Below are 56,029 nucleotides of genomic sequence, written 5' to 3'. Positions count from 1 at the left end.
AACCTTTGCCGAGCCCGAGATGGAGGACGTGGCCGACGCCGCCTGTCCCACCTGCCAGTGCACGCGCCTGAACCCGGTGGCGCGCGCCGTGCGGTTCGCCGGCACGCCGATCACCGAGGTGGCGCGCCTGTCGGTGGCCGAAGTGCGGCAGTGGATCGCCGGGCTGCAGCTGTCGGGCCGTGAGGCGGAGATTGCGCGCGACCTGATCCCCGAGATCCAGAGCCGGCTGGAATTCCTGGAGGAAGTCGGGCTGTCCTACCTCACGCTGGACCGCGGCGCGCCCACGCTCAGCGGCGGCGAGGCGCAGCGCATCCGCCTGGCGGCGCAGCTGGGCAGCAACCTGCAGGGCGTGTGCTATGTGCTGGACGAGCCGACCATCGGCCTGCACGCGCGCGACAACCAGATCCTGCTGAATGCCCTGCACAAGCTCGGCGACAAGGGCAACACCCTGGTGGTGGTGGAGCACGACGAGGACACCATCCGCCGCGCCGACCACATCATCGACATCGGCCCCAGCGCGGGCAAGCGCGGCGGGCGCCTGGTGGCCCAGGGCACGGTGGCCGACGTGCAGGCGGCTGCGGACTCGCAGACCGGCCGCTACCTGCTGCACGCCATGCGCCACCCGCTGCAGGCGCGTCGTCCGGTAGATGCTATTGAAAAAGTAGCTGATAGCGCCCATCCGGCGGGCGCTGGAGGCCAAAACGATGCGGAACCCCTGCGCTGGCTCACCGTGCACGGCGCGCACCTTCACAACCTGCAGCAGGTCACTGCACGCGTGCCGCTGCAGCGGCTGGTGGCCGTCACGGGCGTGAGCGGTTCGGGCAAGTCCACGCTGGCGCGCGACGTGCTGCTGGCCAACGTGGCGGCCTGGGTGGGCCAGCGCGCCACCAAGGCCGGGCGCGATGCCATGGATGCGGGCAAGGCGCCGCCGCTGGCCGGCTGCACCGGCCTGTCGGGCTTCGAGACCATCGACCGCGTGCTGGAGGTGGACCAGACGCCCATCGGCAAGACGCCGCGCAGCTGCCCCGCCACCTACATCGGCTTTTGGGACACCATCCGCAAGCTGTTCGCCGAGACCCTGGAGGCCAAGGCGCGCGGCTATGCGCCCGGGCGCTTCAGCTTCAACACCGGCGAGGGGCGCTGCCCGGCCTGCGAAGGGCAGGGCGTGCGCACCATCGAGATGAGCTTCCTGCCCGATGTGAAGGTGCCCTGCGAGGTCTGCCACGGCGCGCGCTTCAACCCCGAGACGCTGGCCGTCACCTGGCGCGGCAAAAGCATCGGCGACGTGCTGCAGATGGAAGTGGACGAGGCCGTGGAGTTCTTCGCCAGCATGCCCGGCATAGCCCACCCACTGCAGCTCTTGAAGGACGTGGGCCTGGGCTACCTCACGCTGGGCCAGCCCAGCCCCACGCTCAGCGGCGGCGAGGCACAGCGCATCAAGCTGGTGACCGAGCTCACCAAGGTGCGCGACGACGTAGGCCGACGCGGGCAGAAAAGCCCGCACACGCTCTACGTGCTGGATGAGCCCACCGTGGGCCTGCACATGGCCGACGTGCACAAGCTCATCCAGGTGCTGCACCGGCTGGTCAACGGCGGCCACAGCGTGGTCGTGATCGAGCACGACCTGGACGTGATTGCCGAGGCCGACTGGATCATTGACCTGGGCCCCGAAGGCGGCAAGGACGGCGGGCGCATCGTGGCGGCAGCCACGCCGGAGGACGTGGTGCGCCAGGGCACGCACACCGGCAAGGCGCTGGCACCGGTGTTGGCGCGCTGACCGGGCCGCGGGGGCTTTTCCTACAGGGTGCGGCGTGCGTGGCTCACACGCCGCCCCCGGGCGCGCTTTCTAGGATCGAACCCATGTTGCCAGCACGCGTTGCTGGCGGTGTTCAACCCCAACAGCACACAGCGCCATGAATACCTTTGTCAGAACCTCCTGCGCCGCGGCGGTGGCCGCCACCACTGCCCTTCTTCTCAGCGCCTGCGGCGGAGGCAACGACGACGATCCCACGCCCAGCGACCAACTGGGCGTGTTGACCGTCACCGGCTCCACCGTGGACGGCCTCAACGGGGTGTATGGCGACGGCAACATCAACCTTACCGATGTGGACAAGAAGAACCCCATCGGCTCCTACCCCGAGGTGTGCACCTTCCGCTTCGACGGTGCCAACCGCGTGGGCGGCAGCGGCCAGGCGTTTGGCGACATCCGCTACCAGCCCGATGCCACGTCGGTGTACGAGGCCTTCTTCACCTTCATGGACCGCGAGTTCCGCGCCGACGACGGCTGGAGCGACGTGGCCGTGGTGCGCGACACCGATCGCATCCGCCTGGTCAACAAGACGCTGACGGCCACCGACGGCTCGGGCGCACGGGTGACGGTATCAGGCGTGATCCCCATGCGGCCCAACCGCCCGTCGGGCTGCTGAGCACCGGTTCCTTCCGCTCTTTTACGGCTCTCTTTTGCTTACCCCTCGCCCCTACTACGGGGTTTGCCCCGGCCCGCTACGGCGCCGGGGCTCTTTTTTGCGCGTGTTGCGCACGTAGTGGATGGGACAATGCGGTCCATGACCGCCACCACCGACACCCTCACGATCACCCGCCCCGACGACTGGCACCTGCACGTGCGCGACGGGGAGCCGCTGCGCACCGTGGTGCCGCACACGGCCGCGCAGTTCGGCCGCGCCATCATCATGCCCAACCTGCGACCGCCGGTGACCACGGCGCAGCAGGCCGCTGAGTACAAGCAGCGCATCCTCGCCGCCGTCCCCGAGGGGGTGGCCTTCGAGCCGTTGATGACGCTCTACCTCACCGACAACCTGCCGCCCGACGAGATCGCGCGCGCCAGGGATGCGGGCGTGGTCGCCGCCAAGCTCTACCCCGCAGGCGCCACCACCAACAGCGACGCGGGCGTGACCGATCTGCGCAAGACCTACAAGACGCTGGAGGCCATGCAGGAGGCGGGTCTGCTGCTGCTGGTGCATGGCGAGGTGACCAGCAGCGACATCGACCTGTTCGACCGCGAGGCGGTGTTCATCGAGCAGCAACTCATTCCGCTGCGCCGCCACTTCCCCGAACTGAAGATCGTCTTCGAGCACATCACCACGAAAGAGGCGGCGCAGTACGTGCAGGAGGCTGGCCGCTTTACGGCCGCCACCATCACCGCGCACCACCTGCTGTACAACCGCAACGCCATCTTCACCGGCGGCATCCGCCCGCACTACTACTGCCTGCCCGTGCTCAAGCGCGAGGTGCACCGCCAGGCGCTGGTGCAAGCGGCCACCAGCGGCAGCGACAAGTTCTTCCTGGGCACCGACAGCGCGCCGCACCCCGCGCACCTGAAGGAGCATGCCACCGGCTGCGCGGGCTGCTATACCGCGCACGCCGCCATCGAGATGTACGCCGAGGCCTTCGACAACGCGGGCGCGCTGGACAAGTTGGAAGGCTTTGCCAGCTTCCACGGCCCGGCGTTCTACGGTCTGCCGCGCAACACGGGCACGGTCACGCTGCGCCGCGAGAGCTGGACGCCGCCCGACAGCTTCGCCTTCGGCGAAGCCGCGCTCAAGCCGCTGCGCGCGGGCGAGGCGCTGCCCTGGCGCCTGGTGGCATAAAAAGCGTCACAACCCACACAGGGGGAGGTCACCCATGGCGGAACGCCAATTGCGCATTGCGCTGCTGATCGACGCCGACAACGCGCCGGCCGACAAGATCGACGAGATCCTCACTGAGCTGTCCACGCTGGGCGAGATCAACGTGCGCCGCGCCTACGGCAACTGGACCAAGTCCGGCCTGGGCGGCTGGCAGCAGCGGCTGCTGGAGTTCGCCATCCGACCGATCCAGCAGTTCGACTACTCCAAGCGCAAGAACGCCACCGACATGGCGATGACGGTGGACGCGATGGAACTGCTCTATTCAGAGCGGCCCGACGCGTTCGGCCTCGTGTCGTCCGACGCTGACTTCACCCCCTTGGTCATGCACCTGCGGGCCAAGGGCTCGGCGGTGTACGGCTTTGGCGCCGCGCAGACGCCCAAGCCTTTCGTGAATGCCTGCTCGCGTTTCCTGTACCTGGAGTCGCTGGTCAGCGAGGAAGACGCCGAGGGCGCACCCCTGCCGGCGCAGCCCGAGGCCACGGCCGCGCCCGCGCAACCCGCCCCCGCCCCCGCCCCCGCCCCCGCCAAGACCGAGGATGTGCCCGCCCCCGGCGTGCCGCTGTGCCCCGCAACGCTGCGCGTGCCCACGGCCCAACTGCGCCAGGACACGCGCCTCATGAACCTGCTGCGTGATGCCGTGCAGGCGTGCGCGGACGAAACCGGCTGGGCCCGCGTGGGCGCGGTGGGCACGCAGATTGGCAACAAGACCTCGTTCGATGCCCGCAACTACGGCTATGCCTCGCTGTCCAAGCTGCTGGCGGCCACGCAGGCCTTCGAGTTCCGCGACGAGGGCACCTCGCGCGTGGCCGTGCGCGACAAGCGCGCGGCGCGTGCTCCGGCCCCGCCCGCCGGTGGGCCGGCCAGCACGTGAGCGAACCCTCCGCCGCGCAGGCGTTGGCGGCCATCGACTGGCAACGCCCCTGGCTTGCGCCGCTGGCGGTCCTGGGGCCACAGGTGGCGGCGCGCGTGCAGGCCGGCGCCAGCGTGGCCGACGCGCTCAACGCTGCCATGGACTGCGCGGGGCTGGCGCCGGGTATTCGCTTCGCGCCGCAGCAGGCACTCCCAGCAGGCGAAGCCTATGAGCAGTTCGTCCATGGCCAGCGCCGCGTGCCCACGCGCGACAACCTGCATGACTTCTTCAACGGCCTGATCTGGCTGCACTACCCGGCTACCAAGCGGCGTCTCAACGACTTGCAGGCCCGCGCCATCGCTGCGCAGGGCGTGGGCGCGGTGCGCGGGCCGCTGCGTGACGCGGTCACGGTGTTCGACGAGAACGGCGCCGTGCTGCTGGCGCCGCAACCCCTGCACGAAGCCCTGGCCGCGCGCGAGTGGCGCCGGCTGTGCGTGGAACTGCGCCCGCTGTGGCGGCAGGCGCGGCTGCTGGTCCTGGGCCATGCCCTGCTGGAAAAACTGGTTTCACCCCGAAAATCGATCACAGCGCACGTCTATCAAGCGCAGGCAGCTATCAAAAACGAAGCAATGGTGGACCAGGCGCTGGCGCGAGACCTCAGCGCGCCATGGCTCGCGGCCAAGCCGTTCAATCCCCTGCCGATTCTGGGGGTGCCGGGCTGGTGGCCCGAGAACGAGAACTTTTGCTTCTATGATGACTCCCTCGTTTTCCGCAGCGCGCGCGTCGCATAACGCAACCACAACAGGCGCACCCTTCGCTGCCCGCGCGGCTTGAAGCGCCGCGCTCCATCCCCAACTTGTTTTCTGCCCGCCGCGCCTGTCCGCGGCCTTACCGTCGCTTTCCACGGAGAAGCCATCGATGAAACGCATTGCGCTCTTTTTGCTGACCAACGTCGCCGTCGTGGTGGTGCTGGGCATCGTTGCCAGCCTGCTGGGGGTGAACCGCTACCTGACGGCCAACGGCCTGAACCTGGGTGCCCTGCTGGGCTTTGCCTTCATCATGGGTTTTGGCGGCGCCATCATCTCGCTCCTGATGAGCAAGCCGATCGCCAAGATGAGCATGGGCGTCACGATCATCAACACGCCGCGCAACGGGGAGGAGGCCTGGATCGTGGAGACCGTGCGTGCCTTCTCCGAAAAAGCCGGCATCCAGATGCCCGAGGTCGGCATCTACGAGGGCGAGCCCAATGCCTTCGCCACGGGCGCGTTCAAGAACTCGGCCCTGGTCGCCGTCTCCACGGGTCTCTTGCAGGGCATGACGCGCGAGGAGGTCGAGGCCGTGATCGGCCACGAGGTCGCGCACGTGGCCAATGGCGACATGGTCACCATGGCGCTGATCCAGGGCGTGATGAACACCTTCGTGGTGTTCCTGTCGCGCGTGATCGGCTACGCGGTGGACAGCTTCCTGCGCAGGAACGACGAGAACAGCTCGGGCCCCGGCATCGGCTACATGATCACCACCATCGTGCTGGACATCGTGCTGGGCTTCCTGGCTGCCATCATCGTGGCCTGGTTCTCGCGCCAGCGCGAGTTCCGCGCCGACGCCGGCGCCGCCCAGCTCATGGGGCGCAAGCAGCCCATGATCAACGCGCTGCGCCGTCTGGGCGGCATGCGCCCGGGCGCCATGCCCCCGAGCCTGCAGGCCATGGGCATCACGGGCAACATCGGCAAGCTGTTCAGCTCGCACCCGCCCATCGAGGAGCGCGTGGCCGCACTGCAAAACAGCCAGAGCGCCTGATCCAGCGCGCGGTCTTTACCTTCGCTTCACAAGCCCCTGTCAACAACCGGCAGGGGCTTTTGCGTTGTAAAGGCATGACTGCCAGGAATGCGCCATGACGATGAACTTCCCTGTTTCTCTGGGCATGCGCCGCGTGCTGCCAGCCGTTGCGCTCGCCAGCGCCATTGCGGCACTGACCGGCTGCGTGGTGGCGCCGGCCTATCCCGTCGTGCCGCAGGGCGAGGTGGTGTATGCGCCGGCACCCCCGCCGCCGCTGCGCACCGAGGTGATTCCTGTCGCGCCCTCGCCGGTGCATGTGTGGATCAACGGTTACTGGGGCTGGGGCGGCGGGCGCTATGCATGGACGCCGGGCTACTGGGCCATGCCGCCGCACCGCGGCCACGTGTGGCACCCCTACCGCTGGCAACAGGGCCCGCAGGGCTGGTACCGCGGCGGCGGGCGCTGGGGGCCGCGCTGAACCCGACCGGCGATCAACCGCCGGTCGCTGCTGCCTCTGGCGCCGCCTGCGGGGCGGGCGGCAGCGCACTGCGGCCGGCCTTGGCCAACAGGAAGTCGATGCAGGTGCGTACCGCGCGCGTCTGGTGCCGGTTGGGCATGTACAGCAAGTACATGTGGGTGCCGAAGATGCTCAGCCGGTAGTCCTGCAGCGTGGTCAGCACCTCGCCGCTGGCGATCTTGTCCTGCACCACATAGTCCGGCACCACGCCCACGCCCAAGCCCGCCAACACACCCTGGCGCAGGAAGGGAAAGTGCTCTGAGATCAGTGTGGGCTCCAGCATCACCTCTTGCCGCTCCAGCCCCTGGTAGGCCGCCAGGCGCAACTGGCGCCCCATCACGCCGGCCGTGATCACCGGGGCATTGCGCAGCTCCAGCAGCGTGCGCGGCAGGCCGTGGCGCGCGGCGTAGTCCAGCGATGCGCAGGCCACATAGCGCACGTCGCCCAGGCTGCGCGCCACCACCGACAGCGGCGGCTCCTGGATCACGCGGATGGCGATGTCCACCTCGTCGCGCAGGTTGTCGGCGCGGTTCTCGAACAGCACGTCCAGCACGATGCCCGGGTACAGCTGCTTGAACTCGATCATCCAGTCGCTCATCACCATCTGGCCGTAGCCGCTGGGCACGCTGATGCCCACGCGCCCGCGCAGCTCCTGGCCCAGGCTGGTGATGGTCTCCTGTGCGGCGGCCAACTCGTTGCGCACATTGCGGCCATGTTCATACAGGCGCAGCCCCACCTCGGTGGGCTCCACGCGGCGCGTGGTGCGCTTGACCAGCTGCACGCCCAGCGACTTCTCCAGCTGCGCCAGGTGGTAGCTGACGTTGGCGCGGGTCATCTTCAGCTTGCGCGCGGCCTGGCTCAGGTTGCCGCTGTCCACGATCTCCACCAGCAGGGTCAGGGCATTCAGGTCCATGTCAGGCTCCGGTGGAAGGTGGGTATTTGTTCAAAAGGATTTGACTCTCTGTCAATTTGACTGTGGATTGTAAAGAACCATTATCAGAACAAGAATGCGACTTTTCCGTTACGAGACACCGGAGACGTACGCATGAGCCCTGCCGCCCAGGCCCCTGAAGTCCAGACCCGCCGCGAAGGCGCGGTGCTGGTGGTCAGCATCAACAACCCGCCCGTCAATGCCCTGGGGCAGGCGGTGCGCGCCGGCTTGCTGGCCGCGGTGGAGCAGGCCGAGGGCGATGCCGCCGTGCGCGCCCTGCTGATCGTGGGCGAGGGCAAGGCCTTCATCGCCGGTGCCGACATCCGCGAGTTCGGCAAGCCCCCGGTGCCGCCGTCGCTGCCCGAGGTGTGCAACCGCCTGGAGTCCTGCGGCAAGCTGGTGGTCGCCGCCATCCACGGCGCCGCGCTGGGCGGCGGGCTGGAAGTGGCGCTGTCTGCGCACTACCGCCTGGCCTTGCCCGCGGCCAGCCTGGGCCTGCCCGAGGTGAACCTGGGCCTGCTGCCCGGCGCCGGCGGCACCCAGCGCGCGCCGCGCCTGATGGGCGTGAAGGCGGCAGCCGAGCTGATGCTCAGCGGCAAGCATTTGAGCGCCAAGGCCGCCGCCGCGGCGGGCCTGGTGGACCGACTGGTCGAAGGCACCGACCCCGTGGCCGCCGGCCTGGCCTACGCCAACGAGCTGCTGGCCCAGGGCGCGCAGCCGCGCCGCACGCGCGACCTGCAGATTGCCGACAAGGCCGCCGCGCTGGCCGAGCTGGACGCGCTGGCGCTTGAGACCGCCAAGAAGACCCGCGGCCTGTTCTCGCCCGGCAAGATCGTGGAATGCGTGCGAGCCGCTGTGGAGCTGCCGTTCGACGAGGGCATCGCCAAGGAGCGCGCGCTGTTCGTCGAATGCCTGAACAGCCCGCAGCGCCAGGGCCTGGTGCACGCGTTCTTCGCCGAGCGCGAGACCGCCAAGATCCCCGAGGCGCAGGCCGCCGCGCCGCGCCACTTTGCCAAGATCGCCATCATCGGCGGCGGCACCATGGGCGCGGGCATCACCGTGGCCGCGCTGGACGCAGGCCTCACCGTGACCATGATCGAGCGCGACGCAGAATCCATCGCGCGCGGCCAGAAGAACGTCGAGAAGGTCTACGACGGCCTGATCGCCAAGGGCCGCATGACCGCGGAAGGCAAGGCCGCCATCCTGGCGCGCTACACGCCCAGCACCCGCTACGACGACATCGCCGATGTGGACCTGGTGATCGAGGCCGTGTTCGAGGACCTGGAGGTCAAGAAGGCCGTGTTCAAGGAGCTGGACCGCGTCTGCAAGCCGGGCGCGGTGCTGGCCACCAACACCTCGTACCTGGACATCGACGCGATTGCCGCAGTCACCTCGCGCCCGCAGGATGTGATCGGCCTGCATTTCTTCAGCCCGGCGAACATCATGAAGCTGCTGGAGATCGTGGTGCCCGCCAAGGTGGCGCCCGACGTGGTGACCACCGCCTTCGCGCTGGCCAAGAAGATGAAGAAGGTGCCCGTGCGCGCCGGCGTGTGCGACGGCTTCATCGGCAACCGCATCCTGGCCGTGTACAAGCAGGCGGCTGACTACCTGATGGAAGACGGCGCCAGCCCCTACGAGATCGACGAGGCCGTGCGCGGCTTCGGCTTTGCGATGGGCCCGTTCCAGGTGACCGACCTGGCCGGTGGCGACATCGGCTGGGCCACGCGCAAGCGGCGCGCCGCCACGCGCGACCCCCAGGCCCGCTACGTCGAGGTGGCCGACCGCGTCTGCGAGCGCGGCTGGTTCGGCCAGAAGACCGGCCGGGGCTTTTACCTCTACCCGCAGGGCGCCCGCGTGGGCCAGCCCGACCCCGAGGTGCTGGCCATCGTGGACGCCGAGCGCGCCAAGAAGGGCATCACGCCGCGCCAATTCACGGCCGACGAGATCATGCGCCGCTACATGGCTGCCATGGTCAACGAAGGCGCCAAGGTGGTGCAAGAGGGCATTGCCCTGCGCCCGCTGGATGTGGACGTGACCTTCCTGTCCGGCTACGGTTTTCCGCGCTGGCGCGGCGGCCCGATGAAGTGGGCCGACATGACGGGCCTGGACAAGGTGCTGGCCGACATCCGCGCCTTCGAGAAGGAAGACCCGCTGTTCTGGAAGCCCGCGCCGCTGCTGGAAAAGCTGGTGGCCGAGGGCCGCAACTTCGACAGCCTGAACAAGGCAGCTTGATTCTCTGGCCGATTATCAAAAACAGGAGCTGCCAGCGCTTGTCATTCAAAGGTTTCAATGGGTTTTCATGCTTGAAGGCCCGTTGAACAAGCGCTAGCAGCTATCAAAAACACAGCATCCCGAGACACCCAGGAGACCCGCCATGCGCGAAGCCGTCATCGTTTCCACCGCCCGCACGCCGCTCACCAAGTCGCACCGCGGCGAATTCAACCAAACCCCGGGCGCCCAGTTGGGGGCCTTCTCGGTGCAGGCCGCCGTGCAGCGCGCCGGCATCGACCCCGGCCTGATCGAAGACCTGGTCTGGGGCTGTGGCTACCCCGAGGGCACCACCGGCCGCAACATCGGCCGCCAGACTGCGCTGCGCGCCGGCCTGCCGGTGACGGTGGGCGGCACGGTGATCAACCGCTTCTGCTCCTCGGGCCTGCAGGCGATCGCCGTGGCCGCAGGCCGCATCGTGCTGGAGGGCGTGCCGGCCATGGTCGCCGGCGGCGTGGAGAGCATCTCGCTCATGAACCCCGCCGGCCGCAGCGGCGCCTCGCACCTGGACCCCTGGCTGGTGGAGCACAAGCCCGCGCTGTTCATGGAAATGATCGACACCGCCGACGTGGTGGCGCAGCGCTACGGCATCACGCGGGAAGACCAGGACGCGTTCTCGCTGCAAAGCCAGCAGCGCACGGCGGCCGCGCAGGCCAGTGGCGTGTTCGACAACGAGATCGTGCCCTGCGCCACCACCATGGCCGAGAAGAACAAGGAAACCGGCGAGGTGACCTACCGCGAGGTGGTCGCCACCATGGACAACTGCAACCGCCCCGGCACCACGCTGGAGGGCCTGGCCAAGCTGGAGCCCGTGAAGGGCGCGGGCAAGTTCGTCACCGCGGGCAATGCCTCGCAGCTGTCCGACGGCTCGGCCGCCTGCGTGATGATGGAAGCCAAGGAGGCCGAGCGCCGCGGCCTGCAGGCCCTGGGCGCTTTCCGCGGCTTTGCGGTGGCGGGCTGCGAGCCCGACGAGATGGGCATCGGCCCCGTGTTCGCCGTGCCGCGCCTGCTGGAGCGCGCGGGCCTGAAGGTCGAAGACATCGCCCTGTGGGAGCTGAACGAGGCCTTTGCCTCGCAGGCCCTGTACTGCCAGCGGCAGCTCGGCATTCCCATGGAGCGGCTGAACGTCAACGGCGGCGCGATTTCCATCGGCCACCCGTTCGGTATGACGGGCGCGCGGCTGGCCGGCCACGTCTTGCTGGAAGGCCAGCGCCGCAAGGCCAAGGACCCGTCCGTGAAATGGGCCGTGGTGACCATGTGCATCGGCGGCGGCCAGGGCGCGGCCGGGCTGTTTGAAATTTTCTGAAGAGACTCCCATGGATCTGCAATTCACCCCCGAGGAGCAGGCATTTCGCGACGAAGTGCGTGCGTTCCTGAAAGACAAGCTGCCCGCGCGCATCGCCGCCAAGGTCAAGGCCGGCCAGCGCCTGACCAAGGAAGACCAGGAGGAATGGCACGCCATCCTCAACGAGCGCGGCTGGCTGGCCAACCATTGGCCCCAGGAGCACGGCGGCCCCGGCTGGGGCGCGGTGCAGAAGTTCATCTTCGACACCGAATGCGCGCTGGCCGGCGGCCCGCGCATCGTGCCGTTTGGCGTGAACATGCTCGGCCCGGTGCTGATCAAGTACGGCAACGAGCAGCAAAAAAAGTACTGGCTGCCCCGCATCCTGAACGGCGATGACTGGTGGTGCCAGGGCTATTCGGAGCCTGGCGCGGGCTCCGATCTGGCCTCGGTCAAGACCACGGCCGTGCGAGTCACTGACGAAACAGGCGACCACTACATCGTCAACGGGCAAAAGACCTGGACCACCCAGGGCCAGCACGCCAACATGATCTTCTGCCTGGTGCGCACCAACAAGGAAGCCAAGGCGCAGGCCGGTATCAGCTTCCTGCTGGTGGACATGACGGCGCCCGGCGTGGAGCTGCGCCCCATCCGCACGCTGGACGGCGACAAGGAAGTCAACGAAGTCTTCTTCACCGACGTGAAGGTGCCCGTGGAAAACCTGGTCGGCGAAGAGAACAAGGGCTGGACCTACGCCAAGTACCTGCTGACGTATGAGCGCACCGGCATCGCCGGCGTGGGCTTTTGCATCTCGGCGCTGGCCAAGCTCAAGGTCATCGCCGCCAAGGTGCACAAGAACGGCAAGCCTTTGAGCCAGGACCCGCTGTTCGCCGCGCGCATGGCGCGCGTGGAGATCGACCTGGAAAACATGAAGACCACCAACCTGCGCGTGATCGCCGCCGTGGCCGGCGGCGGCGTGCCCGGTGCGGAAAGCTCCATGCTGAAGATCCGCGGCACCGAGATCCGCCAGGAAATCCTGTCGCTGATCCGCCGCGCCATGGGGCCGTATGCCGTGCCCTACATCGACGAGGCCCAGTACGAGGGCTGGAACGAGGCGCCCGTGGGCGGCATCGACGAGGCCGCCACCGCCGCGGCCAGCTACTTCAACTACCGCAAGCTGTCGATCTTCGGCGGCTCCAACGAAATCCAGAAGAACATCATCTCCAAGATGATCCTGGGCCTGTGACCGAACCGCGCGGGAAGAAAAGCACATGAACTTCGCACACACCGAAGACCGCCGCATGCTGGCGGACACGCTCGGCCGCTTCGTCTCCGAGCAGTACGCCATCGAGGCGCGCAACCGCATCGCCTATGGCGACGAGGGCCACAGCCCGCAGCTGTATGCGCAGTTGGCCGAACTGGGCGCCATCGGCGCGCTGTTTCCCGAGTCCGAAGGCGGCTTTGGCGGCGCGGGCTTTGACATCAGCGTGGTGTTCGAGAGCCTGGGCCGCGGCCTGGTGGCCGAACCCCTGCTGGGCGCGCTGGTGGTGGGCCAGGCGCTGATTGCCGCGGGCAGCGACGCGCAGAAGGCGCGGCTGGAAGACCTTGTGGCCGGCACCGCCATCGCCGCGCTGGCGCATGACGAGCCCGGCGGCCACTACGAGCTGAACCGCGTGACCACCACTGCCGCACGCACGGCCAGCGGCTGGGAGCTGAACGGCGCCAAGGGCGTGGTCGCCTTCGGCGAAAAGGCCGACCTGCTGCTGGTTTCGGCACGCACGGCCTGCGGGCCGCTGGACGAGGCGGGCATCAGCCTGTTCCTGGTCGATGGCAACGCGGCCGGCATCGCCAAGCGCGCCTACAACCGCTTCGAGGGCGGCCGTGCGGCCGAACTCACCTTCAACAATGTGCAATTGCCGGCCGATGCGCTGCTGGGCGCCGAGGGCGAGGGCCACGCCGTGCTGCAGCACATCGCGGGCTATGCGCTGCTGGCGCTGTCGGCCGAGTCGCTGGGCGCGATGGACGTGGCCAAGGACATGACGCTGGAATACCTGCGCACGCGCAAGCAGTTTGGCGTGGCCATCGGCACCTTCCAGGCGCTGCAGCACCGCATGGCCGACCTGCTGCTGGAGGTGGAGCAGGCGCGCTCGGCCGTGATCAACGCGGCCGACGCCATCGACAACGCCCAGGGCGCCGCGCGCGAACGGGCGCTCTCCGCCGCCAAGTACACCGTGGGCTACGTGGGCACGCTGGTGGCCGAAGAAAGCATCCAGCTGCATGGCGGCATCGGCATGACCTGGGAGCTGCCGCTGGCGCACTACGCCAAGCGCCTGGTGATGATCGACCACCAGTTTGGCGACGAAGACCACCACCTGCAGCGCTTCATGGCCCTGCCTGCCTGAGGTAAATACCGGCAGCATCCCTCTTCCTCGCTGGAAGAGGGGGTTAAAGATAAAAAATGCTCAGAACGGTTGCGCGGAAAGCGCTGATAGCTACAAAATAAATAGCAAAGGAGATGACCGTGACCGACAAAGCCCTGGACAACGCGCCCGACAGCGTCCTGCTCACCCGCCGCGAAGGTGCCGTGCTGGTGTTGTCCAACAACAACGTGGCGGCGCGCAATGCGCTGTCCCCCGCCTTCTATGCGGCCGTCACCCAGGCCCTGACGGATGCTGCGGCCGACCCCGCCATCGGCGCCGTGGTGCTGACCGGCGAGGGCGGGCATTTCTGCGCCGGCGGCGACCTGCGCCAGCTGGCCAGGCGGCGCGAGCTGCACGTCGAAGAGCGCCGCGCCAAGCTGGAGGGCCTGCACAACCTGATCCGCGCGGTGCGCGACTGCCCCAAGCCCGTGATCGCAGCGGTAGAGGGCGCGGCCGCGGGCGCCGGCCTGTCGCTGGCGCTGGCCTGCGACATGCTGGTGGCGGCAAAGAACGCCGTGTTCTCGGTGGCCTACGTCAAGGTGGGCCTCACGCCCGACGGCGGCGCCACGGCCTTTCTGGCCGAGTTTGTCTCGCGCCAGGTGCTGACCGAGCTGTGCCTGACGGGCGAACGCATCAGCGGCGAGCGCCTGCACCAGCTGGGCCCCGTCAACCGGCTGTCCGAGCCCGGCCAGGCTCTGACCGATGCGGTGGCGCTGGCTGCGCAGGTGGCCAGCGGCCCCGCATGGACCATGGCCCGCATCAAAGAGCTGTGCCGCGCCGCGCCGCGCACCACGCTGGAACAGCAGCTGGAGCTGGAGGCGCAGTTCATGGTGCGCTCACAAGAGACTGACGAGTCGCGCGAAGGTATCGGGGCCTTTCTGGAAAAGCGCGCCCCCGACTACACGAAACTGCGCGGCGCGCACTGATTTTCGTATTGGCCGATATCCAAGGAGACAAGCCCATGGCATCCAACGCACCGACCCACGACATCGACTTTCCGCTCGACGGCGTGAGGGTGCTTGATCTTTCCCGCGTGTTCGCCGGGCCGCTGTGCGGCCAGGTACTGGCGGACCTGGGGGCCGAGGTCATCAAGGTGGAACACCCGGGCCGCGGCGACGATACCCGCGACTGGGGCATGCGCATCGGCAAGACCGAGACCACCTACTACAACAGCATGAACCGCAACAAGCGGTCCATCACCCTCGACCTGCAAAGCCCCGAGGGGCTGAAGATCGTCCACGAGCTGCTGCCGCAGTGCGACGTGGTGATCCACAACTTCAAGACCGGTGGCGCCGAGAAGCTGGGCCTGGGCTACGAGCAGCTCAAGGCCCTCAAGCCCGACCTCATCTACTGCGCCGTAGCCGGCTACGACACCAGCGGCCCCGAGGCCAAGCGCCCCGGCTACGACCTGGTGATCCAGGGCGAGACCGGCCTCATGGCGCTCAACGGCGAGGCGGGCACGCCGCCGCTGAAGTTCGGTGTCGCCGTGGTGGACCTGATGACCGGCATGTACGCCGGCCAGGCCGTGCTGGCGGCGCTGTTCCAGCGCAGCAGAACGGGGCGCGGGCGCCTGATCGAGATGGCGCTGTACGACTGCGGCCTCACCATCACCGGCTACTACGGCCTGGACGCGCTCAAGCTCGGCCATGACCCCGAGCGCTACGGCAACGCGCACCCGTCCATCGTGCCGTACGGCATGTACGAGTCCGCTGACGGCCCGCTGATCATTGCGGTGGGCAACAACGCGCAGTTCGACAAGTTCTGCCGCCAGGTGATCGAGCGGCCCGACATCGTCGAGGACCCGCGCTTTGCCACCAACGTGAACCGCGCCAAGCACCGGCTGGAGCTGGGTCCCATGCTCAAGGAGCTGATCGCCACCTTCCCGCGCGACCTGCTGCTGCAGCGCCTGACCGCGGCCGGCATCCCCTGCGGCAAGGTGGCAGGCTTGCACGAAGCGCTGACCAGCGAGCGCACGCGCCGCGGCCGCCTGGTGCAGGACATGCCGCACCCCGTCGAGGGCACCACGCCGGTGTTCGCACCGCCGTACCGGCTGGACGGCCAGCGCCTGCCGATCCGCAATGCCCCGCCCACGCTGGGAGAGGGCACGCGTGAGGTCTTGCACCGGCTGCTGGCGCTCAGCGATGAGCAGCTGCAGGCCTTGCAGGCGCAGGGCGTGCTGACGCTACCGCCGCAGTGAGCTATCTAAAAGATAGCTGCCAGCGCTTGATGGGTCAGCGCTGGAACCATTTTTTATTCTAGGAGACTCATGAAATTTTCTGCAATCACCCGCCGCACCGCACTGGCCCTGGCCGCCGCGCCCCTGCTCGCCAGTGTGGCCGGCGGCGCCATGGCGCAGGCCGCCTGGCCCGACAAGATGGTCAAGCTGATCGTCCCGTTCCCGGCGGGCGGCCCCACCGACACGGCCTCGCGCATCGTGGGCCAGAAGCTGGCCGACCGCCTCAAGCAGCCCGTGGTAGTGGAAAACCGCGCGGGTGCCTCCGGCTCGATCGCTGCCGCACAGGTCGCCAAGAGCCCGGCCGACGGCTACACGCTGATGATGCTGGCCACCCCCACGCTGCTGGCGCCGCACCTGTACAAGAAGGCGGGCTACGACACGGTGAAGGACTTCACGCCCGTGGCCATGGTGTATGACCTGCCCATCGTGGTGGTGGTCAACCCCCTGCAGCTGCCCAAGGTGACCGACCTCCAGGGCCTGATCGACCATGCCAAGGCGCAGAAGGTGCCGATGAACTACACCAGCTCGGGCACGGGCAGCTTCGGCCACCTGAGCATGGAACTGCTCAAGCAGATGGGCGGCTTCGACATGCAGCACGTGCCCTACAAGGGCAGCGCCCCTGCCATCACCGACACCATCGGCGGCCAGGTGCCCGTGATGTACTCGGACCTCATCGCCGCACTGCCGCACATCCAGGCCGGCAAGCTGCGCGCCATCGCCGTGGGCTCGCCCCAGCGCGTGGGCGTGGTGCCCGATGTGAAGACCATTGCCGAGCAAGGCTTCAAGGGCTACGAGGCCGTGTCCTGGGGCGGCCTGGTGGCGCCCTCGGGCACGCCCAAGGCCGTCGTGGACCGCGTGGCCCATGAGGTGCGCCAGATCCTGGCCGAGAAGGAAGTGCAGGACCGCCTGCTGGGCGCCGGGGCCATTGCCCATTTCATGGACCCCGCCCAGATGGGCCAGCGCGTGCAGCAGGACTACACGCGCTGGGGCCAGATCATCCGCGACAAGGGCATCGCCAACGACTGACCACGCCATGAAGACCCGCATCACCGAGCTCTTCGGCATAGAGCACCCGATCCTCCAGGGCGGCATGCACCACGTGGGGTATGCCGAGCTGGCCGCAGCCGTCTCCAATGCCGGCGGGCTGGGCATCATCACCGGCCTGACGCAGAAGACGCCCGAGCTGCTGGCGCAGGAGATCGCACGCTGCCGCACGATGACCGACAAGCCGTTCGGCGTGAACCTCACGTTCCTGCCGTCGGTGAATCCGCCCGACTACCCGGGCTATGTGAAGGCGATCATCGAGGGCGGCGTGAAGATCGTCGAGACGGCAGGCAACAACCCGCAGAAGTGGATGCCCGCGCTGAAGGAGGCCGGCATCAAGGTCATCCACAAGTGCACCTCGGTGCGCCACGCGCTCAAGGCCGAGTCCATCGGCTGCGACGCGATCAGCGTGGACGGCTTCGAATGCGGCGGCCACCCGGGCGAGGACGACATTCCCAACTTCATCCTGCTGCCGCGCGCGGCCGAGGCTTTGACGATCCCCTTCGTCGCCTCGGGCGGCATGGCCGACGGGCGCAGCCTGGTGGCCGCGCTGGCGCTGGGTGCCGAGGGCATCAACATGGGCACGCGCTTCATCGCCACGCAAGAGGCGCCGGTGCACGACAACGTCAAGCAAGCCATCGTCGCGGCGACCGAGCTGGACACGCGGCTCATCATGCGCCCGCTGCGCAACACCGAGCGCGTGCTGACCAACAGCGCCACCGAGCGGGTGCTGGACAAGGAGCGCGCGCTGGGCGCCGCCATCACCTTTGCGGACATCGCGCCCGAGGTGGCTGGCGTCTATCCGCGCATCATGCAGCAGGGCGACATGCAGGCCGGCGTGTGGTCCTGCGGCATGGTGGCCGGGCTGATCCATGACGTGCCCACCGTGCAGCAGCTCATCGATTCCATCATGGCCCAGGCCGAGGCACTGATCGCCCAGCGCCTGGCGGGCATGCTCCGATAACCCCCCCTACAGAAAGAGACTACCCATGAAAATCCTCGTCCCCGTCAAACGCGTGGTGGACTACAACGTCAAAGTCCGCGTCAAGTCGGACGGCAGCGGAGTGGACATTGCCAACGTCAAGATGAGCATGAACCCCTTTGACGAAATCGCCGTGGAAGAGGCGGTGCGGCTCAAAGAAAAAGGCGTGGCCACGGAAGTGATCGCGGTGAGCTGCGGCGTGGCGCAATGCCAGGAAACGCTGCGCACGGCGATGGCCATTGGCGCCGACCGCGGCATCCTGGTGGAAACCGATGCCGAGCTGCAACCCCTGGCCGTGGCCAAGCTGCTCAAGGCCCTGGTGGACAAAGAGCAACCGGGCCTGATCATCCTGGGCAAGCAAGCCATCGACGACGACGCCAACCAGACCGGCCAGATGCTGGCGGCCCTGGCCGACCTGCCCCAGGCCACCTTCGCCAGCAAGGTCGAAGTCGCCGGCGACAAAGTGAGCGTCACACGCGAAGTCGACGGCGGCCTGGAAACCCTGCAACTGACCACCCCGGCCGTCATCACCACCGACCTGCGCCTGAACGAGCCGCGCTACGTCACGCTGCCCAACATCATGAAGGCCAAGAAAAAGCCGCTGGACACCGTCAAACCCGAAGACCTCGGCGTAGACGTGGCCCCGCGCCTCAAGACCCTCAAGGTGGCCGAACCCCCGAAGCGCGGCGCCGGCGTGAAAGTGCCCGACGTCGCCACGCTGGTGGACAAGCTCAAGAACGAAGCCAAGGTCATCTAAAGGCAGGACAGGAGAAACAACATGACCGTACTCGTCATTGCAGAACACGACAACGCCAGCCTCAAGGCCGCCACCCTGAACACCGTCACCGCCGCACTCGCCTGCGGGGGCGACGTGCACGTGCTCGTAGCCGGTGAAGGCGCGCAGGCCGCCGCCCAGGCCGCCTCCCAAATCGCAGGCGTCGCCAAAGTCCTGCACGCCGACGGCGCCAGCCTGAAGGACGGCCTGGCCGAGAACCTGGCCGCCCAGGTGCTGCAGATTGCCGGCAACTACAGCCACATCCTGTTCCCGGCCACCGCCAGCGGCAAGAACGTCGCCCCGCGCGTGGCCGCCAAGCTGGACGTGGCGCAGATCAGCGACATCACCAAAGTGATCTCCGCCGACACCTTCGAGCGCCCCATCTACGCGGGCAACGCCATCGCCACCGTGCAAAGCGCGGACAGCGTCAAGGTCATCACCGTGCGCGGCACCGGCTTTGACGCGGCGCCCGCCACGGGCGGCAGCGCCGCGGTGGAAACCACCGCCGCCGTGGCCGACGCCGGCAAGAGCAGCTTTGCAGGACGCGAAGTCACCAAGAGCGACCGGCCCGAGCTCACCGCCGCCAAGATCATCGTCTCGGGCGGCCGGGCGCTGGGCAGCAGCGAGAAGTTCAACGAAGTCATGACCCCGCTGGCGGACAAGCTGGGCGCGGCCATTGGCGCCAGCCGCGCAGCGGTGGACGCGGGCTACGCCCCGAACGACCTGCAGGTGGGGCAAACGGGCAAGATCGTTGCGCCGCAGCTGTACATCGCGGCGGGGATCTCGGGGGCCATCCAGCACCTGGCAGGGATGAAGGACAGCAAGGTGATCGTGGCGATCAACAAGGACCCGGAGGCACCGATCTTTGCGGTGGCCGATTATGGGCTGGAGGCCGATCTGTTCCAGGCCGTGCCGGAGATGGCCTCGCGCCTGTGACCTGCCTTGGCGCGGCGCAGGGCGCCCGGCGCAGCCGCGCTTTCGTTCGTCCGGCGGGAGCACCCGCGCCCGCAAGAACCCTGCCGGGGACTTCGTCGAGAGCCATGCAGGCATGCGGAGTCACCGCGTTCACCCGACGATGGTCTCGGTGCCTCGCGGTGCGCGGCCTTGGGACAGGGCAGGGGGCCGAAGCTCAGGCCGCCCCACCCGAGCCGCGCGTGCCCGAGGAGGGCAGCGGCAGGCCCAGCATCGCACAGGCCACGGCCTCGCCGACCTTGATGCCGTCCACGCCGGCCGAGAGGATGCCGCCCGCGTAGCCCGCGCCCTCGCCGGCGGGGTACAGGCCGGCGGTGTTCAGGCTCTGGAAGTTGTCGCCGCGGCCGATGCGCAGCGGCGACGAGGTGCGCGTTTCCACGCCCGTCAGCACCGCGTCGTGCATGTCGTAGCCACGGATCTTGCGGCCGAAGGCGGGCAGGGCCTCGCGCATGGCCTCGGTGGCGAAGGCGGGTAGGGCGTCGTCCATGCCGACCAGCGTGACGCCGGGCTTGTACGAGGGCTGCACGTCCCCCAGCGCGGTGGATGCGCGGCGCGCCAGAAAATCGCCCACGCGCTGCGCGGGGGCGTTGTAGTTGCCGCCGCCCAGGCGGTAGGCGTTCGACTCCAGCTGGCGCTGCAGCACGATACCGGCCAGCGGGTGCACCTGCCCGGTGGGCAGAGTGTCCACGCCGTGGGAGGCGCCCAGCGCGGCCTCGAAGGCCGCGGGGTCGCGCGGATAATCCTGCGGGTCCACGCCCACCACCATGCCGGCGTTGGCGTTGCGCTCGGCGCGCGAATACTGGCTCATGCCGTTGGTGACCACGCGCCCGGGCTCGCTGGTGGCGGCCACCACGGTGCCGCCGGGGCACATGCAGAAGCTGTACACGGTGCGCCCCTGGCTGGCGTGGTGCACCAGCTTGTAGTCGGCCGCGCCCAGCAGCGGGTGGCCTGCATGCTTGCCCCAGCGCGCGCGGTCGATCACGCTCTGCGGATGCTCGATGCGCACGCCCACGGAGAACGGCTTGGCCTCCATGGCCACACCGTGCGTGTGCAGCATGGCGAAGCTGTCGCGCGCGCTGTGGCCCAGGGCCATGACCACGTGATCGGCGCGCAGCTCCTGCACTGCGCCGCTGGCCAGATCGCGCACGCGCAGGCCGCGCAGGTAGCGCCGGCCGGCGGTGTCGGTTTCGATGATCACGTCGTCCACACGCTGCTCGAAGCGCACCTCGCCGCCCAGCGCGATGATCTGCGCGCGCAGCGACTCCACCACTTTCACCAGCTTGAAGGTGCCGATGTGGGGGTGGGCCACGTACAGGATCTCGGGCGGGGCGCCCGCTGCGACGAATTCCTCCATCACCTTGCGGCCCAGGTGGCGCGGGTCCTTGATCTGGCTGTAGAGCTTGCCGTCGCTGAAGGTGCCGGCGCCGCCTTCGCCGAACTGCACGTTGGACTCGGGGTTCAGTTCGCGCTTGCGCCACAGGCCCCAGGTGTCTTTGGTGCGCTCGCGCACGGGCTTGCCGCGCTCCAGCACGATGGGCCGGAACCCCATCTGCGCCAGCACCAGCGCCGCGAAGATGCCGCAGGGCCCGAAGCCCACCACCACCGGGCGCTGTGCGGGCGCTTCGCCAGCGCAGTCCACCGGGTGCCAGGCCATGTCGGGCGTGGGCTGGATGTGCGGGTGGCCGGCATGGCGTGCCAGCAGGGCGCCGGCCTGGGACGCGTCCGCGAGCTGCAGGTCCAGGATGTACACCGCCATCAGGTCGGCCTTGCGCGCGTCGAAGCTGCGTTTGTGCACGTGCAGGGCGGCGATGGCGGACTGGGGCACGCCCAGCACCTGTGCGGCCTGGGCGCGTAGCAGGGCGTCGGGGTGGGTGTCGGCGTCGTAGGCGCCGGCGGGCAGGGCTGCCAGCGGCAGCTTGATTTCGGAGAGGCGAATCATGGGGTGCGGCCCGTGACTATCGGGCGGTGCCAAAGAGGAGGGCGATCATAAGGGAGCGCCGCACGGTCATGACCGGTGAGGAGAACTCAATTTGCTATTGTATTAATAGCTGCTTGCGCTTGTCTGAAAAGCGCTAGGGGCTGTTTTTTCTTGAGAATTGGTGGTCGGCTGATGCCGCCGCCACCACAGCTCGGTCGCCAGCAGGGCCAGCGCCGCGGGCGCGAGCGGCGCGAAGTAGTACACCGCGCGGAAGGCCAGCACCACGGCCAGCGCCTGGCTCACGGGCAGGTGCACGGCCAGCACGGCCGTGCCCACGGCCTCCAGCACACCCAGACCGGCGGGGATGCGCGAGACCAGCCCGGCCACCGCGCCCAGCAGCACCGTGGCCAGCGCCGCGGCGTAGGGCACCTGCTGGCGCGCCAGCACCCACACGGACGCGGCCATTAACGCCCAGTGGGTGCACGACAGCACCAACTGCAGCAGCGCCACGCGCCAGGTCGGTAGCGGCAGGCGTCGCCCACGCAGCATCAGCGGTCGGTGCCCGCCGCGCTGCGCGCACAGCGCCAGGTAGCCCAGCGCCACGCAGGCCAGCACCGTGCCCAACCAAGGGAGCTGGCCGCTGCCCATACGCCAACCCTCGGGCAGCGGCGGTGTCCAGGCCCAGAACAGCGCACAGGCCAGCACGCAGTAGCCCAGCCAGTTGGTGGCGATGGACAGGCTGATCACCTGCGCGATCTGGCCCACATCCAGGCCCTGGCGCGAATACAACCGGTAGCGCACCGAAGCGCCGCCGATCAGCGAGCCCAGGTTGAGCGTGAAGGGGTAGGCGATCAGCGTGACGCCCATGGTGCGGGCGACGCCCAGCCCGTGGCGTACCACGTGGCGACCGAACAGGTCGAAGCACCCGTACACCAGGTGCCCGGCCCAGGCCAGGGCCGCGGCTGCGGCCAGCGTGGGCACAGGCAACGCGCGCAGCGCCTGCCATACGCCGGGCCAGTCCACCTGCAGGCCCTGGCGCACCAGCAGCCATACCACCAGGGCGGCCACCGCTGCCATGGCGAGCCCGGCCAGCCAGCGCCAGCCCCGTAACCGGCGCCACCCGCTGCGGCGACGGCGGTGCGCGGTGTGGACAGGCGAAGTGGCAGGGCCGTGCATGGGCTGCCTTGCCTCAGGACGCGCGCGCAGTTTGGTCAGCGGGCGGCTCGGCCTGCATGACGGCGATGGCGGGCTCGTGTCGCGGCAGCCAGCCCGCCCAGGCGGGAAACCAGCGCATGAGGTGGTACACGCAGTAGCCGCGCAGCAGGCGCAGGGCCTCCCAGGCGCCGCGCGGAGCGGGCTCCACCTGGCGGCAGTGCCGCTGCATCAGGCGCGACAGGCGCTGATACAGCAGCGCATTGAAGGAGGCATCGCGGATGACGACGTTCGCCTCCAGGTTGAGCGACAGGCTCAGGGGGTCGAGGTTGCTGGAGCCCACGGTAGACCACTCGCGGTCCACCAGCGCCACCTTGCCGTGCAGCGGGCGCTCGCAGTACTCGTAGATGTGTACTCCCGCGCGCAGCAGGTGGTCGTACAGCAGGCCGGCCGCGGTCTTCACGATGGGCATGTCGGGTTCGCCCTGCAGGATCAGGCGCACGTCCACCCCGCGTCGCGCGGCGCGGCGCAGCTCGCGCACCAGCCGGTAGCCGGGGAAGAAATACGCGTTGGCGATCACCACGCGCTCGCGCGCGGCCCGCAGGGCGATACGGTAGTGGCGCTCGATGTCGTTGGTATGCCGGTGGTTGTCGCGCGTGACGAACATGGCGTGGGCCGAGCCCGCCGCGGGCAGCTGCGGCAGCGGCTCGTGGCGGTGGGTGCGCTGGGCAGACGGGGGCAGGACCGCCATGCGGGTGAAGCGGTGCATGTGCGCCACGATGGGGCCATGCACCTCGACGGCATAGTCTTGCTTGGCCTGCGGGCCGAAGTCCGCCACATGGTCCGCCGAGTAGTTGATGCCGCCGATGAAGCCCAGCGTGCCGTCCACCACCACGATCTTGCGGTGCATGCGCCGCAGCACGTTCAGGCGCTGGCCGAAGAGGCGCCGCCCTGGGTCGAACACACGAAAACGCACGCCCGCCTGCACCAGGCTGTCGACAAAATGATCAGGCAGGTCGGGCGAGCCAAAACCGTCCACCAGCAGGTTCACCGACACGCCGCGCCGCGCCGCCTGCAGCAGCGCCGCGTGCAGCCCCTGGCCGATGTGGTCGTCGAACAGGATGAAGGTCTCCACCATCACCTCGCGCTGCGCCTGGGCAATGGCCTCGAACACACGCGGGAAGAACTCCTCGCCGTTCTCCAGCAGGCGAAAGTGGTTGCCGGGTATCCAGCGCGAGGACGGTCGCGGGCGCATCACAGGAGGATCTCCGCGGCCAGCGGCGCATGGTCCGACAGGCGGTTCCAGGGCCTGCGCGGCAGGCTCATCGGCGTGTGCACCGAGGTGCCGCGCACATAGATGCGGTCCAGCGGCAGCAGCGGCAGCGATGCGGGAAAGGTGCGCACGGCACGCCCGCAGGCTTGCACGAACACTTCATGCAGGCCGGCTTCGCGCTGCAGCACGTCGTGCGCGCGGCCACGCCAGTCGTTGAAGTCACCCGCGACGATCACCGGGTCCTGCGCGGGAAACGAATGCACCAGCGCGGACACGCGGCGCAACTGCTGCTGGCGGTGCGCCTCCTGCAGGCCCAGGTGTACGCAGATGGCATGGACAGGCCGTGAATGCTGGGGCGGCTGCAGCACGCAGTGCAGCATGCCGCGGCGCTCCGGGCCGCTGACCGAGATGTCGTGGTTCTCGTAGTGCACGATCGGGAACTTGGACAGCAATGCGTTGCCGTGGTGGCCATCGGTGTAGACCGCATTGCGGCCATAGGCGTACTGCGTCCAGATGGAGTCGGCCAGGAACTCGTAGTGCGGCTCCTGTGGGAAATTGGTCACGCGCCCCGCATGGCGCTGGTGCGTGCCCAGCACCTCCTGCAGGAACACGAGGTCGGCCGATACCTGGCGCACCGCCTCGCGCAACTCGTGCAACATGAAGCGGCGGTTGAAGGACGTGAACCCCTTGTGCACGTTCACGGTCAGCACCTTGAACGCGACGGGGGAGGAAGAAGGCGGGTTCTGAGTCATGGGGAAATCCAATGCCGGCCCGCTGCCGGGGGGGCGCACCGCAGCGCGGCCGCGCGGCAGCGGAGGGCGATGGGGCATTGTTTCCCTGGCGGCCGGCACGCGGCTGTAGGACGGTGGACCATGCCGGTGCGTGAACATGCCGCGTCGTTGCGTTGGCGGCAAGGCATAAAAAAGGCCCCTTGCGGGGCCTTGTCGAAAAGGTGCGCCAGGCGTGTCAGGCGGGCAGGAAGCCCTCGACCGACAGATAGCGTTCGCCGGTGTCGTAGTTGAAGCCCAGCACCCGCGCGCCCGCGGGCAACTCGGGCAGCTTCTGGGCAATGGCGGCCAGTGTGGCGCCGGAGGAAATGCCCACCAGCAGCCCTTCCTCGCGCGCGGCGCGGCGGGCGTATTCACGCGCGGGCTCGGCCTCGACCTGGATCACGCCGTCCAGCAGGCTGGTGTCCATGATCTGCGGCACGAAGCCCGCGCCCAAGCCCTGGATGGGGTGCGGGCCGGGCTGGCCGCCCGACAGCACGGGCGATTGCGAAGGTTCCACCGCGAACACCTTGAGCTGCGGAAACTGCGCCTTGAGCACGCGCGCCACGCCCGTGATGTGCCCGCCCGTGCCCACACCGGTGACGAGTGCGTCCAGCCCGTCGGGGAAGTCGGCGGCGATTTCCTGCGCCGTGGTGCGCATGTGCACGTCGACGTTGGCCGGGTTTTCGAACTGTTGGGGCATCCAGCTGCCGGGTGTCGCGGCCACCAGTTCCTGCGCGCGGGCGATGGCGCCTTTCATGCCCTTTTCCTTGGGCGTGAGGTCGAAGCGGGCGCCGTAGGCCAGCATCAGGCGGCGGCGTTCGATGGACATGCTGTCAGGCATCACCAGCACCAGCTGGTAGCCCTTGACGGCCGCTACCAGCGCCAAGCCAATGCCGGTGTTGCCCGAGGTGGGCTCGATGATGGTGCCGCCTGGCTGCAGAGCGCCACTGCGCTCGGCCGCCTCGACCATCGCCAGGGCGATGCGGTCCTTGATGGAACCGCCGGGGTTGGCGCGCTCGGACTTCACCCACACGTTGGCACCCGCGCCGAACAGGCGATTGATGCGCACGTGGGGAGTGTTGCCGATGGTGTGCAGGATGTTGTCGACTCGCATGGTGTCTCCAGGGTAGAGGGTGGGAATCCGGCAAAGCGGGAGAGGCGTCCATTGTGGGGGAGTCGTTCAGCGGCGTCGCGATATGGATATTCCCGCTGTGGATATGGCGCCGGCGTGAATCGTCCGCCTGCGGGCCGGCTCGATTGATGTGCATCAAGATTTGCCGGCGCGTGCGCGCCTGCCTGTGCCATCAGTAGGGTGTGTGCGCGACAATGGTCTCGTCTTCACTTTCCCTCCTGCGCCATGACCTTGCTGCATACCACCATGCTCATGCTCACCGCGAGCTGTGCGCTGATGCTGATCGGTTTCTCGGCGCGCGAGTCGCGCTGGGGCCCGGCGCTGATGATGGTGGGCATCGTGGGCGCGCTGCTGCTCATCGCCTACAACATCTTCCAGTTGTTGCCCGCGCATTGAGCGCGCGGCCGCGCGCCGCAGCGGAGAAACGCGGATAATTGCGCCCGTGAAGCACGCCAGACCGCCGCTGGTGCAATCTGGGAAACCAGGCACTGGAGGAACGTCCGGACTGCACAGGACAGCGTAGCAGCTAACGGCTGCCCACCGTGAGGTGAGGATCAGAGCAACAGAGACGAGTCCCGGGGGAGTGCCTGCGAAGGCAGACCACTGGGGGTGAAACGGGCAATCTCTACGCGCAGCAATACCAAGTAGGCCAGCGTTGACGTGGTTCCGCGGAGCTGGCGGGTAGGTAGCACCGAGCCGTGGTGGTGACACCCGGCCCAGATTAATGGCGGTCACGCTGCGGGCAACCGCAGTGCACAGAATCCGGCTTATCGGCGCGCTTCACACTTTTATGCCAAAACAGCTGCCAGCCCTTGACAATCAAGCGCTGGCAGCTCTTTTTTCAGGAGCGCTCAGAAGCAATACGGCGCACGGCCGGCGCGCAGCGCGTTGGCGCGCTCCAGCGTGTCCGGATGGGTGCTCAGCAGCGTCCACAGGCCTTGGGGCTGCGGCGGGTCCTCGGGCGTGGATGGGGCCTTGCCGGCCTGCGGGGAGGGGGTTGCGGAATCCTCGTCCCGCAGCATGGCCAACAGCAGGTCGCCCATCGGTGCGGTGGGCAGGCCGGCATGGCGCATCAGTGCGAGCGCGTGGCAGTCGGCCTCGCGCTCATGGCTGCGGCTGTAGGCCAGGCCCGTGAGCAACGAACTGCCCGTGGCCACCAGGCCGGACACGTCACCCAGCGCCAGTCCCAGACCCACCTGCAGCACCCCCTGCTCGACGAGCATGCGCGTGGTATGCCGGTGGGCCACATGGCCGATCTCGTGTGCCAGCACGCCCACCAGCGCGTCGTCGTCCAGGCGTTGCGCGCGGGCGGTTTCCACCAGCGCATCGGTCATCACCACCGTGCCGCCGGGCAAGGCGAAGGCATTGGGCCCCAGGCCGGAGCGGAACGCGAGCGTGTAGTGCGGCGCGTAACCGCCATAGCGCTGCAGCGCCGCGGGCGAAGCGGCCAGCAGCGCATCGAAACGTGCGCGCAGCGCGGCTTGGCGCGCAGGCGTGAGCGTGGTGGGCTTGAGGGTGCCCGCGTCCATCTGCGCCAGCGCACTCTGGGCCAGCGCCACATCCCAGGCCAGCGGCACATGGCGCGTGAGCTGCGCGGCCAGCCAGGGCGTGCCGTGGCGGTAGAACGCGAACAACCCGGCCACGGCCAGCACCAGCACCACGGCAAACACGCCCCAGCGCGTTTGCATGCGCTGCGCCAGCCCCGGCCGGTGGCCGGCCGCATCCAGTGCGGCCTGCCAGGCGGCGGGGTCGTCGATCTCCAGGCTGCCGTCGTCGCCCAGATCGGCCACGAGTTTTGGTTGCGGACGCCGGGCGTTCCAGGCCTCGGGCCAGGTCACGTCGCGGTGGGCAAAGCGGCGCGGCGGCGCACCGGGCACATGCAGTTCCAGCGCGGGACCGTCGGGCGCGGGCAGCAGCCGCACCTGCGCCGCGCGCGGTCGGCTGCTGCGCCCGTCGAACCAATGGGCGAGCACCATGCCCGTCAATCGCGTCTCCGCGAGGGGGCGCCGGGCGAAGGTGTTTTGGGGCGACCGGTCATCCGATCAGGTCCAGGCCCGCCGCGTCAGCCAGCGCATCGCCGATGCCGCCCGGCTGCTGCCGGCCCAGGCGCCCCGCCACCTGGTCCACGCCGCCCTTGACATGGACGGTGACGGATTCGAGCTTCATGCGGTATTCGCTCACCATGGCGAATGGGCGGAAGAACCCCAGCGTCAGTACCGTGAGCAGCATGTTGCGCAGCCGCAGCAGCACATAGCCGCCCGTGCTGAGGTTGCACTTGAAGCGCGCGATGCGGCTCACACCGATGTTGCTCCAGGTCAGGCGAAACAGCGCGGCCTCGCGATAGGCGCGTGCCGGTGCGGTGGCCAGCATCATCGCCAGCAGCGCGCCCACGAAGGCCGCCATGATCAGCACGAAGATGCCCAGCCCCATCCCGCCCTTGCCCAGCTTGGACACGAGTCCGAGCGAGCCCGTGAAGAGGCCCGCGACCAGCGCGACGAGCACCAGCAGCGAGACGAGAAACACCGCCAGCGTGGCCAGCCACAGCTTCACGAAATCCATGTACACGGGCTTCCAGCGGCCGGCCTCGTTGCCGATGCGTGAGCGCAGCACCAGGAGGCTGCGGTAGTTGAACTCCAGTCGGATGATGCACAGCACCGTGAGCAGCAGGCCCAGCGCCACCAGACCTATCAGCGGCGCGGTGACCTCGGGCAGCTTGCGGCCGGCTTCCTCGTTCACCACCGCGGCCGGGGCCAGGGACTGCAGGCCCCAGAACACGCCCAGCCACACCAGTGCCAGAGCGAACACGGGCCAGCTGGCGGTGTAGACCTCGCGCCAGCTCGCCGCGAACTGCAGACGCAGCCCGCGCCAGCGCGTGTTGGCCAGGCGAAAGCGCATGGCGCTGCCCCAGATCAGCGGCGACAGGGCCGCACCGCCCAGGATGAAAAGGCCCACGGCCGTGTCCTGCCCCGTGTTGACGGCCAACTGGTAGGCCACCGTGAGCAGCAGCAGCACGACGAAGCCCACCACCATGCGCCGCTGCTGCGCGGTGAATTCCAGGGGGCTGCCTGCCACCAGCGTGTGGCCGTAGAAGTACTGAGCCGTACGCCGCCGCGCCCAGGGGGTGTACAGGCCCAGCGTCAGAATGCTCAGCAGTACGTTCACGATCCACACGCGGAAGTACTCGCCGCCGCTGCCCGTGAAGCGCATGGCGTGTGGCTCGATGTCCTGTGACTCGAAGGACGAGCGCAGCCCAGAGCGCGCCCGCGCGCGCTCGGACGATACCTGGACGTCCATGGTTTTTCCCTCTCTGGTGGTTGTTGGCGCGCAGTGTAGCGCAGCGCCCAGATGGAATTTTTCTAGACGTAGAAAGCTGGAACCGCCGCCATATCACCGCTGGCAGCTATAGCTAGGGCCTGTTCACACTATTTTTGCCAGATGCGTTGCGATCAAAAAGGGCCAGGCGCAAGGCGCCAAACGAAGCTGGGGTGCTACCCCAGCGAGGCTTGGCAACGCCGCGAATGGCCCTTTTTGATCGCAACCCGGAGGGAACGGAGTGAAAACCGCGCCATTCGTCGTTGCCCTCCTAGCCAAGGCCCCGGCCTTGGCGTCGTCACGCGCCTAGATTGGCGCGGTTTTCACGCCATTCGCACTGGCAAAAATAGTGTGAACAGGCCCTAATGTAGCGAGATTGGCGACCGAAACACGCTGTGGCGGGCGGTTTTGTGGGCGGAAGCGCCGACCGCGCGGGCGGCGCTCGGGGTCAGTAGCTCGTGACGACGGGCCCGCGTGCGCCTGGCCGGAAGCGCGCGGCCAGCCCGTCCGCGGCCTGGCGCAGCAGGAGCATGTCCATGCCCACGGCCACGAACTGCGCGCCCAGGGCCAGGCATTCGCGCGCCCGGGCTTCGTCCACCACGAGGATGCCAGGTGCCTTGCCGGCCGCGCGGATGCGGCGGATCGCGTCGTCGATCGCGGCGCGCACCGTGGGGTGGTTGGCATCACCCGGGAAGCCCATGCTGGCGGACAGATCGGCCGGGCCGATGAAGATGCCGTCCACGCCCTCCACCGCGGCGATGGCCTCAATCTGCTCCAGCGCCTCGGCCGTCTCCACCTGCACCAGCAGGCAGAGCTCGTTCTCCGCATCGCGTACATAGGCCGCGTCGCGGCCGAAGTCCGAGGCGCGCATGGAGCCGCCCATGCCGCGGATGCCGCGCGGCGCGTAGCGCATGGCGGCCACGGCGGCGCGCGCCTCGTCCGCGTTCTGCACGAAGGGCAGCAGCAGCGTTTGCGCGCCGATGTCCAGGTAGCGCTTGATCAGCACCGGGTCGTTCCAGGCCGGGCGCACCACGCAGTGCGTGTGGTCCCGGCAGCCGGCGGCCACGGCCTGCAGCTGCTGCACCATGAGCGGTACGTCGCTGGGCGTGTGTTCCGTGTCCAGCAGCACCCAGTCAAAGCCCGATCCCGCGATCAGCTCGGTGACCAGGGGTGATGGCAGGGTGGACCAGATGCCGATCTGCGCCTGACCGGCGGCCAGTGCGTGCTTGAAGGGGTTGCGAACGGGCATGGCAGGTGGTCTGGGTCAGGTCAGTACTGGTACACGCCGCGGCCGGTCTTGCGGCCCAGGCGGCCGGCGGCCACCATCTCCTTGAGCAGCGGGCAGGGGCGGTACTTGCTGTCGCCGAACTCGGTCAGGTACACGTCCATCACGGCCAGGCACACGTCCAGACCGATCATGTCGGCCAGCGCCAGCGGGCCGATGGGCTGGTTGCAGCCGAGCTTCATGCCGGCGTCGATGTCCTCGGGCGTTGCCAGGCCCTCTGCCAGCACGAAGAAGGCCTCGTTGATCATGGGCACCAGGATGCGGTTGACCACGAAGCCGGGGGCGTTCTTCACGGTGATGGGCGACTTGCCCAGGCGCTCGGAGAGCTGCTTCACCGTGTCGTGCGTGGCGTCGGAAGTCTGCAGGCCGCGAATGATCTCCACCAGCGCCATCATCGGCACGGGGTTGAAGAAATGCATGCCGATGAACCGGTCGGCGCGCGACGTGGCGGCGGCCAGCTTGGTGATGGAGATCGAAGAGGTGTTGGACGCAATGATCACTTCGGGCGCCACCAGCGCGTCCACCTGCTTGAGGATCTTGAGCTTGAGTTCGTAGTTCTCGGTGGCGGCCTCGATCACGATCTGGGCGGCCTTCAGGTCGTCGTAGCTGGTGGAGGTTTTGATGCGCGCGAGGGCGGCGCTCTTGTCGGCTTCGGTGATCTTTTCTTTCTTGATCAGGCGGTCCAGGCTGCCCGCCACGGTGGCCACGCCCTTTTGCACGGCGGCGTCGGAGATGTCCACCATCACCACATTGATGCCCGACACAGCGCATGCCTGGGCAATGCCGTTGCCCATGGTGCCCGCGCCGATGATGCCAACGGTCGAAATCGTCATATAAATGTCCCTTGAAAGTGTAGTAGTGAGAAAAAAACGATGCCGTGATGGTATCGGCAATCGCGCGTCTGCTGCTGCGTTGCAGCATCGCCATACAACGAGGGGACACTGCATGCGTGAGTTCGACTATGTCGTGATCGGGGGCGGCTCGGCGGGCTGCGTGCTGGCGGGGCGGCTGAGCGAGGACCCCACGGTGCGCGTGTGCCTGCTGGAGGCGGGCGGCAGCGATGCCAGTGTGCTCATCCATTGCCCGGCGGGGCTGGCCGCCATGGCGCGCAGCGGCGCCTTCAACTGGGGGCTGCACACCACGCCGCAGGCGGGCCTGGGCGGGCGTCGGGGCTACCAGCCGCGCGGCAAGGTGCTGGGTGGTTCCAGCTCGGTCAACGCCATGATCTACGCGCGCGGCCACGCCAGCGACTACGACCACTGGGCTGCGGCCGGCAATGCAGGCTGGGGCTGGAACGACGTGCTGCCGTACTTCCTTCGGGCCGAGCGCAACGAGCGCGGTGCAAGCGCCTGGCACGGCACGGACGGGCCGCTGAATGTGACGGACCTGCAGTCGCCGCAGCGTGCCAGCCGCGCCTTCGTCGAAGCCGGCGTGCAGGCTGGCCATCCACGCAATGACGACTTCAACGGCGCGCAACTGGAGGGCGTAGGTCTCTACCAGGTCACGCACCGGGCGGGCGAACGCTTCAGCGTGGCCAAGGCCTACCTCACGCCCCACCTGGGCCGGACCAATCTGCAGGTGGTGACCGGCGCGCAGGCCACGCGCATCCTGTTTGAGGGCCGGCGCGCCACGGGCGTGGAATACCGCCGGGGCGGCCAGACGCAGCAGGTGCGCGCCACGCGTGAAGTGCTGCTGTCGGCGGGGGCGCTGCTGTCACCGCAATTGCTCATGCTCTCGGGTGTGGGGCCGGGCGCGCAGTTGCAGAGCCACGGCATTGGCGTGGTGCACGATCTGCCGGGCGTGGGCGCGCATCTGCACGACCATCCCGACGTGGTGCAGGTGATGGACGCACCGCGGTTGACGGACCTTTTCGGCCTGTCGCTGCCCGGGGCGCTGAACGTGCTGCGCGGCGTGCGGGAGTGGCGTGCGCACCGCGGCGGCATGCTGACCACCAACTTCGCCGAGGCTGGCGGCTTCATCAAGAGTCGCCCCGAGGAGCCATTGCCCGACCTGCAGCTGCACTTCGTGGTCGGCAAGCTGCTGGACCACGGCCGGCGGGTCACATGGGGTCATGGCTATTCCTGCCATGTATGCCTGCTGCAGCCCCGAAGCCGCGGCCGGGTGACGCTGGCCAGCGCCGACCCGGCGGCCGCTCCGCGGGTGGACCCGGCATTCTTCAGTGATCCCGACGACATGCGGCGCATGGTGCGCGGCGTGCGGCGCATGCGCGAGATCCTGGCGCAGCCCGCTCTGGCCAGCCTGGGCGCGCGTGAGCTGCCCCATTCGTCCCGCGCGCAAAGCGATGCACAGATCGAGCAGTTCATCCGCGACTGGGCCGACACCATCTACCACCCCGTGGGCACGTGCCGCATGGGCTGCGGTCCGCTGGACGTGGTGGATGCCCAACTGCGTGTGCATGGCCTGCAGGCTCTGCGTGTGGTGGACGCATCCATCATGCCGCGCATTGTGAGCGGCAACACGAATGCACCCACGGTGATGATTGCCGAGCGCGCTGTGGACTTGCTGCGCCAGGCTGCATGACGCGCTCCGGTTCGGCAGTGCGCGCTTAAGAAATTTTGAGGGTTCGCATAAGCGTTTTTTAGCAGCACGCCAGCGACGCGGAACTGGCTGTCATCGAGGGTGCGCTGGTCGCGTCGATACCGCCGGACGAGATGCTCGTCACGCTGCGCTGGATGCTGCTCAGCATGACCCCGAGCGAGCGGGCCATGGTGCTCGGTGACATGCGGCGCAATGCGCCTCCCGGCATCTTTGACACGGCATTGAGTGTCATGCGTCCGCACCTGTCGAATGGCGAGTGGGGCAAGCTGGCACGTGCTTTGGAGCTTGCGCGATGAGCCATGGGTTGTTGCGCCATACCCTGGCTGCATTCTGGCTTTGCGTGGCCAGCGCGAGTACCCTGGCTGCGGGCCCACCGCCCCCCGAACGCTTTCGGCTCACGCCCCAGTTGCTGGAGCGCATGGAGGCACTGCAGGCTGCGTCGCCAGAAGCCGCACGTCCCGGCGACGACGACGAGCCGGACGCGCAGTCCGTTCAGGAGCTGGCGCGTCAGCTGGATGCGGATCCGCGCATCCGTGCGTTGCTGGCCCGCCACCGGGTCAGCGGCATCGAGTACGCCACGGCGGTGTATGCCGCACTGCACGCGGGCATGTTCCTCGCCATGGAATCGCTGGCTGACAAGGCTTCGCGCACCAAAGCGCTGGCATCCTTCACCCCAGAGCAGCGCGCCAACATCGAGTTGCTGCGCCGGCGGCCAATCAAGTGAGCGCGCGGCGGCGCGACCTTCAACCGCCGGCCATCTCTTCCAACTGCGCAGGTGCGTCCAGGCGCAGCCGCAGTCGCCCACGGCCGGTCTTGTCGATATGGATGCCGGTGTCGCTTTCCTGCAGTCGGCGCTGCAGCAACAGCAGGCGCGCCTCCAGGTTGTCGGCCACGCCCGGCAGGCGCAGGCTGGGGTCCAGGCGCAGTTCGCGGTTGCTGAAGTCCTGGCGTCCGGTGCGCTCATGGTCGCGCAGTAGCTTCCACAGGATCGCGCCCGCCACGCCCTTGATGAGGTAGGTGTCATTGACGAACACGCTGTCGTTCACCGCGAAATGCCGCACCCGCACGGGCGCCCCCCGCGGCGCCGGCGCGGGCGCGGGTTCTTGCGATGCCTCTATGGCTTCGTCGGCCGACTGCAGCAGGTCGATCGCGGTGGCCAGCTGTCCTGCCAGCGCCACCAGCGCGTCTTCCTCCGGGTAGCGGAACTGCAGTCCAGCGGGCTTTCCACGAACAGCACCCCCAGGGTGCGGCCGCAGCTCACCAGGGGCACGGCCAGCTGGCTGTGCGGCGCGGGCAGGCCCGGGTAGGGAATTTCGTGCGCGGGCGCGCTCTGTCCCAGGCTGCTGCGCATGGCATGGCTGTACAGCGCGGCATGGGTCATGTGGCTGATGCGTACCGGCGTGGCTTCGCGCGCGGCCACGCCTATCACGCCCTGGCCCAGCTTGATCTCCGAGCCCACGCCCGAATGTGTGTAGCCATGGCTTGCCACGGTGTACAGGTGGCCCGCTTGCGCATCCAGCATGAGCACCATCGCATGCTGCACGTGCAGATGCTCGTGCAGGCCCGCCAGCAGTGTCTGTAGCAGCTCGTCGAGCGTGGTGCAGCGCGCCAGGCGCTGGCTGCACAGGCGCACGGCGCCCAGCAGATCGGCGCGTGGCAGTTGCGCGGGGCTGGGTGCCAGTCCTTCTCCGGGCACGGGTTCGATGCGCTCGACGGCGTAGACATCCGATCCCTTGAGTTCGAAGACGCCCGCCATGCCGTTGTGCGAGGCGATGCCCGCCAGCTGCGCGCGCATGCGCTCGAACAGTGCGCCTTCCGCCTCCGTGCGCAAGAAGCGCAGGTGCAGGCGAAAGCAGCGTGCTGTCACGGGGTCCAGCACCAGCACGCTGGCATAGGGGTTGGCGAGGATGTTGGCGCGCGTCTTGTTGAAGAACTGGAACGACAGGGCCACATGCTGCTCATCGACGTAGACCACCTGTGAGATGTAGGCCACGTTGGGCGTGCCGTCGGGGGCGCAGGTGGCCATGATGGCAGGAATCGCGCCCTCCAGGCAGGCGCGGATGGAGCGCAGGGTGGGCGGCACGTTCACGGCTGGCGCTCCTTGCGCAACGGTTCGCCGGCATGCGGGCCGGGGGTCTGGTCGAACGCGGCTTCGGGCGAAAACTCCACTGCCACCAGATCGTCCCGTGGTGCATTCAGCATGGCCGCGGTGTACTGCGGGCCATAGCCCACCTGGGCCACGGCATGCTGCATGGTGGACAGGTAGCTTTGCAGCGCGGGTTCGTCGGCCGGCAGCACGGCACGTTGCACGGCGGCGGTGGCCTTGACCTGCACCGTGCGGTGCGAGGGCGGGTCACTGAAGACCACGGCAATGTGGCCGGTGGTGGCAATGTCGGCCAGAAGCTGTCGTGACTGGCTTCGCCGCAGGAAGACCGTGATGCGCTGGCCGTTGGTGCTGATGCGCGCGCCTACGGCGCGCATCACGCTGGGGCGCAACTGCGCGTCGCGCGAGGCCACGATGGTGGAGACGCCCCGGTCCACCAGGGCGATGTATTCGGCGCTCAGAAGCGTAGGCATGCGTGAAAGGCTCAGGCGCGAAAGCGCTTGCGGGTGAGCGCCAGGGCCACCCAGTACGCGGCCACGGTGGTCACGGCGATCACCAGGCCGTGGCGCAGCGGGTGCTGCGGCCACTGGTCCATGAAGAGGGGGCGCACCAGCTCCACGGCATTGGTGAGCGGCAGCCAGTCCGAGGCGAGGCGTATGGCTGTGGGCAGCTGTTCGCGCGGGAAGAAAACACCCGACAGGAACATCATGGGCGTGAGCACCAGCGTGAAGTAATAGGTGAAGAAGTCATAGCCCTTGGCCAGCGCATTGAAGATGAGCGCGATGCTGGAAAACATGATGCCCACGCACAGCAGCACCGGCCAGGCCACGATCAGCTTGGGGCTGTAGCTGATGCCCAGCGCCAGCATCACCCCCAGGATGGCGGTGGTGGTGAACAGCGCCTTGAATGCGGCCCACAGCATCTCGGCCAGCAGCACGCTGTCCAGACTGATGGGGGCGTTCATGATGCCGTCCCAGGTCTTTTGCACATGCATGCGCGAGAAGGCCGAGTACAGCGCTTCGAAACTGGCCGCATTCATGGCGCTCATGCAGATCGACCCGCTGGCCAGGAACAGGATGTAGGGCACGTTCTGCCCGCCCACCTGCACCTGTCCCACCAGCGCCCCCATGCCGTAGCCGAAGGCCACCAGCCACATCAGCGGCTCGGCGATGTTGCCCAGCAGGCTGGGTACCGCCAGCTTGCGCCACACCAGCAGGTTGCGCAGAAACACGGGCCACCAGCGCGTCGACAGGTCGGGCGCGCGCCAGGGGCTGGGCGTGGTGGGCGTGGGCATGTCAGCCTTCCTCGCGGATTTGACGTCCGGTGAGCTTGAGGAACAGGTCCTCCAGGTTCGCGGGCCGGTGCAGGGTGCGCAGGCTGCCATGGGCCGACAGCGCCTGCAGCAGCGGGCGGGCGTCCTGCGTGTAGAAGAACACGGTCTCGCCGCTGACTTCCACACGCCGCGCCAGCGGACGCAACTGCGCATCCTGCGCCAGGGCCAGCGCGCCGGGGCCGTAGGCCTCGACCACGTCGGGCTCCAGGTGCTCGGCGATCAGCGCGCGCGGCGTGCCTTCGGCGATCTTGCGGCCATGGTCCAGCACCAGCAGGCGCGAGCACAAGCGCTCGGCCTCATCCATGAAGTGCGTCGTCAGCAGGATGGCCTTGCCGCCCTGCAGCAGCTGCTGCAGCCGCTCCCACATCAGGTGGCGGGCCTGCGGGTCCAGGCCGGTGGTGGGCTCGTCCAGCAACAGCAGGCGCGGGTCGTTGACCAATGCGCGCGCCAGCGACAGGCGCCGGCGCATGCCCCCCGACAGTTCGCCCGGCCGCGCGTCGGCCTTGGCCGTGAGCGCGGCGAACTCCAGCAGCGGCGCGATGCGCTGTGCCATGGCCGCGCCCTTCAGGCCGAAGTAGCGCCCGAACACGCGCAGGTTTTCGGCGCAGCTGAAGTCCGGGTCCAGGCTGTCGAACTGCGTGACCACGCCCAGTTGGGCCTTGATGGCCAGCGCGTCCTGCGGCATGGCGAGCGGCGCAGCGCCGCCGCCAGGGTGAAAGTGCACGCTGCCCTCGTCGGGCGCCGTGAGGCCCAGGCACATGCGCAGGGTGGTGGTCTTGCCCGCGCCGTTGGGGCCGATCACGCCCAGGCACTCCCCCGGCGCGATGGCGAACGACAGCCCATCCACCACGGTGGCGGTGCCATAGCGCTTGCGCAGGTCGCGGGCTTCCAGAAGCACTTGCATGGCGCGATTGTGGGGGGAAGACCGCGCCATTGCAGAGGTTTATGAGAAAAATGGCGCTGGTGCTTTACTGACAAGCGCTGATAGCTATCAAAACCAGAGTGTTCTGAGAGTGGGGCGCCCTTTGGATGCCCGCTTTCCATGGTCCAATCGTCAAAGCCAACCAACCACGATGAACACCATGGACACAACCGGCTTTCAGGACACGCTGGCCGTTCTGGCGGGCGCCCTGGGCAGCGGCCTGCTGATGGGTATCGAGCGCGAACGGCGCAAGGGCCAGGGCCCGTTGCGCGCGCTCGCGGGCGTGCGCTCGTTCACGCTGGCGGCGGTGTCGGGTGCGACGGCGGCGCTGCTGGGCAGCGAGGCGCTGGTGGCGGTGGGCGCGGTGTTCATTGCGCTGCTGGGCGTGGTGGCCTATGCGCGCGACCGCTCCGAAGACCCCGGCGTGACCACCGAGATCGCGCTGCTGCTGGCCTACCTGATCGGCGTGCTGTGCACGCAGAGCCTGCCCGTGGCGGCGGGGCTGGCCGTCGCCGTGACCAGCCTGCTGACGGCGCGTGAGGCGCTGCATGAGTTTTCACGCGAGTGGCTGCGCCAGGGCGAGGTGCGGGGCGGGCTGATCCTGGCTGCGCTGGCGCTGCTGGTATTGCCGCTGGCGCCCAATCAGCCCCTGTGGGGGGAGGCGCTGAACCCCCAGGTGCTGGTGCGCCTGGTGGTGGTGCTGCTGGTAATCCAGGCGCTGGCGCATCTGGCGCGCCGGCTCATGGACGCGCGCCGCGCGAACGCCCTGTCGGCGCTGGCCTCGGGTTTCATCTCCAGCACCGCCACCATCGCCAGCCTGGGCGTGGCCGTGCGCGAGGGGCGCGAGCCCGTGCGCGCGCAGGGGGGCGCGGCCGTGCTGTCGTGCGTGGCGACCATGGCGCAGATCCTGGTGGTGGCGGCCACCGTGCAGCCCCAGTGGCTGGTGCGGTTGTGGGCGCCGGCCCTGGCGGGCGGGGTGGTGGCGCTGGTCTGGGGGTGGGCGCTGCTGCGAAGCATGCCCGCGGGTGAGGCGCCGGCCCCGGCGGACGTGGACGGCACGGCGCTATTCAAGCTGCGCGACGCGCTGCTGATCGCCGCGCTGCTCACGGCTGTGCAGGTGCTGGTGCAGGCACTGCGCGGCTGGTGGGGCGACGCGGGCCTGCTGGCCGGTGCCCTGGTGGCGGCGCTGGCCGACGTCCATGCGGCCGCCGCGGCCATCATGTCGCAGGGCCGGCCGCTGGACCCCGTGGGGCCCAGCCTGGTGAGCGCGCTGGCGGCGGGGCTGAGCGTGCACGCCGTCAGCAAATGCGTGACGGCCCTGGTCAGCGGGGGCTGGCGTTATGCCGTGGCGGCCGGTGGCGGCGTGGTGCTGCACACGCTGGCTTTCGTCGCGGTGTTGTTGCTACTCTAAATTGATAAAAAGCGGCTCAAACGCTTATGGGATAAGCGCGAGCAGCTATCGATGAAGTAGCAATGGCTGCGGCTACTGGAACGCCACTTCGGCAAAGCTGCGCAGCTTGCGGCTGTGCAGCCGGTGCACACCACCCGCGCGCAGGATGTCGATGGCGCGCATGCCGATGCGCAGATGCTGGTCCACGCGTTCGCGGTAGAAATGGTTGGCCATGCCGGGCAGCTTGATCTCGCCGTGCAGCGGCTTGTCGCTCACGCACAGCAGGGTGCCGTAGGGCACGCGGAAGCGAAAACCGTTGGCGGCGATGGTGGCGCTTTCCATGTCCAGCGCCACTGCGCGGCTTTGGCTGAAGCGGCGCTGGGGCATGTTGTCGGGCAGCAATTCCCAGTTGCGGTTGTCGGTGCTGGCCACGGTGCCGGTGCGCATGATGCGCTTGAGCTGGTCCTGCGGCATCTGCGTCACGTCGGCCACGGCCTGCTGCAGCGCCATCTGGATCTCGGCCAGCGCGGGGATGGGCACCCACAGCGGCAGCTCCTCGTCCAGCACATGGTCCTCGCGCACGTAGGCGTGGGCCAGCACGTAGTCGCCCAGCTGCTGGCTGTTGCGCAGGCCCGCGCAGTGGCCCAGCATCATCCAGGCGTGGGGGCGCAGCACGGCGATGTGGTCGGTGATGGTCTTGGCGTTGCTCGGGCCCACGCCGATGTTGACCATGGTGATGCCGCTGCGGTCCGCGCGCACGAGGTGGTAGGCGGGCATCTGCGGCAGGCGGGCCGGGGCCACGCCCAGGTCGTCGCCGGCCTGCGCGGGCAGGCCCGTGCGGCGCGTGACCACGTTGCCCGGCTCAATGAAGGCGATGTACTCGCTGTCGGGCTTGGCCATCTCGGCATGGCCCAGGCGCACGAACTCGTCGATGTAGAACTGGTAATTGGTGAACAGCACGAAGTTCTGGAACCACTCGGGCTGCGTGCCGGTGTAGTGGCGCAGGCGGTGCAGCGAATAGTCCACGCGCGGCGCGGTGAACAGCGACAGCGGCTGCGCCTCGCCAGCGCGCGGCGACCAGGTGCCGTTGGCAATGCCGTCGTCCATGGCCTCCAGGTCGGGCAGGTCGAACACGTCGCGCATCAGCATGCGCCGCTCGGGGCTGAGCGTGCCTTCGATGTGGTCGTGCTCGGCGAACGAGAAGTGGATGGGGATGGGCTGATTGCTCACGCCCACTTCCAGCTCGACGTTGTGGCTGGCGCGCAACAGGCGCAGCTGCTCCGTGTAGTAGTCGGCGAACAGGTCAGGCCGCGTGAGCGTGGTCTCGTAGCGCCCCGGCCCCTCCACGAAGCCATAGGCCAGGTGCGTGGGCGCGCGCGCCACGGTGCTGGTCTGCACGCGCACGAAGGGATAGAACGCGCGCACGGGTGCGGCGGGCGTCTCTCCCGCCACGAAGCGCTGCATGGCGCTGCGCAGGTGGTCGATCTGCTGCTGGTAGATGCGCTGCACCTGGGCCAGTGCCTCGGTCTCGGTCGCGTGGAAGGTGGGATCGGGAAGTGCGGGGATCTGGGCCATGGTGCCTATTGTCCACGCCGCCTATTGTCCACGCCGCATGTGTCAGCGTGGGCACGGCGCCGGGCCAGGCCGGCCGCTCACTCGGCCTGGGCGCGCAGCCACTCGCGGGCGCGCTGCGCATCCATGGGCGGTGCGATGCCAAAGCCCTGCGCCAGTTCGCAGCCCAGGCGCTGCAGCAGCGCGAGCTGCTCCGCGGTCTCCACGCCTTCGGCCACGGGCTGCAGCTGCAGGCTGTGCGCGAGCTGGATGATGGCGGTGACGATGGCCACGTCTTCGCTGTCGGCAGGCGTGTCGGTGACGAAGGAGCGGTCCACCTTGATCTTGTCCAGCGGGTAGCGTTTGAGGTAGGCCAGCGACGAGTAGCCCGTGCCGAAGTCGTCCACTGTCACGGCAACGCCCAGGGCCTGCAGGGCCTGCAGGGTGGTGCGCGTGTGGTCGGCCTGCTGCATGAGGGCGGATTCGGTGATCTCTACCTCCAGGTACTGCGGTGCGAGCCCCGCGGACTGCAGCACCTGGGCGATCTCGCCCACCACGTCGCGCTGGCGGAACTCGATGGCAGAGAGGTTCACCGCCACCGGCACCCGGGGCAGCCCTTCGTCGTGCCATGCCTTGAGCTGGCGGCAGGCTTCGTGCAGCACCCAGCGGCCAATGGGCGTGATGAGCCCGCGCGATTCGGCGAGCGGAATGAACTCATCCGGCCCCACGAGGCCGCGCACCGGGTGTCGCCAACGCACCAGCGCCTCAAAGCCCACCAGCCGGCCGTCGGCCACCCGCACCTGGGGCTGGTAGTGCAGTGCGAAGGCCCCTTGGAACACAGCCTCGCGCAGCAGGTGCTCTTGCTGCAGCAGCTCCGTGGGTTGGCCTTCCATGCCCGGTTCATAGAACATGCGCGTGCCCCGCCCGCTTTCCTTGGTGTGGTGCATGGCCGCGTCGGCGCGCCGCAGCAGCTCGTCGGGGCTGTAGCCGTCGTCCGGAAAGACGCTGATGCCGATGGAGGGTGATAGCGACAGCGGCGTGCCACCGATGGCGAACTCGGCGCGCACGCGCGCCAGCAGCGCATCGGCCACTTCGGCCGCTGCGGCGCGGTTGGCCAGGTCGGGCAGCAGCACGATGAATTGGTCGCCGCCCACGCGCGCGACGAAGTCGGTGGCCTTCACTCCGTCCTGCAGGCGCCGCGCAATCTCGATCAGCAGCTGGTCGCCGGCCTGGTTTCCCAGCGACTCGTTGACCGTCTTGAAGTGGTCCAGGTCGATGAACAGCACGGCGGCGCGGGTCTGCCGCTCCTGCGCGGCACTCGCCATGCGTGCCAGCTGCATCATGAGGTGGCGCCGGTTGGGCAGTTGGGTCAGCGTGTCATGCAGCACCAGGAAGCGCGCCTGCTCCTGCGCCTGCTTGCGCGCCGTGATGTCGCGCACTACCACCACGCGGTAGTCACCCTCCTGCTGGGGCATGGTCTTGCCCACCACCTCGATCGGGATCACGCGGCCGTCCTTGTGGCGCATGGCGAGCTCGTAGGGCTTCTCGCTGCCGCGGCGCGTGTATTCCACGGCCAGCGCGCGGTACTCGGGCAGCGCGAAATCGAAGATGGATTGGCCTACGAGCTCGGCCAGCGAATAGCCGACCATGCGCTGCAGCGCTTCGTTGGCATCCAGAATGCGCCCGTCGCGGTGAAAGGCAAGTCCCTCCTCGGTAGCGATGGCGAACTTGCGCATGCGCTCCTCGCTCTGGCGCACGGCGCGCTCGGCCTCCCAGTGGTGGGCGATGTCGTTGATGAGCACGAATGCACCCACCATCGCGTTGCGTCCTTCGTGCACCCCGAAGTGCGGCTGCAGGCTGATCTCCAGCATATGCGCGCGCCCCTGCGGGCCGGCGTATTCGCGGGTGTATTGAACGCTCTCCCCAGCCAGCGCGCGCTGCACGTAGGGCAGGATCTCCTGCCAGGCCTTTTCGCCGATCGCCTCGCGCACCGTCTTGCCGATGATGCTCTGCACCGTTTGCCCGCTGAAGGCGGCGTAGCGCTGGTTGGCGAACACGCAGCGCAGGCTGGTCGATTCGTAATAGGCCAGCATGACGGGCACCGAGTCGGCGATGAGCCGCAGCAGCGCATCACTGGCGCGGGGGCCCAGGTCGGGCAGGGAGGGGGAGGCAGGGGGGCGAGGGGAGGGCATATCCAGTGGGCGGTCGGTCCCGGAGCTTATATCCCAACGCCTGGCCTTTGGCGAGCAGGCGCGTCCGGCGGCGCGCCGGGCGCTTGTGTGCCAGCAGGGCGGCAAGGCGGCGGGATAATCGCTGCATGCCTTCCGCACCCTCCGGCCCCTTGAGCGTTCCCGCGTGGATGACGCCCCACAACCTGCTGCGCGCCTCGGTGGGCGTGGCCCTGCTCACCATCGTGCTCAAGACGCTGGCCTGGTGGGTCAGCGGCTCGGTGGGCCTGCTGTCGGATGCGCTGGAGTCGTTCGTCAATCTGGCGGGCGCGATGTTCGCGCTGGCCATGGTGACCATTGCGCGCCGCCCGGCGGACGAGGACCACCCCTACGGACACCACAAGGCGGAATATTTCTCGTCCGGCTTCGAGGGCATTCTCATCGTGGGGGCCAGCATCGCCATCCTCTGGGCGGCCGTGCTGCGGCTGATGCACCCGCAGCCGCTGGAGCAACTGGGCTGGGGCATGGGCCTGTCGCTGTTGAGCACGGCCTGCAACGGCCTGCTGGCATGGGGCATGCTGCGCGCGGCGCAGGTGCACCGGTCGCTGGCGCTGGAAGGCGATGCGCGGCACCTGATGACCGATGTGTGGACCTCCATCGGCGTGGTGGGCGGGCTACTGGCCGCTGGCGCCACCGGTTGGCTGTGGCTGGACCCGCTGGTGGCGATCGCGGTGGCGTTGAACATCCTGCGCGAAGGGGGCGCACTGATCTGGCGCGCCTCGCAGGGCCTCATGGACGAGGCCATGGAGCCCAGCCTGCTGGCGCGCGTGTTCACGGTGTTGGGCGAGCACAACCACGCCAGCGCAGGGGTGGTGTATTTCGACAGCCTCACCTCGCGCCGCGCCGGCGCGCGCAACTACGTGGATCTGCACATGCATGTGCCCGCGCACTGGACGCTGGGGCACGCCGCCGAGCAGCGCACCGCCGTCGAGCAGGCCCTGATGCAGGCCGTGCCCGGCCTGCGCGCCACCATCGAACTGCTGCCCGAGGGGCAGGCTACGGTGTTCGAGACCGCCGAGGCGGCCGCGCCGGGAGGAGCCGGCACATGATCGGCCTGCTGCAGCGCGTGCGCGAGGCGCGCGTGGAAGTGGCCGGCGAGATCGTGGGCCGCATCGGCCCGGGGCTGCTGGCGCTGGTGTGCGCCGAGCAGGGCGACAGCGAGGCGCAGGCCGACAAGCTGCTGGCCAAAATGCTCAAGCTGCGCATCTTCAGCGACGAGGTCGGAAAGATGAACCGCAGCGTGCAGGACCTGGACGGGCAGGGCACCTGCGGCGGCCTGCTCATCGTCAGCCAGTTCACCCTGGCCGCCGACACGCGCGGCGGCAACCGGCCCAGCTTCACGCAGGCGGCACCGCCGGCGCAGGGGGAGCGGCTGTACGACTACTTCGTCGCCCAGGCGCGCGCCGTGCACCCCATGGTGGCCACGGGCCGCTTTGCCGCCGACATGCAGGTGCACCTGGTCAACGACGGGCCGGTGACCCTTCCGCTGCGGATAGCGCCGCCGGGATAATTGGCGACCATGACCATCTCTTCAGGCGCGTCGCCTGCCCCGTCCGCCACCGCCTTCTCATCGCTGCCTCTGTCCCCTGAAATGCTGGCCAACCTGCAGCAGCTGGGCTATGCGCAGATGACGCCCATCCAGGCCGCCAGCCTGCCCTTCAGCCTGCAGGGCCGGGATCTGATCGCCCAGGCCAGCACCGGCAGCGGCAAGACAGCGGCCTTTGGCTTGGCCATGGTCGATCGGCTGAACCCGCGCTGGTTCGCCGTCCAGGGCCTGGTGCTGTGCCCCACGCGCGAGCTGGCCGATCAGGTGGCCACCGAGATCCGCCGCTTGGCGCGTGCGCAAGACAACATCAAGGTCGTCACTGTGTACGGGGGCGTGCCATCGCGCGGCCAGATTGCTTCGCTGGAGAACGGTGCCCACATCGTGGTCGGCACGCCGGGCCGCGTGATGGACCTGATGGAGCGCGGCAAGCTCGACATCGCCAACCTCAAGACCTTGGTGCTTGACGAGGCCGACCGCATGCTGGACATGGGCTTCCTGGCCGATATTGAGACCGTGGTGCGCCAGTGTCCGGCCGAGCGCCAGACCCTGCTGTTCTCCGCCACCTATCCCGACGGCATTGCGGGACTGGCACAGCGTTTCATGCGCGCGCCCCAGATGGTGAAGGTGGACGCCCAGCACGGTGCAGGCAAGATCGCGCAGCGCTGGTATGAGGTGGATGCACGCGAGAAGGTCGACGTGGTGGCGCGCATGCTCGCGCACTTTCGCCCTGCGTCGAGCATTGCCTTCTGCAATACCAAGCAGCAGTGCCGTAACGTGGTGACTGCGCTGCAGAGCCAGGGATTCAGTGCCCTCGCCCTGTTTGGCGAGTTGGAGCAGCGCGAGCGTGACGAGGTGCTGGTGCAGTTTGCCAACAAGAGCTGCAGCGTGCTCGTGGCCACCGACGTGGCGGCGCGCGGCATCGATATTGCCGACCTCTCGGCCGTGATCAACGTCGACGTGACGCCCGATCCCGAGGTGCACATCCACCGCATCGGCCGCACGGGCCGTGGCGATGCCGAGGGGCTGGCGCTGAACCTGGTCAGCATGGATGAGATGGGCAGCGTGGGCAGGATCGAATTGCTGCAAGGCCGTGCCTGCGAGTTCTTTCCGGTGGATGAACTCACCCCTACGGCAGGGGGCGAACTGCGGCCACCCATGTGCACCATCCAAATCATCGGCGGGCGCAGGGAGAAGATCCGCGCCGGCGACGTGATGGGCGCCATGTGCGCCGACTTCGGCTATGCGCGCGAGCAGATCGGCAAGATCAGCGTCAACGATTTTTCCACCTATGTGGCCGTGGACCGCGCCATCGCGGCCCAGGCCTGCGCCAAGCTGAATGCGGGCCGCGTCAAAGGCAAGATGGTGAAGGCGCGCTTGCTGTAGCGCGCCTGGAGCCTTGGGGGCGGGGTTCAGCCCTTCAGGAAGAACAGCCCCGCCATCACCAGCCCCGTGGCCACAATGCCCCAGCGCAGCACCGGCGCAGGCAGTTGGCGTGCCACGCGCGCGCCGCCATAGCCGCCCAACGTGGCGGCCACCATCATCACCAGGGCCTGCGGCCACAGCACGATGCCGCCTGCGGCATAGATGGCCACGGCAATCGCCGTGAGCAGGGCCGACACGAGGTTCTTCATGCCGTTCATGGCGTTGAGCTGCGTCTGCCCCAGCAGCCCGAACAGCGCCAGCAGCAGGATGCCCAGGCCCCCGTTGAAATAGCCCCCGTAGGCCGCCACCGCCAGCATGCCTGCGCCGGCTTTCAGAGCCGAGGGCGTGCCATGGCCGGCTTTGCCGGCCCATTGCCGCAGCTGCGGGCCAAAGGCGAAGAGTGCCGTGGCCGCCAGCAGCAGCCAGGGCACGACCTTGCGGAAGGTGGCGTCGGGCGTGAACAGCAGCAGCGCCGCACCGGCCGAGCCGCCGATGAGCGACAGCACGACCACGGCGCGCATCGACAGGCCCGGCGGCGGTTGCATGTCTTCCCGAAAGCCCCAGGCACCGGCCATGTAGCCGGGCAGCAAGGCCACAGTGCCGGTGGCGTTGGCGACCACGGGCGGCACGCCGGTGAACACCAGCGCGGGCAGGGTGAGGAAGCTGCCGCCGCCGGCTACCGCGTTGAGCGCACCGGCGATGAATGCGGCGGTGAGCAGAAGTGCCAAGTGGCCGATGGAGGTCGTCCAGCCCAGGATGTCCATGCGTGGGTTCTTCCCTTAAGAGATGGTCGCCGCGTGAGAGGCGGACCTGCAGGACGCAGGTCGCGCGGCATCTTAGGCCGCACCGACGGGCGCGTTTGTGACCTGGGCGCAAAACAGCTTTCCGCACCCCGGCGCCCGCGGTGGTGAGCGCCTGCCAGTTATGCCGCGTAGGGGTCCGCGAAGCCCAACTCCTGCAGGATGGCGGTCTCGTACGCCTCCATTTCCTGCGCTTCCTGTTCGCTGGTTTCGTGGTCCCAGCCCTGGGCGTGCAGCGTGCCGTGCACCAGCAGGTGGGCGTAGTGTTCCTCCAGCGTCTTGTTCTGCTCGCGGGCCTCGCGCTCGACCACGGGGGCGCAGAGCACCAGATCGGCCACGGCCACGGGCTCTTGCTGGTAGTCGAAGGTGAGCACGTTGGTGGCGTAGTCCTTGTGGCGGAACTCGCGGTTCAAGCGCTGGCCTTCCTCGGCGCCCACGATGCGCACGGTGATCTCGGCATCCACGGCCAGGGCGTGGCGGATCCAGCGCGCAACCGCGTGGCGGGGCAGGGTGGCGCGGTGCGCGGTGGCCTCCGCGTCGCGTGCGAATTGGAGGGACAGGGACAATTGGTTCAAAGCCATTTTGGCCTCCAGCGCTTATCTATCAAGCGCGAGCAGCTATGAATTTGTGAGCTTTTGGCCGGCGCCTACTCGCCTGCGCCGCGGCGGCTGCGCTGCGCGTCGTAGGCATCCACGATGCGCGCCACCAGCGGGTGGCGCACCACGTCGGCGCTGGTGAAGCGCGTGACGGCGATGCCCTTGACGCGCTTCAAAACCCGCTCGGCGTCGATCAGGCCGCTCATCGCGCCCTTGGGCAAGTCGATCTGGCTCACGTCGCCCGTGACCACCGCGCGCGCGCCGAAGCCGATGCGGGTGAGGAACATCTTCATCTGCTCGGGCGTGGTGTTCTGCGCCTCGTCGAGGATGACGAAGGCATTGTTCAGCGTGCGCCCGCGCATGAAGGCCAGCGGCGCGATCTCGAGCGCATTGCGCTCGAAGGCCTTCTGCACGCGGTCAAAGCCCATCAGGTCGTACAGCGCGTCATACAGTGGGCGCAGGTACGGGTCCACCTTCTGCGTCAGGTCGCCCGGCAGGAAGCCCAGGCGCTCGCCAGCTTCCACGGCCGGGCGGGTGAGCACGATGCGCTGCACGCTGCTGCGCTCCAGCGCATCCACCGCGCAGGCCACGGCCAGGTACGTCTTGCCGGTGCCCGCCGGGCCGATGCCGAAGGTGATGTCGTGCGTGGCGATGTTTTCCAGGTAGGTGGCCTGCGTGGGCGTGCGCGCGCGCAGGTCGGCGCGGCGCGTGGTGAGCTGGATGGCGCTGGCTTCATCATCGCCCTGCATGCTGGCGTCGCCGGCCAGCATGAGCTGCAGGTGTTCTTCCTTGATGGGGCGATCCGCCATCTCGTACAGCGCCTGCAGCAACTCCATGGCTTGCGTGGCCTTGGCCTTGGGGCCGTCCACCTTGAACTGCTCGTGCCGGTGGGCGATGGAGACCTGCAGCGCCGCCTCGATGGTGCGCAGGTGCACATCGGCGGGGCCGCACAGATGGGTCAGGCGCGTGTTGTTATGGGGGGTGAAGGTGTGGCGCAGGATCACGCTGATAATTCCGGTCGAAGTTCCGCGGCGGGTGTCCGGCGCGGCAAAGGACATCCATGATAGGCAAATTGACCGGCACGCTGCTGGAAAAGAACCCCCCCGAGGTGCTGGTGGACTGCCACGGCGTGGGCTACGAGGTGCAGGTCAGCATGAGCACCTTCTACAACCTGCCCGCCGTGGGTGAGCGGGTGAGCCTGCTCACGCAGTTCATCGTGCGCGAGGATGCGCAGCTGCTGTACGGCTTTGGTACGGCGCAGGAGCGCCAGGCGTTTCGCGAACTCATCAAGATCAGCGGCGTGGGGCCGCGCACAGCGCTGTCCATCCTCTCGGGCATGGGCGTGGCGGACCTGGCGCAGGCCGTTTCGCTGCAGGAAGCAGGGCGCCTGGTCAAAGTGCCGGGTATCGGCAAGAAAACCGCCGAGCGGCTGCTGCTGGAGCTGAAAGGCAAGCTGGGCGCGGACGTCGGCGTGCGCGCGCATGCGGCCAACGACAACCAGGCCGACATCCTGCAGGCGCTGCTGGCCCTGGGCTATAACGACAAGGAGGCCGCCGCTGCGCTCAAGGCGCTGCCGGCGGATGTGGGAGTGAGCGAGGGGATCAAGCTGGCGCTGAAGTCCCTGTCCAAGTAGCCCCGCGGCCCGGTGGTCGCGCTCTGGAGGTCTTCACCATGAATCCATCCCGACTCGGCTGGGCGACGCTGCCCCTCGTATTGGCACTGGCTGCCTGTGGCGGCGGCGGCAACGACACGCCCTCTCCCGCGCCTCCGGTGGCGGGCGACCGCATCGAGCCCTACGACCCCAGCGGCACGGCCAAGGTGGCCACCTCGCAGCAGGCGGTGAGCCCGGTCGCCAGTGCGCAGGCAACCCGTACCATCGCCCTCGGCGCGCTCACGGCCGTGAAGGGCGTGGTCTCCGCCACTCCCGGAACGCCCTTGCAGATCGGCGAGGCGCGCAGCGTGGCGGACACCGCCACCGTCGCCGCCACCTCGGCTCTGCTGCGCTGGCAACCGACGGCACGGGGCACGCAGGCCGCCGCGCTGCGCTTCACGGCCGACGGAGCGCATGGCGTGCGCCTGGGCGTGCTCGTGCAGTCGCTGCCCGAGGGCGCGGTGCTGCGCTTCTACGGCGAGCAGGGAGCGGGGGCCATGGAGGTGCGCGCGTCCGAGCTGCAGGACATGGCCGCGCGCAATGCGCGTGGCGGTGCGGATGACACCACCGCGCGCACCTATTGGAGCCCGGACTTCAGCGGCCCGCAGACCACACTGGAAGTGGAGATTCCCGCTGCGGCCTCGCCAGCGGCCGTCCGGCTGTCCGTGCCGCGGCTGTCGCATTTCACGCTGGCGCCCGCACAGGCCGAGCAGGCCTTTGCCCAGAAGGTGGGCGAGTCGGGCAGTTGCAACGTGGACGCGACCTGCCGGCCGGAGTTCAACGACCAAAGCCGCTCGGTGGCGCGCATGATCTTTGTTCGCGACGATGGCAAGAGCTACCTGTGCACCGGCACGCTGCTCAACGATGCGGCGTCCAGCGGTACGCCCTACTTCTTGAGCGCCAACCATTGCATTTCCACGCAGGCCGTGGCGTCCACGCTCACCACGGACTGGTTCTACCGTTCCAGCACCTGCGGCACCGCCACCGTGAACCCCGCCGCCGTGCGCGTCACCGGCGGTGCGGCGCTCCTGCACGCGTCGGCCACCACGGACACGGCCTTCATGCAGCTCAACAGCCAGGCGCCTGCCGGCATCGTCTATGCAGGCTCGTACTTTGGCGGGGTGGGCGTTGGCACGGCGCTGGCGGGTGTGCACCATCCCCAGGGCGATCTGCAGAAGGTCAGCCTGGGCTCCGTGCAGCGCTACAGCACGTGCGTGGACAACAGTTGCCGTTCCAGTAATGCGGACGACGGCACCTTCCTTACGCTGGGCTGGCAGGAGGGCACGACGGAGGGCGGCAGCAGCGGCTCGGCCGCGTTCGTGACGTTTGGCGAGCGCCGCTATGTGGTGGGCCAGCTTCTGGGCGGAACCGCCAGCTGCGCTGCGCGCGACGGCGTGGACTATTACGGTCGTTTCGACACCAGCTACCGCACGGCGCTGCGGCGCTGGCTGAATCCGACGGCGGCCAACTAGGGCCTGTTCACACTATTTTTGCCAGTGCGAATGGCGTGAAAACCGCGCCAATCTAGGCGCGTGACGACGCCAAGGCCGGGGCCTTGGCTAGGAGGGCAACGACGAATGGCGTGGTTTTCACTCCGTTCCCTCCGGGTTGCGATCAAAAAGGGCCATTCGCGGCGTTGCCAAGCCTCGCTGGGGTAGCACCCCAGCTTCGTTTGGCGCCTTGCGCCTGGCCCTTTTTGATCGCAACGCATCTGGCAAAAATAGTGTGAACAGGCCCTAACCCACCAGCACCAGCCCGGGCGGCAGGCTGTCGCCCAGGCTGCGCTGCTGGTCCTCGGCCTCCATGGCCGTGGGCTGTTCCACCAGCGCGATCCAGCGTGCGGGCGCGTGGGTGGCGCGCATCTTTTCCAGCACTTCGGTGCGCAGAGCGTCGGGCAGGTCGCGGGCGCGGTCGCCGGTCATGCGGGCGATCTGCACGGCGGCGAACAGGGCATGCTCGTTGTGGCGCCAGTCCTCGCGCAGCGTGGCATGCAGAAACTCGGCCGCGGCCTCGGGCGGCATCACGCGGTGGGCGTTGGCTGCCAGCGGCTGGCGCGCGGCCAGGCGGCCGATGGCCCACCAGGTCTGTGCGGACTCATCGGGCCGCAGCAGGCGCTGCAGCATCCACTGGCCCATTTCCTGGCGGTACTGCCAGGGCACGGCCTCCATGGCGGCGAACAGGCGCAGCATGTCGTCGTAGCTGCCCCACGCGGCCTTGCCCTGGCTGCGTTGCACGGTCTTTTGCATGCAGCCGGCCACCGCTTCCAGCACCTGCATCTGCTGCGCCTCGTCCAGACCCGCGGCCACACGGCGCCAGAACACCCACCATTCGGTCCAGTTGGCGGCGTCCTGGCCGTGGCCCAGGCCCTGGGGGTAGAGCTGCCAGACCTGCGCGATGCGCCACGCGTCCAGCTCGGCGCCCACCCCCGGGCGCAAGCACCAGCCTGCCAGGTTGAGCCACGTGCGTTCGTGCTCGGGCGTGCGCCGGCGGCGGCGCGCACGCGCCAGCAATGCATCGAACAGCGCGCGCAGCAAGGCCACGTCCCAGCCGGCGCGCGGGCCCAGGAGTTTTTCCAGCGACTGGCGCAGCTGGCGCACCTCCTTGGGCGCCACGTCCTGTGCCTGGGTGCCGAAGATGCGGTCGATCAGCGCCAGCGCCTGGGGCAGGCGTGAGGCTTTACCCTCCGAGCCTTTTTGGCCGCTGCCGCTTTCTGGTTCTGCACTGGCAGCTATCGATTTGGAAGCGCCATCGGTGCCCGCCGCGCCGCGCACGGCGAAGGGCAGCAGCCAGGATTGGTCCGCCTCCTGCGTTGCCACGCAGCGCACCTCCAGCGTGCCCACCTCGGTCATGCAGGCCTGCAGCTGCACCTCCACCTGGGCGGTGGCGCGGCCTTCGGGTGCGGGCAGCACCGTGGCCAGCGGCGGCAATTCCGCCCAGCCATCACCCTCCAGCGGCGCAATCTGCCCGGCCTGCGCCTGGCCCTGGCTGCGCGCCACCAGCGCGAAGCGCACGGCCTGGCCCAGCCGCAGCGCGAAGCGCCGGCTCGTCAGGACCAGGCGCACGCCTTCTTCGGTGCCGCGGGGCAGCAGGCAGATGCCCTGCGGCGCAGTGCCCGCCTTGCCCGGCAGTACCAGCCAGTAACTGCGCGCCGAGCCGCCGCCGATGCGTTGGACTATGGTTTTAGGAGCTGCTGGCGCTTGTCCTGACTGGGCTGTGTGCGTATTTGATGATGAATGCTGCGCCAACCCGTACGCCGCGGCACCGCGTGCTACGGCCCAGTCGGGGTGCGGGTTGTGCAGCACGCGGGGCGGTGCGCCGCGCCAGTGCGCAAGCACCTCCGTGAGCCGCTGCACCAGCGCCGGTGCATGGAATACCCCGCCGTTGAGCAGCAGGGTGTCGGGCAAGTCGCCCCCGGCGTGCTGCGCCAGGAACTGCGCCAGATGGCGCGTGATGGCCGCGTCAGCGGGGTAGGGCAGGCCCAGCCCGCGCAGCGCACCCTGGCGGCGCGCCGGGCGATCGCCGATCGGTACCTGCGGCAGAAAGCCTTCCACCACGCATTGCAGCACCTGCGCGCGTGTGAGCGTGGCCGTGTGTGTCTGCGCCAGCATGCGGCTGCCCGTGCCCAGCAGGGTGACTGCGGCGCTGTCGGGGGCGCCGCCGGCCAGCAGCAACTCCTTGGCCTGCCGGCAGCGCTGCACCAGTTGGGCGAAGCGCGCGGCGGGCAAACGCGCGGCGGGTAACCGCGCGGCGGGCAGGTGGCCACCGTCGCCGGCGAACTGCGGCTCCAGCAGGTGCGCCAGCGCCAGGTCCATGTTGTCGCCGCCCAGCATCAGGTGCTCTCCCACGGCGATGCGCGTCAGCCGGGGCGTGCCGCCGGCCTGCGTGTCCACGCGGATCAGAGTGAGGTCCGTGGTGCCGCCGCCCACGTCCACCACCAGCACCAGGCGGCAGCCCGCCAATTGCGCGGCCAGTTGTTCGCCTTGCAGCGCCAGCCAGTCGTGGAATGCGGCCTTGGGCTCTTCCAAGAGCTGCAGCGCTGGCAAGCCGGCCAGGCGTGCGGCTTCCAGCGTGAGCGCACGCGCGCCCTCGTCGAACGAAGCCGGCACGGTGAGCACCAGGTCTTGCGCATGCAGCGGCGCATCGGGGTGGGCGGCGTCCCATGCCGCGCGCACATGTGCCAGGTACGACGCGCTGGCCTGCACCGGCGAGACCCGGGCCACGTCCTGCGGCGCGCCCCAGGGCAGGATGGGCGCCGTGCGGTCCACGCCTGGGTGGGACAACCAGCTTTTGGCGCTTTCCACCAGCCGCCCTGGCACGGCTGCACCCAGGTCGCGCGCCCAGCGGCCGAGGGTGGCGGGTGCATCGTCCGTGGCCTCCAGGGGCGGCCAGGGCTGTCGCCACGCCTCGCCCAACTCGCCGGGTGCCGCCTGGTAGCGCGCCGAGGGCAGCAGCGGCTGCGCCTGCACGTCGCCCGCCGAGAGGCGCTGCGGGATGGGCAGCAGTGCGATGTCCGCCGCGCGGCCTTCCAGCGGCGCATAGGCGCAGGCGGTGTGGCTGGTGCCCAGGTCGATGCCGACGGTGTAGCGCTTCACCCGGCTAAGCCCATGAAGACAGCGCGCGTGCGATGCGCGCGTTGAACCGCAGCACCTGGGCGGCGGACAGGCGCTCGGCGCCGTAGAGCGAGAGCATGTCGAAGGCACTGCGTGGCGCGCAGGTGCCCAGCAGCGCGGTCTTGAGCACGCGCCGCACAGGCCGGCGCAGCACCAGCCGGTCCACCCACCAGGGCGACCCCAATGTGGTGATGGCCAGCGTCGTGCGCAGCCGGTGCAGGCGGGGGCGGATGGGCCCCAGGTCGCTCGCATGGTCGTAAGCCACGCCGGGCGCCCATACGCGGTCGAACCAGCCCTTGAGCACCGCCGGAAAGCCGAACCACCAGGTCGGAAAGACCAGCACCAGCGCCTCGGCCTGCAGCAGCCGGTCGATCTGCGCTTGCACAGCGCCGCCGTCGAAGGCCGGGCCGTAGTAGCTGCGGCGCTCCGCCGCCGTGAGCGCGGGCGCGAAGCCCGTGCGGCACAGGTCCTCCACCTGCACCGTGTGCCCTGCGGCGGTGAGGGTGCGGATGGCTTCCTGCGCCAGCGAATGGCACAGGCTGTCTTCCAGCGGATGCGCGATGACGACCAGGCAGTGCATGGCGCCGGCGTCAGGCCTGTGTCTGGGCGCGCACGTCGAACTCCACCTTCCAGCGCTCATGGCCTCCCACGGGCACGGCGCTCAGCTCCAGCGTGCCGATGTCGGTCACGCGGGCGTGCAGGGTGACGGGTACGACCTCGCCGGGCGTGCGGCCCTCGGGGGGCAGGTGGGCCTCGATCTCCTGCAGTTCCACCAGCTCTTCGGGTCCCCAGAAGTCCAGCAGCGTGCCCACGGTGTCGCCGCGGCGCACGCTGGAGCCGAAGAAGCGCAGCCGCACCGGCTCGCCCACCACCAGGCCGAATTCCTGGGCATGAAGCGCGACCTCGGTGCCTTCCTCCATGCCGAACGGCGCCAGGCACAGTGCGCTCAGGGGCGGCTCCATGCCGGGAATGGCGGGCATGTTGCTCTCCACGCCCACGTAGTAGCTTTGCGCCGTGCCGCCGCGGATGCGCACGCCGCGCCCCGCCGCAGTGACATGGCCGAAGTACGCCGCGCCGCGTGCCACGGCCAGGTCCAGATGGGCGCCTTCCAGCAGCCGGGCCGGGGCGGCGCCCTCGGCAGCCAGCCAGCCGTTGATGACGCCGACGATGCGCTCAGCGATCTGGGGGGCCTTCAGCACGCCGCCGTTGAACAGAAGGGCCGTGGGGTGCAGGAAGCTGGCGCCCCCCGCTTGCCTGCCGGCCAGGCCAGGGATCTGTGCCGTGGCATCCAGCTGGCGCGACAGGAAGGCCGCCAGGTGGCGCGTGACGGCCGCGTCCTGCGCGTAGGGCAGGCCCAGTTGCGTGAGCGCGCCGCGCGCGCGGGTCAGCGGCTTGTCGCCCACGGCCACCTGCGGGAAGAACCCATCGACCAGCAGCGCCTGCACTTCGGCGCGCGTCACCTCGGTGCGGATGCTGCCGCCGATCAGCTTGCTGCCGCGGCTGGGGACGACCACGGGCACGGATGGCAGCGCCTCGTCGGCCAGCAGCAGCTCCTTGGCTGCGCGGCAGCCATGGGCCAGGGCGCGGGTCTGCCAGGCGTCCAGCGGCTTGCCCTCCTGGGCCAGCTTGCGCGCCACGCCATAGGCCAGGGCCAGGTCCATGTTGTCGCCGCCCAGCAGGATGTGCTCTCCCACCGCCACGCGCTGCAGTTCCAGGGCGCCGTCCTTCTCCAGCACCGCGATCAGCGACAGGTCCGTGGTGCCGCCGCCCACGTCCACCACCAGGATGACGTCGCCGCTGGCGACCTGCTTGCGCCATCCGCCGCCGCTGGCCTGGATCCAGCTGTACAGCGCGGCCTGGGGCTCTTCCAGCAGCGTCAGGCGCTCCAGGCCGGCGGCGCGGCAGGCCTCGGCGGTCAGCTCGCGCGCGGCCGGGTCGAACGATGCGGGAATGGTGACGGTGATGTCCTGCTGCTCCAGCGGCGCATCGGGGTGGGCCTGGTTCCAGGCCCAGCGCAGGTGCGACAGGTAGCGCGCCGATGCGGCCAGGGGCGACACGCGTGGCACCTCTGGCGGCGCATCGGGCGGCAGGATGGGCGCACGCCGGTCCACGCCCGGGTGGCACAGCCAGCTCTTGGCGCTGGACACCAGGCGGATCGGCGTGGCCGCGCCGCGCGTGCGCGCCAGCTCGCCCACCACGCAGTCCTGGCCTGCGCCGCCACCGGGCAGCGCCGTGTCGGCGGCGCTCAACTCGCTCTCATGCGGCAGGTACAGGAAGGAGGGCAGCAGCGGCCGCGCCTCCACGCTGGCCGGTCCGGTGAACTGGGGAATATCCAGCACCTGCTGCACGACGGCGTCGCCGTCGCTGGCGTGCCGGTCCACGTACGACAGCGCGCAGTGCGTGGTGCCCAGATCGATGCCGATGCTGTACTGGGCGTTGTTTTTGCCTGTAGCGCTTGCAGGGTAAGCGCTGGCAGCTATGGTTTCAGGAGCGTTGGGCATATCCGCGTTCACAGCTCCACCTCGGCCTGGGCCAGCACGGCGGCGGCCCGCGGGTCGGTGAGCTGCGGCAGGCGCACGGCGGTCGCCTTCCAGCCGCGGTGGGTCAGTTGGCCCGTGAACGGCGCCTGGCCGAGCACATTGCCCGTGAGGCGCACGGCCGTGGCGTCAAAGCCGACCGGCAGGGTGACGTGGCTGCCCTCGCCCTCGGGGCGCACGGCCTCGATGGTGAAATGCTCGCGCAGCACCTTGCGGCAGCCCTCGTGGACCACGCGCG

Annotated in this window: 49 protein-coding genes, 1 other RNA gene and 1 pseudogene (2 of these 51 running past the window's edge); 28 read left to right on the top strand and 23 right to left on the bottom strand. The window is 68.9% G+C overall.

Going from position 1 to position 56,029, the window contains the following annotated elements; translation table 11 throughout:
* From uvrA to K2L43_RS16375, 7 genes are all read left to right on the top strand, one after another.
* Nucleotides 1–1,777, top strand: partial view of an excinuclease ABC subunit UvrA gene (uvrA, locus tag K2L43_RS16405; RefSeq protein ID WP_220638018.1) — the 3' end only. The gene continues 4,049 nt to the left of window position 1, outside the view; the window shows 1,777 of its 5,826 coding nt (coding positions 4,050–5,826); its start codon lies beyond the left edge, outside the window; it ends in the stop codon at nt 1,775–1,777.
* 136 nt (nt 1,778–1,913) lie between these two features.
* Entirely contained in the window at nt 1,914–2,426 is a 513-nt protein-coding gene (locus K2L43_RS16400; protein ID WP_220638017.1) for a hypothetical protein, read from the top strand.
* Between the two features lie 138 nt (nt 2,427–2,564).
* The gene (pyrC, locus tag K2L43_RS16395) at nt 2,565–3,608 is read left to right on the top strand and encodes a dihydroorotase (protein ID WP_255580479.1); all 1,044 of its coding nucleotides are present in this window, start codon (nt 2,565–2,567) and stop codon (nt 3,606–3,608) included.
* 34 nt (nt 3,609–3,642) lie between these two features.
* Nucleotides 3,643–4,518, top strand: coding sequence for an NYN domain-containing protein (locus K2L43_RS16390; protein WP_220638015.1), 876 nt, complete (start codon nt 3,643–3,645; stop codon nt 4,516–4,518).
* Nucleotides 4,515–5,288 (top strand): DUF3025 domain-containing protein, encoded by a 774-nt coding sequence (locus tag K2L43_RS16385; protein ID WP_220638014.1) that lies wholly within the window; start codon nt 4,515–4,517, stop codon nt 5,286–5,288. Before K2L43_RS16390 ends, K2L43_RS16385 begins: the two co-directional genes overlap by 4 nt.
* Before the next feature lie 127 nt (nt 5,289–5,415).
* The gene (gene htpX, locus K2L43_RS16380; RefSeq protein WP_220638013.1) at nt 5,416–6,294 is read left to right on the top strand and encodes a protease HtpX; all 879 of its coding nucleotides are present in this window, start codon (nt 5,416–5,418) and stop codon (nt 6,292–6,294) included.
* 94 nt (nt 6,295–6,388) lie between these two features.
* A complete protein-coding gene (locus K2L43_RS16375) occupies nt 6,389–6,751 on the top strand; it encodes a hypothetical protein (protein ID WP_220638012.1) in 363 nt (120 codons plus the stop codon).
* Nucleotides 6,752–6,764: 13 nt separating this feature from the next.
* Here the strand turns inward: K2L43_RS16375 and K2L43_RS16370 are convergent, their stop codons facing one another.
* The gene (locus tag K2L43_RS16370; protein WP_015914296.1) at nt 6,765–7,703 is read right to left on the bottom strand and encodes a LysR family transcriptional regulator; all 939 of its coding nucleotides are present in this window, start codon (nt 7,701–7,703) and stop codon (nt 6,765–6,767) included.
* Between the two features lie 132 nt (nt 7,704–7,835).
* Here K2L43_RS16370 and K2L43_RS16365 point away from each other — a divergent pair, with 132 nt between their 5' ends.
* The 10 genes from K2L43_RS16365 (at nt 7,836) to K2L43_RS16320 (ending at nt 19,664) form a co-directional block, all read left to right on the top strand.
* Entirely contained in the window at nt 7,836–9,953 is a 2,118-nt protein-coding gene (locus K2L43_RS16365; RefSeq protein ID WP_220638011.1) for a 3-hydroxyacyl-CoA dehydrogenase NAD-binding domain-containing protein, read from the top strand.
* A 142-nt stretch (nt 9,954–10,095) separates the two neighbouring features.
* Entirely contained in the window at nt 10,096–11,295 is a 1,200-nt protein-coding gene (locus K2L43_RS16360) for an acetyl-CoA C-acyltransferase (protein ID WP_011806829.1), read from the top strand.
* Between the two features lie 10 nt (nt 11,296–11,305).
* Nucleotides 11,306–12,517, top strand: a complete 1,212-nt coding sequence (locus tag K2L43_RS16355; protein ID WP_011806828.1) for an acyl-CoA dehydrogenase family protein — start codon at nt 11,306–11,308, stop codon at nt 12,515–12,517.
* Nucleotides 12,518–12,542: 25 nt separating this feature from the next.
* Complete coding sequence (locus K2L43_RS16350) at nt 12,543–13,673, top strand: acyl-CoA dehydrogenase family protein (protein ID WP_220638010.1); 1,131 nt, start codon at nt 12,543–12,545, stop codon at nt 13,671–13,673.
* Between the two features lie 113 nt (nt 13,674–13,786).
* Nucleotides 13,787–14,617, top strand: coding sequence for an oxepin-CoA hydrolase, alternative type (locus tag K2L43_RS16345; RefSeq protein ID WP_220638009.1), 831 nt, complete (start codon nt 13,787–13,789; stop codon nt 14,615–14,617).
* 35 nt (nt 14,618–14,652) lie between these two features.
* Complete coding sequence (locus K2L43_RS16340; RefSeq protein WP_047350714.1) at nt 14,653–15,888, top strand: CaiB/BaiF CoA-transferase family protein; 1,236 nt, start codon at nt 14,653–14,655, stop codon at nt 15,886–15,888.
* A gap of 69 nt (nt 15,889–15,957) precedes the next feature.
* On the top strand, nt 15,958–16,953 hold the full coding sequence (locus tag K2L43_RS16335; RefSeq protein ID WP_220638008.1) for a tripartite tricarboxylate transporter substrate binding protein: 996 nt from the start codon (nt 15,958–15,960) through the stop codon (nt 16,951–16,953).
* A gap of 7 nt (nt 16,954–16,960) precedes the next feature.
* Nucleotides 16,961–17,935: a nitronate monooxygenase family protein gene (locus K2L43_RS16330; RefSeq protein WP_220638007.1), complete on the top strand. Its 975-nt coding sequence runs from the start codon at nt 16,961–16,963 to the stop codon at nt 17,933–17,935.
* A gap of 25 nt (nt 17,936–17,960) precedes the next feature.
* On the top strand, nt 17,961–18,710 hold the full coding sequence (locus K2L43_RS16325; RefSeq protein ID WP_220638006.1) for an electron transfer flavoprotein subunit beta/FixA family protein: 750 nt from the start codon (nt 17,961–17,963) through the stop codon (nt 18,708–18,710).
* A gap of 21 nt (nt 18,711–18,731) precedes the next feature.
* Nucleotides 18,732–19,664: an electron transfer flavoprotein subunit alpha/FixB family protein gene (locus K2L43_RS16320; RefSeq protein ID WP_011806821.1), complete on the top strand. Its 933-nt coding sequence runs from the start codon at nt 18,732–18,734 to the stop codon at nt 19,662–19,664.
* A gap of 193 nt (nt 19,665–19,857) precedes the next feature.
* Here K2L43_RS16320 and K2L43_RS16315 read toward each other — a convergent pair whose 3' ends face one another.
* From K2L43_RS16315 to cysK, 5 genes are all read right to left on the bottom strand, one after another.
* Nucleotides 19,858–21,639 carry an NAD(P)/FAD-dependent oxidoreductase gene (locus tag K2L43_RS16315; RefSeq protein ID WP_220638005.1) on the bottom strand — a complete coding sequence of 594 codons (1,782 nt, stop codon included), beginning with the start codon at nt 21,637–21,639 and terminating at the stop codon, nt 19,858–19,860.
* 102 nt (nt 21,640–21,741) lie between these two features.
* The gene (locus K2L43_RS16310) at nt 21,742–22,794 is read right to left on the bottom strand and encodes a YbhN family protein (RefSeq protein WP_220638004.1); all 1,053 of its coding nucleotides are present in this window, start codon (nt 22,792–22,794) and stop codon (nt 21,742–21,744) included.
* 13 nt (nt 22,795–22,807) lie between these two features.
* Nucleotides 22,808–24,025, bottom strand: a complete 1,218-nt coding sequence (gene clsB, locus K2L43_RS16305) for a cardiolipin synthase ClsB (RefSeq protein WP_220639019.1) — start codon at nt 24,023–24,025, stop codon at nt 22,808–22,810.
* The gene (locus K2L43_RS16300) at nt 24,025–24,795 is read right to left on the bottom strand and encodes an endonuclease/exonuclease/phosphatase family protein (protein WP_047349377.1); all 771 of its coding nucleotides are present in this window, start codon (nt 24,793–24,795) and stop codon (nt 24,025–24,027) included. The genes clsB and K2L43_RS16300 overlap by 1 nt, the downstream gene beginning before the upstream one ends.
* Nucleotides 24,796–25,009: 214 nt before the next feature.
* Nucleotides 25,010–25,927, bottom strand: coding sequence for a cysteine synthase A (gene cysK, locus K2L43_RS16295; protein ID WP_220638003.1), 918 nt, complete (start codon nt 25,925–25,927; stop codon nt 25,010–25,012).
* A gap of 243 nt (nt 25,928–26,170) precedes the next feature.
* Between cysK and K2L43_RS16290 the strand changes: the two genes are divergently transcribed.
* Both K2L43_RS16290 and rnpB read left to right on the top strand, forming a co-directional pair.
* A complete protein-coding gene (locus tag K2L43_RS16290) occupies nt 26,171–26,341 on the top strand; it encodes a hypothetical protein (RefSeq protein ID WP_015914283.1) in 171 nt (56 codons plus the stop codon).
* A gap of 48 nt (nt 26,342–26,389) precedes the next feature.
* Nucleotides 26,390–26,731: RNase P RNA component class A (gene rnpB, locus K2L43_RS16285), an RNA gene on the top strand.
* Nucleotides 26,732–26,796: 65 nt separating this feature from the next.
* On the opposite strand, the gene K2L43_RS16280 is transcribed toward rnpB, so the two are convergent.
* The 4 genes from K2L43_RS16280 to K2L43_RS16265 form a co-directional block, all read right to left on the bottom strand.
* A complete protein-coding gene (locus tag K2L43_RS16280) occupies nt 26,797–27,921 on the bottom strand; it encodes a M48 family metallopeptidase (RefSeq protein WP_220638002.1) in 1,125 nt (374 codons plus the stop codon).
* Between the two features lie 58 nt (nt 27,922–27,979).
* Nucleotides 27,980–29,239, bottom strand: a complete 1,260-nt coding sequence (locus K2L43_RS16275; protein ID WP_220638001.1) for a YjgN family protein — start codon at nt 29,237–29,239, stop codon at nt 27,980–27,982.
* 466 nt (nt 29,240–29,705) lie between these two features.
* Nucleotides 29,706–30,506 (bottom strand): HpcH/HpaI aldolase/citrate lyase family protein, encoded by an 801-nt coding sequence (locus tag K2L43_RS16270; RefSeq protein ID WP_220638000.1) that lies wholly within the window; start codon nt 30,504–30,506, stop codon nt 29,706–29,708.
* Nucleotides 30,507–30,526: 20 nt separating this feature from the next.
* Nucleotides 30,527–31,375 (bottom strand): 3-hydroxybutyryl-CoA dehydrogenase, encoded by an 849-nt coding sequence (locus tag K2L43_RS16265; RefSeq protein WP_011806810.1) that lies wholly within the window; start codon nt 31,373–31,375, stop codon nt 30,527–30,529.
* 112 nt (nt 31,376–31,487) lie between these two features.
* Here K2L43_RS16265 and K2L43_RS16260 point away from each other — a divergent pair, with 112 nt between their 5' ends.
* The 3 genes from K2L43_RS16260 (at nt 31,488) to K2L43_RS16250 (ending at nt 33,825) form a co-directional block, all read left to right on the top strand.
* Nucleotides 31,488–33,083, top strand: coding sequence for a GMC family oxidoreductase (locus K2L43_RS16260; RefSeq protein WP_196994949.1), 1,596 nt, complete (start codon nt 31,488–31,490; stop codon nt 33,081–33,083).
* A gap of 131 nt (nt 33,084–33,214) precedes the next feature.
* Nucleotides 33,215–33,397 (top strand): hypothetical protein, encoded by a 183-nt coding sequence (locus K2L43_RS16255; protein WP_255580478.1) that lies wholly within the window; start codon nt 33,215–33,217, stop codon nt 33,395–33,397.
* Entirely contained in the window at nt 33,394–33,825 is a 432-nt protein-coding gene (locus K2L43_RS16250) for a hypothetical protein (RefSeq protein WP_220637999.1), read from the top strand. Before K2L43_RS16255 ends, K2L43_RS16250 begins: the two co-directional genes overlap by 4 nt.
* A 19-nt stretch (nt 33,826–33,844) precedes the next feature.
* On the opposite strand, the pseudogene K2L43_RS16245 reads toward K2L43_RS16250, so the two are convergent.
* The 4 genes and pseudogenes from K2L43_RS16245 to K2L43_RS16230 all read right to left on the bottom strand — a co-directional run bounded on the left by K2L43_RS16245 (nt 33,845) and on the right by K2L43_RS16230 (nt 37,442).
* Nucleotides 33,845–35,190 (bottom strand): annotated as a pseudogene (locus tag K2L43_RS16245) (GAF domain-containing protein).
* Nucleotides 35,187–35,678, bottom strand: a complete 492-nt coding sequence (locus K2L43_RS16240) for a hypothetical protein (protein ID WP_220637998.1) — start codon at nt 35,676–35,678, stop codon at nt 35,187–35,189. The pseudogene K2L43_RS16245 and the gene K2L43_RS16240 overlap by 4 nt, the downstream one beginning before the upstream one ends.
* A gap of 11 nt (nt 35,679–35,689) precedes the next feature.
* Nucleotides 35,690–36,499, bottom strand: coding sequence for an ABC transporter permease (locus K2L43_RS16235; RefSeq protein ID WP_012655518.1), 810 nt, complete (start codon nt 36,497–36,499; stop codon nt 35,690–35,692).
* Nucleotide 36,500: 1 nt separating this feature from the next.
* Entirely contained in the window at nt 36,501–37,442 is a 942-nt protein-coding gene (locus K2L43_RS16230) for an ATP-binding cassette domain-containing protein (RefSeq protein WP_103738795.1), read from the bottom strand.
* 178 nt (nt 37,443–37,620) lie between these two features.
* On the opposite strand from K2L43_RS16230, the gene K2L43_RS16225 reads away from it, so the two are divergent.
* Nucleotides 37,621–38,871, top strand: coding sequence for a DUF4010 domain-containing protein (locus K2L43_RS16225; RefSeq protein WP_255580477.1), 1,251 nt, complete (start codon nt 37,621–37,623; stop codon nt 38,869–38,871).
* Nucleotides 38,872–38,943: 72 nt separating this feature from the next.
* On the opposite strand, the gene K2L43_RS16220 is transcribed toward K2L43_RS16225, so the two are convergent.
* Nucleotides 38,944–40,425, bottom strand: a complete 1,482-nt coding sequence (locus tag K2L43_RS16220) for an AMP nucleosidase (protein WP_011806802.1) — start codon at nt 40,423–40,425, stop codon at nt 38,944–38,946.
* Nucleotides 40,426–40,502: 77 nt separating this feature from the next.
* Nucleotides 40,503–42,593 carry a bifunctional diguanylate cyclase/phosphodiesterase gene (locus tag K2L43_RS16215; protein WP_220637996.1) on the bottom strand — a complete coding sequence of 697 codons (2,091 nt, stop codon included), beginning with the start codon at nt 42,591–42,593 and terminating at the stop codon, nt 40,503–40,505.
* 125 nt (nt 42,594–42,718) lie between these two features.
* Between K2L43_RS16215 and K2L43_RS16210 the strand changes: the two genes are divergently transcribed.
* From K2L43_RS16210 to dbpA, 3 genes are read left to right on the top strand one after another with little or no spacing between them, the layout of a single operon-like run.
* The gene (locus K2L43_RS16210) at nt 42,719–43,678 is read left to right on the top strand and encodes a cation diffusion facilitator family transporter (protein WP_011806800.1); all 960 of its coding nucleotides are present in this window, start codon (nt 42,719–42,721) and stop codon (nt 43,676–43,678) included.
* Nucleotides 43,675–44,139 (top strand): D-aminoacyl-tRNA deacylase, encoded by a 465-nt coding sequence (gene dtd, locus K2L43_RS16205; protein ID WP_220637995.1) that lies wholly within the window; start codon nt 43,675–43,677, stop codon nt 44,137–44,139. Before K2L43_RS16210 ends, dtd begins: the two co-directional genes overlap by 4 nt.
* Before the next feature lie 9 nt (nt 44,140–44,148).
* Nucleotides 44,149–45,558 (top strand): ATP-dependent RNA helicase DbpA, encoded by a 1,410-nt coding sequence (gene dbpA / locus K2L43_RS16200; RefSeq protein WP_220637994.1) that lies wholly within the window; start codon nt 44,149–44,151, stop codon nt 45,556–45,558.
* Nucleotides 45,559–45,584: 26 nt separating this feature from the next.
* Here dbpA and K2L43_RS16195 read toward each other — a convergent pair whose 3' ends face one another.
* From K2L43_RS16195 to K2L43_RS16185, 3 genes are all read right to left on the bottom strand, one after another.
* A complete protein-coding gene (locus tag K2L43_RS16195) occupies nt 45,585–46,361 on the bottom strand; it encodes a sulfite exporter TauE/SafE family protein (RefSeq protein ID WP_011806797.1) in 777 nt (258 codons plus the stop codon).
* A 158-nt stretch (nt 46,362–46,519) separates the two neighbouring features.
* On the bottom strand, nt 46,520–46,978 hold the full coding sequence (ybeY, locus tag K2L43_RS16190) for an rRNA maturation RNase YbeY (RefSeq protein ID WP_220637993.1): 459 nt from the start codon (nt 46,976–46,978) through the stop codon (nt 46,520–46,522).
* A gap of 65 nt (nt 46,979–47,043) precedes the next feature.
* A complete protein-coding gene (locus K2L43_RS16185; RefSeq protein WP_041838940.1) occupies nt 47,044–47,997 on the bottom strand; it encodes a PhoH family protein in 954 nt (317 codons plus the stop codon).
* Nucleotides 47,998–48,053: 56 nt separating this feature from the next.
* On the opposite strand from K2L43_RS16185, the gene ruvA reads away from it, so the two are divergent.
* Nucleotides 48,054–48,626, top strand: a complete 573-nt coding sequence (ruvA, locus tag K2L43_RS16180) for a Holliday junction branch migration protein RuvA (RefSeq protein WP_011806794.1) — start codon at nt 48,054–48,056, stop codon at nt 48,624–48,626.
* A 38-nt stretch (nt 48,627–48,664) separates the two neighbouring features.
* Nucleotides 48,665–50,116 carry a serine protease gene (locus K2L43_RS16175; protein ID WP_220637992.1) on the top strand — a complete coding sequence of 484 codons (1,452 nt, stop codon included), beginning with the start codon at nt 48,665–48,667 and terminating at the stop codon, nt 50,114–50,116.
* 264 nt (nt 50,117–50,380) lie between these two features.
* Here K2L43_RS16175 and K2L43_RS16170 read toward each other — a convergent pair whose 3' ends face one another.
* The 4 genes in view from K2L43_RS16170 to K2L43_RS16155 are tightly spaced (at most 10 nt apart) and all read right to left on the bottom strand, a layout consistent with a single transcriptional unit that may run on beyond the window.
* A complete protein-coding gene (locus K2L43_RS16170; protein ID WP_220637991.1) occupies nt 50,381–53,236 on the bottom strand; it encodes an Hsp70 family protein in 2,856 nt (951 codons plus the stop codon).
* A 4-nt stretch (nt 53,237–53,240) separates the two neighbouring features.
* The gene (locus tag K2L43_RS16165) at nt 53,241–53,834 is read right to left on the bottom strand and encodes an NAD(P)H-dependent oxidoreductase (protein ID WP_220637990.1); all 594 of its coding nucleotides are present in this window, start codon (nt 53,832–53,834) and stop codon (nt 53,241–53,243) included.
* Between the two features lie 10 nt (nt 53,835–53,844).
* Nucleotides 53,845–55,755: an Hsp70 family protein gene (locus K2L43_RS16160; protein WP_220637989.1), complete on the bottom strand. Its 1,911-nt coding sequence runs from the start codon at nt 55,753–55,755 to the stop codon at nt 53,845–53,847.
* An 8-nt stretch (nt 55,756–55,763) separates the two neighbouring features.
* A protein-coding gene (locus tag K2L43_RS16155) for a DUF2760 domain-containing protein (protein ID WP_220637988.1) crosses the window boundary here: on the bottom strand, nt 55,764–56,029 show its final stretch. The gene runs 373 nt beyond the window's last position; only the last 266 of its 639 coding nucleotides appear in the window; its start codon lies beyond the right edge, outside the window; it ends in the stop codon at nt 55,764–55,766.

It is taken from the genome of Diaphorobacter sp. MNS-0, from assembly GCF_019602835.1.
GTDB classification, from domain to species: Bacteria; Pseudomonadota; Gammaproteobacteria; order Burkholderiales; family Burkholderiaceae_C; genus Diaphorobacter; species Diaphorobacter nitroreducens.
Note: the sequence above shows the minus strand (reverse complement) of the source record. Positions and strands in the feature narration are given on the sequence as shown.

What these genes read in the sequence shown, in the direction of transcription:
- K2L43_RS16400 (WP_220638017.1), top strand. Translation starts at nt 1,914, where the DNA reads ATGAATACCTTTGTCAGAACCTCCTGCGCCGCGGCGGTGGCCGCCACC.
- pyrC (WP_255580479.1), top strand. Translation starts at nt 2,565, where the DNA reads ATGACCGCCACCACCGACACCCTCACGATCACCCGCCCCGACGACTGG.
- K2L43_RS16390 (WP_220638015.1), top strand. Translation starts at nt 3,643, where the DNA reads ATGGCGGAACGCCAATTGCGCATTGCGCTGCTGATCGACGCCGACAAC.
- htpX (WP_220638013.1), top strand. Translation starts at nt 5,416, where the DNA reads ATGAAACGCATTGCGCTCTTTTTGCTGACCAACGTCGCCGTCGTGGTG.
- K2L43_RS16375 (WP_220638012.1), top strand. Translation starts at nt 6,389, where the DNA reads ATGACGATGAACTTCCCTGTTTCTCTGGGCATGCGCCGCGTGCTGCCA.
- K2L43_RS16370 (WP_015914296.1), bottom strand. Translation starts at nt 7,703, where the DNA reads ATGGACCTGAATGCCCTGACCCTGCTGGTGGAGATCGTGGACAGCGGC.
- K2L43_RS16365 (WP_220638011.1), top strand. Translation starts at nt 7,836, where the DNA reads ATGAGCCCTGCCGCCCAGGCCCCTGAAGTCCAGACCCGCCGCGAAGGC.
- K2L43_RS16360 (WP_011806829.1), top strand. Translation starts at nt 10,096, where the DNA reads ATGCGCGAAGCCGTCATCGTTTCCACCGCCCGCACGCCGCTCACCAAG.
- K2L43_RS16355 (WP_011806828.1), top strand. Translation starts at nt 11,306, where the DNA reads ATGGATCTGCAATTCACCCCCGAGGAGCAGGCATTTCGCGACGAAGTG.
- K2L43_RS16350 (WP_220638010.1), top strand. Translation starts at nt 12,543, where the DNA reads ATGAACTTCGCACACACCGAAGACCGCCGCATGCTGGCGGACACGCTC.
- K2L43_RS16345 (WP_220638009.1), top strand. Translation starts at nt 13,787, where the DNA reads ATGACCGTGACCGACAAAGCCCTGGACAACGCGCCCGACAGCGTCCTG.
- K2L43_RS16340 (WP_047350714.1), top strand. Translation starts at nt 14,653, where the DNA reads ATGGCATCCAACGCACCGACCCACGACATCGACTTTCCGCTCGACGGC.
- K2L43_RS16335 (WP_220638008.1), top strand. Translation starts at nt 15,958, where the DNA reads ATGAAATTTTCTGCAATCACCCGCCGCACCGCACTGGCCCTGGCCGCC.
- K2L43_RS16330 (WP_220638007.1), top strand. Translation starts at nt 16,961, where the DNA reads ATGAAGACCCGCATCACCGAGCTCTTCGGCATAGAGCACCCGATCCTC.
- K2L43_RS16325 (WP_220638006.1), top strand. Translation starts at nt 17,961, where the DNA reads ATGAAAATCCTCGTCCCCGTCAAACGCGTGGTGGACTACAACGTCAAA.
- K2L43_RS16320 (WP_011806821.1), top strand. Translation starts at nt 18,732, where the DNA reads ATGACCGTACTCGTCATTGCAGAACACGACAACGCCAGCCTCAAGGCC.
- K2L43_RS16315 (WP_220638005.1), bottom strand. Translation starts at nt 21,639, where the DNA reads ATGATTCGCCTCTCCGAAATCAAGCTGCCGCTGGCAGCCCTGCCCGCC.
- K2L43_RS16310 (WP_220638004.1), bottom strand. Translation starts at nt 22,794, where the DNA reads ATGCACGGCCCTGCCACTTCGCCTGTCCACACCGCGCACCGCCGTCGC.
- clsB (WP_220639019.1), bottom strand. Translation starts at nt 24,025, where the DNA reads ATGCGCCCGCGACCGTCCTCGCGCTGGATACCCGGCAACCACTTTCGC.
- K2L43_RS16300 (WP_047349377.1), bottom strand. Translation starts at nt 24,795, where the DNA reads ATGACTCAGAACCCGCCTTCTTCCTCCCCCGTCGCGTTCAAGGTGCTG.
- cysK (WP_220638003.1), bottom strand. Translation starts at nt 25,927, where the DNA reads ATGCGAGTCGACAACATCCTGCACACCATCGGCAACACTCCCCACGTG.
- K2L43_RS16290 (WP_015914283.1), top strand. Translation starts at nt 26,171, where the DNA reads ATGACCTTGCTGCATACCACCATGCTCATGCTCACCGCGAGCTGTGCG.
- K2L43_RS16280 (WP_220638002.1), bottom strand. Translation starts at nt 27,921, where the DNA reads ATGGTGCTCGCCCATTGGTTCGACGGGCGCAGCAGCCGACCGCGCGCG.
- K2L43_RS16275 (WP_220638001.1), bottom strand. Translation starts at nt 29,239, where the DNA reads ATGGACGTCCAGGTATCGTCCGAGCGCGCGCGGGCGCGCTCTGGGCTG.
- K2L43_RS16270 (WP_220638000.1), bottom strand. Translation starts at nt 30,506, where the DNA reads ATGCCCGTTCGCAACCCCTTCAAGCACGCACTGGCCGCCGGTCAGGCG.
- K2L43_RS16265 (WP_011806810.1), bottom strand. Translation starts at nt 31,375, where the DNA reads ATGACGATTTCGACCGTTGGCATCATCGGCGCGGGCACCATGGGCAAC.
- K2L43_RS16260 (WP_196994949.1), top strand. Translation starts at nt 31,488, where the DNA reads ATGCGTGAGTTCGACTATGTCGTGATCGGGGGCGGCTCGGCGGGCTGC.
- K2L43_RS16255 (WP_255580478.1), top strand. Translation starts at nt 33,215, where the DNA reads ATGCTCGTCACGCTGCGCTGGATGCTGCTCAGCATGACCCCGAGCGAG.
- K2L43_RS16250 (WP_220637999.1), top strand. Translation starts at nt 33,394, where the DNA reads ATGAGCCATGGGTTGTTGCGCCATACCCTGGCTGCATTCTGGCTTTGC.
- K2L43_RS16240 (WP_220637998.1), bottom strand. Translation starts at nt 35,678, where the DNA reads ATGCCTACGCTTCTGAGCGCCGAATACATCGCCCTGGTGGACCGGGGC.
- K2L43_RS16235 (WP_012655518.1), bottom strand. Translation starts at nt 36,499, where the DNA reads ATGCCCACGCCCACCACGCCCAGCCCCTGGCGCGCGCCCGACCTGTCG.
- K2L43_RS16230 (WP_103738795.1), bottom strand. Translation starts at nt 37,442, where the DNA reads ATGCAAGTGCTTCTGGAAGCCCGCGACCTGCGCAAGCGCTATGGCACC.
- K2L43_RS16225 (WP_255580477.1), top strand. Translation starts at nt 37,621, where the DNA reads ATGGACACAACCGGCTTTCAGGACACGCTGGCCGTTCTGGCGGGCGCC.
- K2L43_RS16220 (WP_011806802.1), bottom strand. Translation starts at nt 40,425, where the DNA reads ATGGCCCAGATCCCCGCACTTCCCGATCCCACCTTCCACGCGACCGAG.
- K2L43_RS16215 (WP_220637996.1), bottom strand. Translation starts at nt 42,593, where the DNA reads ATGCCCTCCCCTCGCCCCCCTGCCTCCCCCTCCCTGCCCGACCTGGGC.
- K2L43_RS16210 (WP_011806800.1), top strand. Translation starts at nt 42,719, where the DNA reads ATGCCTTCCGCACCCTCCGGCCCCTTGAGCGTTCCCGCGTGGATGACG.
- dtd (WP_220637995.1), top strand. Translation starts at nt 43,675, where the DNA reads ATGATCGGCCTGCTGCAGCGCGTGCGCGAGGCGCGCGTGGAAGTGGCC.
- dbpA (WP_220637994.1), top strand. Translation starts at nt 44,149, where the DNA reads ATGACCATCTCTTCAGGCGCGTCGCCTGCCCCGTCCGCCACCGCCTTC.
- K2L43_RS16195 (WP_011806797.1), bottom strand. Translation starts at nt 46,361, where the DNA reads ATGGACATCCTGGGCTGGACGACCTCCATCGGCCACTTGGCACTTCTG.
- ybeY (WP_220637993.1), bottom strand. Translation starts at nt 46,978, where the DNA reads ATGGCTTTGAACCAATTGTCCCTGTCCCTCCAATTCGCACGCGACGCG.
- ruvA (WP_011806794.1), top strand. Translation starts at nt 48,054, where the DNA reads ATGATAGGCAAATTGACCGGCACGCTGCTGGAAAAGAACCCCCCCGAG.
- K2L43_RS16175 (WP_220637992.1), top strand. Translation starts at nt 48,665, where the DNA reads ATGAATCCATCCCGACTCGGCTGGGCGACGCTGCCCCTCGTATTGGCA.
- K2L43_RS16165 (WP_220637990.1), bottom strand. Translation starts at nt 53,834, where the DNA reads ATGCACTGCCTGGTCGTCATCGCGCATCCGCTGGAAGACAGCCTGTGC.
- K2L43_RS16160 (WP_220637989.1), bottom strand. Translation starts at nt 55,755, where the DNA reads ATGCCCAACGCTCCTGAAACCATAGCTGCCAGCGCTTACCCTGCAAGC.